A 57,064-nucleotide genomic window follows, 5' to 3' on the forward strand; every position below is an offset into this window, starting at 1 on the left:
CTATGCCGCCGATACCGTGACCGACTATCTGCTGCGAGACCGCGACAATCCGTCGAGCGTATTGTCGTGCATCGAGGCCGCGCGCTCGAACGCGCGGATGGTGCGCACGGCGCTCACGCGCGAGGCGTGGGAGAGCGTGAACGGCGCCTGGCTCGCGCTGCGCCAGGCGCTCGCGCAGCCGGTGCCGGAGAGCGGGCTGCCGGCGGTGCTCGACGGAGTGAAGCGCGAAACCGCGCTGATCCTCGGCAGCTTCTACAGCACGATGCTGCGCAACGAGATCTTCGATTTCGCGCAGATCGGCGCGTTCGTCGAGCGGGCCGACAACACCGCACGGATCCTCGACGTGAAATACCACCTGCTGCTGCCGTCGGTGTCGCAGGTGGGCACGATCCTCGATACCAACCACTGGGAATCGATCCTGCGGTCGGTCGAGGCAAACAACTCGTACCGCTGGGTGTACGGTGTGCAGTACAAGCCGCTGAACATCGCCGACTACCTGGTCCTGAACGGCCGCATGCCGCGCTCGCTGCGCTATTGCTACGGACGCGTCATGTCGAGTCTCAACTTGCTCGTGAAAGAGCATGGCATCGCTCACGCGTGCCACGGCACCGCCGCACAGACGCTCACGATGCTTTCCGACAGTACGATCGAACGAGTCTTCAAGAACGGCCTGCACGAGTTCCTGACCGGATTCATTCGGCGCAACCAGCGACTGGGGCTCGAAATCGCCCAGGCCTACAACTTCGATTGAGCACTGCAATGCATATCGGGATCACCCATACCCTGCGTTATACCGTCGACGAGCCGTTGCAGCTGGCATTGCAGCGCCTTCGACTGCGACCGTCGTCGAATCCCGGTCAGACGGTCGGGCACTGGGAATTGCTTGCAAACGACATGCAGCCGGCATTGTCGTACGTCGACGGATTCGGCAACCATGTCGACCTTGTGTGTCACCCGAACGACCACAAGGAGATCGTCATCGTTTCACGCGGCGAAGTGACGACGCACAGCAAGGATGGTGTGATCGGCACTGCAGACGATCGTACGAATCCGTGGCTGTTCCTGCGCGAGTCGCCTCTCACGCGTCCCGGGGACTCGTTGATGGAGCTTGCCTCCGCTCTGAAGAGCACGCAAAACCGTCTTCTGCAACTACACGAGTTGATGGACATCGTGCACGATCGTCTCGCACCCGGGGCGGAGAATTGCGACGACGCCACCGATGCAGAAGCTGCGTGGATCGGTTCCCACGGGACCTGTCGCGACCATGCTCATGTATTCATCGCCGTGGCCCGTCGGCTCGGCATTCCCGCGCGCTTCACTTCAGGCTATCTGATAGGCGACGACGGAATCCAGGCAATCGATCATGCGTGGGCTGAAGTCTATGTCGACCATCTCGGTTGGATCGGCTTCGATCCGGCGAACAATCTCTGTCCCGACGAACACTACGTGAAACTCGCGACTGGCATCGACGCTTGCGGCGCCGCGCCGGTCACCTGCATCGAGTCGAACTCGGGCGCTGAAACGCTGACCGCGGAGATTGCGGTCACGCTGTCGGCCCGGTGAGTCGATCGACGGAAATTTCAGTACTCGCACCGATGACGCAAACGACCCGCAGCCTGCTATCGGGCTGCGACTTGCCGGATTCGATCGACGCTATCGACTGCTATCGCGCACCCGTGCTCGACAAGGGTCTCGACATTCTCGAACGCCTGGCGTCGGCTACCGGTTGTAACGCGCCTTGCCCCCCAGTGAGCAGGACCAACGCGCTGCTTCGCTATTCAGCGAGTGAGCGACGAAGCAAATGACGTCAGAACAAGAGCCCCAGCATTGCCGCCTTGACCGCGGCCTCGGTCTTGTTGGCCGAATTCAATTTGCGCATCGCATTGACGAGGTGAAATTTCACGGTCCGCTCGTCGACAGACATGATCTTGCCAATCTCGGAGTAGGTTTTCCCCGCGGCGGACCATTGCAACGCCTCGCGCTCGCGTGCCGTCAACTCGACGGCATATTCGGGCGCAAGCTGCGCGAGCAGATGCATGCTCATCGCGCAGTTGGCGGTGTTCGCGAGCCATGACATCTGGTATCCCTTTTCCGCGAGTTCACTCTCCTCGATCGGCTCGCCCGATCGCACCATGGTCACGAGTCCGATCGCCCCAGTGCGGCTGATGGATGGCATGCACCAGCCGTGGCGCAAGCCGAAGTGCTCCGCTTCGTCCCAGAATTCGACGTTTTGTGTCTGGCTGTCGGCGCGCCAGATCAGGGGTGTCAGCTGACTGAGCCCATGCCGGACCGTCGGATCGACGGCAAAATAGTTTTGGCTCACATAGCGCTCGACCCACGTCTCCGGATAGTTGGACTGCAGCATGAACCGCGGATGACTCACCGGCAACGGAACGCGCAGACCGAACGAACAGTACTCGAATCCGAGTGCTCGCACGTCTGCCGTGAACTCCAGAAACACGTCAGCCACGGATTTTGCCTCGGCGTATCCATTCAGATACTTCTCTCTCCAGGCCTGCATATCATTACCTTTTTGGTCAATCTTGTCCCTAAAGGGGCTGTATTTCGTGGTTGGTGCGCTGATCGATTTTTTATAAATTATTCAAGGATCGTCGTCAAGATTTGAGATATCGAGCGGCAAGCATGGTGTCGGGTGCTGAATTGTTATCCGGCGGCGGATTTCGAGGTGGCGTCCGCGCTCGCCATTGATCGATTGAGGTGGGGAATTTGCATGTCGGCATGCGTATTCGTACATCAGCCAGGTTTCGATGCCGAAAATTGCGACGAGTCCGAAAATCCTGGAATTGCACAATGATCGAGCACCGTCAGGCAATCACCGCTCACGGGGCCGTACGTCATCTTGATAATGCGATGGTGTTCTCCGGGTGATTGTGATATTCGTAAAAAACAGGCGCGTGATCTACCGGCTATCACAAATCACAAGCAGGCATGCCACGAGTGTTGGAAGGGTGTGCGCCTAGCCGGTCCCCGCGAATCTTGCCAAACTATGCGGTATCAATTTTAACAGGTGCCACATCGAGAGAACGGACATGCCTAAAAAACTGAACGACGGATACGTACGATTGACTTTGCCCGCGTTCTACGCGCTGCGCTTCCATCAACATATGTGCCAGCAAGCCCTGAACTTGTTGCATGATTTATGGGGCGAGGGCATTAGCGCCGTCAATGCCGGCTACTACGAGCTGGTCTGCACCGAAACGCGGCCGGCCGTGAGCGTCGGCTGCGTATGGCATGTGGCCGTGGGCCAGTCTGAGGTGAAGGTCGGGAAGGACGACGTCAGCAGCAACGTCATGCTTCTCAACATGAACGGTGACGATTACGGCGCGCAATACAGCCAAGAGTTGATCCAGAACTGGCTGTGCTCGGGAACGCGTCAACGCGAACTTGAATCGGCCATCTTCGCCGGTCACTGATTTCGTGTTCAGTGAATATAACTAGATTAAAAAGGCCTACGCGTCGTGACAAATCTTGTGTGCCGCGCCGCCGCCAATTTCCGTTGATCTTCCTGATCGGACTGGCAATGGCGCGATGTCCGCTACGATCATTTATGCCGTGACGCCGTGGCTCGGGATGGTTGCTTCGGGCCGTCGCTGATCAAGCGCGCTCCGAATCGTCCCTCCGTCCGACTCGCGTAGCGATCGCCGGTCGAATTCCAAAAAACCCCGTTTGTCCGTCGCAGTGTCCCGTCGCACTCGGCGCGACGAGTCTCGTCCAGACGCCTGCCCCCCCCTGCCCATTCGGGCAGCTTTTTTGTCTTTTCAATTTCGGGTCCAATCGCGCCTAACAATTCTGAAGATAAGAGAGAGGGCATTCGCGATGCTGACTTTATTGTCGGGAAAAAGCGCTGATTTGAGTCGCGAGACGATGTATCGACTTGCGAAGTTTCGGCATAAGGTCTTCATACAGGAACTCGGCTGGTCGTTGCCTACGGACGATGGCATCGAATTTGACGACTTCGATCACGCGGCCCCCCTTTATGTCGTCGCTTTCGACCGCAGCGGCGAAATCGTCGGTTGCGGCCGGTTGTTGCCGACCGACGAGCCTTATCTGCTGGGTGAGGTTTTTCCGGATTAGATGGGCGGTGCCTCCCTTCCCAGTACGCGCAATGTTTGGGAACTGTCCCGCTTCGCAATGAGCATGCCGAGCGGCGAGCCGTTGACGGCGGAAGAATCGTGGCAAAACACGCGCTCCCTGATGTCCGAAATCGTCCGTGTCGCGCACGCACATGGCGCCGACCGTCTCATCGCATTTTCCGTGCTCGGCAACGAACGGCTTCTGAAGCGCATGGGCGTCAATGTGCATCGCGCTGCGCCGCCGCAAATGATCGAAGGCAAGCCGACCTTGCCGTTCTGGATCGAGATAGATCAACAAACGCGCGCAGCGCTGAACCTCGACGCGTTGGAGTACGACGTGCCGCTCAACATGTCGCGCAGTGCGCATGTGTCGCACGCGTTCTGACGAGCGCAGCGAATTCGCGACGCGCATCGGGAAGGTCCAGGGTCCGCCGCGAGTCGGGCGGCTCCGGCTCTCTCCTGAAGTGGCTCGGCGCAATACAGCATTACTAAAGGTGTGCCTGAAGATGAACGGCTTTAACGATGTGGGTCAGCTGGTCCTGGTCCGTGAGGGGAAGGTGAAATGACGCTTCGAGTGGTGGTAACCGGTATTGGCATTGTGTCCCCGCTGGGTTGCGGTAAGGAATTGGTGTGGCAGCGCCTGATCGGAGGCGGCTCCGGGCTTCGCCGGCTCGGTGACGACATCGTCGGTGAACTGCCCGCCAAGGTCGGCGGGACCGTACAGGGGAAGGCCGACGATCCCGACGGCGGTTTCGATCCGGAACTCTCGGTGCCGAACAAGGAGCTGAGGAAGATGGACCGCTTCATCCAGATGGCGATGGTCGCTGCAGACGAGGCGCTCGCGGAAGCCGGATGGGCTCCGCAAGCCGAGCATCAGCGCGAGCGGACAGCGACGGTCGTAGCGTCGGGCATCGGTGGGTTTCCCGGGCTGGCGGAGGCGGTCAGGATCGGGGAGACGCGTGGCGTGCGGCGGTTGTCGCCGTTCACCATTCCGTTCTTTCTCTCGAATCTGGCGGCCGGCCAGATTTCGATCAAGCATCAGTTCCGTGGGCCCCTCGGCTGTCCGGTGACGGCCTGTGCGGCGAGCGTGCAGGCGATCGGCGATGCGATGCGCATGATCCGGACCGGTGAGGCCGATGTCGTGCTGGCGGGCGGCGCCGAAGCGGCATTCGACAAGGTCAGCCTGGGCGGATTCGCGGCGGCGCGAGCGTTGTCGATCGGCTTCGGCGATCAGCCGATTCGCGCTTCGCGCCCGTTCGACCGCGATCGTGACGGATTTGTCATGGGCGAGGGAGCGGCCATGCTCGTGGTCGAGTCCCTGGACCATGCCCTCGCACGTGGCGCCCGCCCGATCGCGGAAATCATCGGGTACGGAACCACGGCGGACGCCTATCACATGACCGCCGGTCCCGACGACGGATCCGGCGCCATGCGGGCGATGAAGCTGGCCCTGGCGATGGGCGAAATCGCCCCGGAGCAGGTCGACTACGTCAATGCGCATGCGACATCGACGCCGGTCGGCGACGCCGGCGAAATCGAGGCGCTGAAGACTGTCTTCGGCGTGGGCGCCGGCCCGGCGATTTCCTCGACCAAGTCGGCAACCGGGCATCTGCTCGGCGCGGCGGGCGCCATCGAAGCGGCGTTTTCCATTCTCGCGCTCCGGGATGGCGTGTTGCCCGGAACGCTGAATCTCGAGCACCCCGACGAAGCCGCGGCCGGACTTGACCTGATCGGGCCTTCCGCACGGCGCGTTCCCGTCGAGATCGCACTGTCCAACGGGTTCGGGTTTGGCGGCGTCAATGCATCGGTGCTGTTTAAACGCTACCCGCCGGATAGATCAGCAGGGTCGCATTGACTGCACACCAACAGGGTTTGCGCACGCTTCTGATTTCGTAAGTATTACGAATAGTTGGCGTTCGACGCCATGCTATGGCGCCGCCAGCGCCCCATCGGTTCGATGGTGAGTCGCGGGCCGATCCAGCCGTGCGCCAGACGTGCTGTCCGGCCCCTCAGCCTCGCGCACCACGCCTGGATCCGCCGCAGGCGCAAATGTCGGCACGCGCTCGTGCCGATCCGGTTGGCCTTGCGCAACGTCGTTGCCAAGTGGACAGGCTCCCGGCACGCCTGGAGAAGCGTGATGCCGCAGCTTGCATTGCTTTACCCGGAACGACTCAGCGTCGGAGTCTGAGTTTTAACCCGCCTCACACACGAAATTCCGGATACCTCCCATACCAAATCACCCCGGCCGCCGTGCTGGCCGTGGCCGAGCACTCATCTGTTCGCCGTCCTGCTGGAACGGACGCCATTGGGGCAATTGGAGCGACCCTGAAACACCGGGAATATGGCCGGCATGTGTGCAGCGAGTGTGCACACCAGCCGTCTCGCCGTCGCGCTCCGCGACAGCCGATCGGAGGTCGGCATGGCCGCGTCGGCGAGCGAGTGGGACAGGAACTGAAATCAAAAAAGGCCCCGACAATGGCCGTGAAACTTGCCGGGGCTAACGAACCATGCAAATTGCATGGGACGAGGAAGTATCGCGTCCATCGTATAGCCGCCAATGATTGAGCAGCACCACCGAGTTCCGACGAATTCTCATCGGGTTCAGCCAAGATCCTGCTCAAGGAACGCGTATGTCCTCCACCGACAAGCTTAAAAAATGCCAAAGCGTTTTGACCGCTGCCCCGCTCGCCGTTTCGACGTATCAATTCGTGCGCTTGTGTTGCGGTAGGACCCACAGCATCCGACCGACCGCTTCAGCCTGATTCCGCGAGTGGGTCTTTTCATAGATCGCACGCAACTGGCTGCGAACCGTCGCAAGCGACACGCCGGCGCTCGCCGCACATTCGTCGGGTGTCTTGCCGCTGATCAACGCTTCCGCGACCGCGGCTTCGGCGCTCGACAAGCCGAACGATTGCCGAAGCTGTTGTGCGACGACGAGCGCGGCGCCGCTGCGTCGCCTGACCGTGATCAGTATCGTCGCATCGCCGAACGTGGCATGGAGCGCCTGTCCGGACAATGCCGCGATGCCGAGAAAAATCTCGTGCGCCGCGGCCAACGTGCCGGACAGGGCAAGGCTCTCGCTCTTGCGGGTCTTCGCGACGCGCGCCAACGCCGCCTTGAGCGCCTCGTTTTGGGGCGCGCTCGTCGCGCTCAGGTGCCCGTTCTCGAGCTTGAGGCAGGTGGTGGCGCGCAGCATCGACTCGGCCGCCCGGTTGACGAACTGGACGCGCGCGTGCCGGTCCAGCGCAAAGACGGCGAGGCCCAGCTCCTCCATCAGCTCGGCGCCGAGCGTGGCGTCGCGATGCAGCACTCGCGCGTCTTGCCACAGGTTGATCGAGCGCTGCAGATGCCCGGCCATACCGGTCAGGGTCGCGCGTTCTTCTGAAGAATAGGGTGTGCGGCCGTGCGCGCGCAGTAACCCGAGCAGAATGTTGTCGCTGCCGGGGCGCGCGAAGCGAATCCCCATCAGGTAGCGAAATCCCGACGGAATCTGATAGTCCTGGAAGAACTCGCTGCGTTCGACGTCGCGCTCGGTCAGATGATCCTGACAACAAACGAATTCGCCGAGCGGTGCGTTTTCGACGAAGCCGCGGCGCGGATCGAGCGCGCCGTAATACTGATCGTAGAGCGCGATGATCTCGTCGAATTCCGCGCGCGGCGAATAGATCGAGAATTTCGGGGCATTGCGCGCGACGTCCCAACTGAACATGTGAAATACGTCTGCGCCGAGCGATTCGGATACCCGGTGAAAAACTTCCAGAAAACCGTCCGGATGCAGCGCGGCCTCATAGAGGTCCCCGATGAGTTGGTCTCGTTGCATGTGTTCACCCCGTCGCTTCGCGATCTTCGTATTCTGATTTTGTCTGACGATATTGCTTCGAATACCGAATTTTTTTCAGGCTAACACAGGTTATTTGCATTTCATGCCCTGTTATTTCCCGATTTTCATCCACCTGAATGATGATCGAGAAAATCGTCTTTGCGAGAATCCTCGCCATTCAGCGTGCACGCGCAATGTATGTGACACGCATCAACCAGAAGGGGCTCGGGGGAAACGCAATGAAACTCACACCTGTCGTATCCGGTATTGCAGTGCTTGTCCTGTCGGCTTGTGGCGGCGGCAGCGATTCCTCCTCGCCACCCGCACCGCCCGCCGCGCAGACGGTCAGCGGGGTCGCGGCCGCCGGCGCCGCGATGCAGGCCGCCACCGTGAAACTGGTCGATGCGACCGGCAAAGCGGTCGACTGCCCGGCCGATGCGTCGACCGGCGCGTTTCAATGCACGGTGACCGGCCTGACCGCGCCTTTCGCGTTGTCCGCATACGGCAACGTCGCCGACTCGCAGGCCACGCTGATCGCGCTCAGTGCCACGGCCGGCACGCAGACGATCAACATCACGCCGATCACGAACGCGATTGCCGCCACGATCGTCGGCGACAACCCGACCAAGCTGCTGGCCGACACCGGTTTGCTGCAAAGCAAGGTCACGGCCCAGGCCGTCGCCAGCACGGTGCAAGCCTATTCGTCGGCGCTGGCCGACCTGCTGGCCGCCACCGGCAATGCGGGCGTCGACCTGATTTCCGGCCCGTTGACGGCGGGCGCGCCGGGTCTCGACCGGCTGCTCGACCAGATCAAGATCAACGTCCTGCCGGATGGCGGCGTCCAGATCAGCTCGGTGGCGGGCGCGTCCAGCGATACGCCGGTGCAGCTTCAGCTCGCGCCCGGCGTCGCGCCGCAGGCGAGCGACAAGGCCAGCCTGCCGGCCGCCGCGACCATCAATGGCGCGGTGGTGTCGAACCTGCCGAGCGCCAGCGATCTGGCGGCATTGCAGAGCGCGCTCAACCAGTGCTTCGCCGGTTCGACCGGCGCTGCGCGCACGGGCGGCAGCGTATCGGCATGCGGCCGGATCTTCGTCGACGACGTCGCGTCCGGCGCGCTGAATGCAGGCGTGCCTTCCGCGTACCTCAACAACGGGATGTCGGTCGACCAGGAGTTCGGCGCGCCGGCAGGCGGCACGCCGGGCATCGTGGCCGACGATGCGATGAACAACGCGAGCTTCAGCCTGCCGGAAGTCATCCGCGTCGTTGCCAGCGACACGATGTGGGTCAAGCTCGCGTGGACGCGCAGCGACGGGATTCGCGACGGCATGCAGCAGCATGTACAGCTTGCAGTGCGGGCGGGCAGTCTCGCGAACGGCGATACCGGCTGGCGCGTGGTCGGCAATCAGCGCGCGGTGCTGAGCAAGGTCAATGCGAACGCACAGAAGTGGGACTGGCTGAATCCGGCCAATCCGTCGACGGGGACCAACGCGTTCGTCGATTCGCTCAACCTGCAGGTGGGTGCCGTCGACGCGGCCGGCACCGCGGTGGACTTCGCGATCGTCAACGGCCCCGGCTTGCGCAACGGCGTGTTTCTCCAGCCGTCGAGCGGGACCTGCGACACGCTGAACATCCGCGCGCAGATCGCAAGCGGGCAGACGCCGGCGCAACTCGCCGCACTGGCGAAGAACCCGCAGTGCCGCAACAACTTCCGTCTGGCCGGCGTCGCGCAGGATCCGGCCAACCAGGGCCTGTTCACGTGGCCCGGCGACGCGCCGCGCAACAATACCGCATGGGCGAAGCCGCAACTGAGCACCGCGGAGCTGGCCGACATCAAGCCGTTCAGCGCCTATACGATCGACATCTACCAGAACGGCAACACGTCGACGCCGGCCCGGCACTACACGGTCCGGCTGCGTACGCCGTCGCCGTCGCCCGACGCGCTGCGCCAGTACGCGTGGCACGATCTGGCGCAGTCCACGCGCGACAAGCTGACGCCGGGCTCCGCCAGCACGTTCGCGGGCGGCGCGACCTTCCCGCTGGGCTGGACGTCGAAATCGGGTCTGCCGTTCGTCAAACGCGGCAACGTGCAGATTCGCGCAACCGCGGCCGGGCAGCCGGCGGCGACGTTCGTCAACGGTTCGGCATCGGCGTCGCCGGTCCAGCCGGGCGCCTCGGTCACGCTCAACGTGCCGGGCGACCAGGGCGTCGCGTTCCCGTCGGTGGCCGGCTGGACGGGCAGCGCGGACTTCTCGTTCGTGAACTTGAGCTGGTCCGACCCGGTCGACACGCTCTTCACCGAGGCCTTCGAGTACGACCGGTAACAGGCAGCCGGGCGAATGCGTCCGGCGAGCGTCGGCCGGCGGGGCGATGCGTCGTCCCGCCGGCGGGCAACGATCGGCCTGGCCGAGCGCGACGTGTTTTCGTTCGACGGAGAACGCCGCGACCGGATCGTGGGCGGCGTGCTGGCGAGAATCGGTTCGGCGTGCCGCGCGGCGGCGGCGCCGACAACCGACAGGCTGCCGATCGTGTCAAATCGAACCGGACGAGATACTGCGCGACGACGGATGCCGCCGATCATGCGCGCCCGTTACGTTCCTGCACCCGGCGGCACCGGGCCGGCCGGTTTTGCCGCGCTCGCGGCTTCCATCACGCGCAGCACCGGCCGGCCGCCGACATCCTTCAGCGGGAAATACGAGCGATGCGTGCCCGGATCGACAGCGACGACGTGCGCGTTCGGCCCGAGCCGGCCTTCGCCGATCTTGGCAACGCTCCGGCCCCGGACGCTGAACATCGAAACGATGCCGGCTTCACCCGCAACATAGAGCACGTCCGACGCCGAATCGAACGCCAGCACATCCGGGCCGCCGCCGAGGTCGAACGTGCGGACGACGTGCCGTGCGCGCATATCGAAGACGAGGAGCGCGTCGTTGTCCTCGCACGCGATGAAGGCGAGGCCGGCGCGCGGCTCGATCAGCAATCCGTGATTGCCTTTCGCACCCGGCAAGTCGAACCGGTCGACGACACGGTCCGTCGCCGGATCGATTTCGACGAGCTGGCGCCGCGTCTGAACGTTCACGAAGATGTGTCGGGAAACCGGGTCGTACTGCGTGTTGCCGGCTTCGCCGTCGAGCGGGATCGTCGCGACGCGCCGGTTGCTCCGGACATCGATGACCGTCTCCGTTTTTCCGTATTCGTCGGATACGTACAGCTTGTGCAGGTCGGCCGCATAGGCCATGCCGTCGGGATAATGCCCGCCCGGCATGCGCGCGACGATTTTCAGCGTCGCGGCGTCGATCGCGACGATCTCGTCGGAGCCGGTCGCAGACGCGTAGATGCGCGACAGCGCCGGCACGGCAAGCACGCCATGTACCGACGATACGCCTGCGATCCGGGCGGTCACGCGCGATGCATGCGTATCGAAAGCGATCACTTCGCCGTCGCCGAGGTGAGCGATGAAGAGCAGGTTGCGGCTCGGGTCCAGGCTTGCGTAGTCGAGTCGTGTCGCGCGGCCCGGCAACGCGATGTCCGCGACATGCTTCAGCGGCAGGGCGCCGGTCGAGGCGCCTTCGCCCGCGGCGAAGACCCGGTGAATCGGCAGGCCCGACGTGCCGAGCCCGCCTAATAGCGCGACGAGCAGCGGCAGGCCGTAGCGCCAGCGTCCAGGATCCTTCATGATTGCCTCCCGCGACGGCCGCCACCGCATTGGCACGGCGGCGGCATCGCTTTGCATGGTTCCCCCGCTCGTTCGCTGTTCGACCGTGGCCGCGATTACCGTGCCCGGCCGTCGTCCGGTTCGACGTGGCGAAACGCTGCGAGCAGCGAAAGGTCGTACGCGATCTTCAGCGCGCCGCATGCGACCAGCGGCGCACCGAGCCAGCCGAGACCGAACAGGCCGCCGGCCAAGGTCGGCGCGACAGCGGCCGCGAGGCTGCGCGGGACGGATGTAAAACTGGCCGCTGCCGGTCGCTCCGCCGGCGTGACGACCGCCATCACATAGGCGGTTCGGGTCGGGACATCCATTTGCGACAGCGCGCTTCGCATCAGCAACAGTGTCAACGTCAGCGGCAACGACGGCGCGAGCGCGGCGCCGATCAGGCAGACGCTCGACGGAATATGCGTGAACACCATCGTGTTCAGCAGGCCGATCCTGCGCGACAGTGGCGCGGCCGCGAGCTGCGAGCCGGCCGAGAGCAGGCCCGCCCAGAAGAAGAACTGGCCGGCAGCCGCGATCGAGAGCCCGAAGCGCTGCATCAACCACAGCGACAGCAGCGAGTTGACGACGAGACCGCCCGCGAATGCGTCGACGCTGAACAGCATCGCCAGCCGCACGACGATCGGGCGTGACGGGCCGAGCGGGGGCGCTGCCTGCGCAGCGCGAACTGTCTGGCGCGGCAGCCGCCGATACAGCATGCAGACGACGACACCGGTGGCCGCATAGACCAGAAACATGCCGCGCATCGCGCCCAGCGTCGAGATTCCGGTATGTGACGCAACCGCGATCGGCAGGCCTGCCGCGAGGGATCCGACCGCTGCCGATACGGCCCCGACGAGGCTGTAGCGGGCGAACAGCGCCGTGCGAGCGTCGCCGTTGGCGGCTTGCGCCAGGCGCGACTGTTCGAGCGGCAGAAACACGCTGACGTCGCCCGAACTCGGATTGAGCGTGCCGGCGAAGGCGATGACGAACAGCGGCCACCACGTGGAGACGCTCGCGAAACCGATGCCCGTCGCCGCCATCAATGCCGCCGCGAGCGTCAGCATGCGGCGCTGCGTGAAGCGGCTCGCGAGCATGCCGACCGCGATCGTCGCGATGGCGGAACCCGTCAACGTCGTGGTGCCGATCAGGCCGACATCCAGTTGCGACAGCCCGAGCGACAGCAGATACGCGGGCAGCAGCACGGCAATGAATCCATCGCAGAAACCGCGCATGCCGCGGCTGCCGAGGATCAGCCATGCGGCCTTGTCCGCGCCCGCCGGCAGCATCCGGCTGGCGAGCGTCGACGCGCGGCGGCTGCTAGGGACGTGCATCACGCCGGCACCACGCGTAGAGCGCGTCGTACATCACCATGCCGTGCCGCAGTTGCTCGTGATCGTCGGCGAAGTGTCCGGACAGGCCGATCGAGATCGCGTACAGCCCGGCCGATTCCGGCGCGAGATCGAGCCGTCCGGTATCGGCGCCGCGCACGATCGCGGCGAGCTTGAGCAGCGCCGGGGCGTCGAGCCGGTACCGGTCGAGAAACGCATCGAAGCTGCAGCGTTCACCATGGTGGCCAAGCTCGACGCCCGGCACGTCGTAGGGCACCGCGCCCGTTTCGTCCGCCAGTCGCAGGACGTCCGGACCCGGGACGTAGAGAAATTCCGGCGCATCGTCGATGAACCGCGCAATCAGCCACGGACATGCGATGCGGTCGACCTTCGGCCGTTCGCGCGTAATCCATTTCACGGCACGCCTCCTGTACGGCGGACGAACGTCGTCCGATGCGTCACGGCCGCCTCCCGGCAATGCGGCTCAATGATGGAGCAGCGGGTAGGCCACGAGCCCGACGAGCGCGGCAGCCGTGACGACGACCGGCTCCTGCAACTTCTTGAAACGCCACAGCAGCAGCACGGTCGCGATCGCGAGCAGTGCGGTCGGCAGGTCGACGATCGAGCGTTTCGCGATGACGAGGACGGAGCCGGTGATCGCCCCGACGGCTGCGGCGGTGATGCCGTCGACGAACGCCTTGACGCCCGGACGGTGCCCGTACTTCTTCACGTAAGGCGCGGGGATGACCGTGAACAGATAGCAAGGCAGGAACGTGCCGAGTGCGGCGACGAGTGCGCCCGGGAAGCCCGCCACCAGATACCCGATGAAGCCGACCGTGATCACGACCGGGCCGGGCGTGATCATCGCGACCGCCACGGCATCCACGAACTGCTTGTCGTTCAGCCAGTGATGTTCGGTGACGACGCCGCCATAAAGGAACGGCACGATCGCCAGCCCGGAGCCGAACACGAACGCGCCGGCCTTCATGAAGAACGCGCCGATCTGAACGAGCTGCGGCAGGTCGATGCCGCTCAATATGCCGCTGGCTGCCGGCAGGTTGGCGGCGGCAACCGCGTTCAGCCCGCCGCGCTGCAGCCACTTGGGCGGGGCACGCCACAGCCAGCCGACCAGGCCCGCGACCACGAACAGCCACGCGATTTCCGATTCCGTGATGAAGGTCACGGCGGCAAGCGTGACGAAGATCGCCCAGAGCAGCTTGTCGTGGCCGACGGTTTTCGTCGTGAGCTTGTAGGCGCTCATCGCGATGATGCCGACCACCGCGGCGCCGACGCCGTAGAAGACGGCCTGCATCCAGGACAGCCCGCCGAAATGTGAGTACGCGAAGCCGAGCGCAACCACCATCAGGAACGACGGCAGCACGAACGCGAAGCCGACGAGCGTCGCACCGAGCAGGCGGTAGTGCACGAAGCCCAGATAGATCGCGAGCTGGGCCGCCATCGGCCCCGGTGCGAGCTGGGCCAGCGTGAGCCCTTCCTTGTAGTCGGCTTCCGTGATCCAGCCGCGACGCTCGACCAGGTCGCGACGCATGTAGCCTGCGAGCGCGACCGGCCCGCCGAAGCCGAACGTGCCGAGACGCAGCATGTAGGCGACCAGCTGGCCAAGCGAGTAGGTCGGTTCGGTGGTGGCGAGGGAGGTGGTCATGATCTGGCCGCGGTGTGGTTTTTGCCGTTCGACGTGAAGTGTGCGTACAGGGCGTCGAGCACGGCGCCCATCTGCTCGAGCAACCGGTCGTCGTTCTCTGCCTGCTGGCGCGTGCCGGCCATCACGGCCTCGAAGCCGATCGCTTCGGGCGCCGCGGGGCCGCCCACGTCGAGCGCATGCACGATTTCGCCGAGCCGCATCAGCGCGGGGTCGTTGTCGAGCCCGAAACTCGCCAGCAGCACCTCGAACGTCACGCGCTCGCCGACATGCGTAAACGTCGCGCCGTCGAAATCGAAGCCCAGCGCGTCGGCCGGGCAATCCGCCGGCGACGCGAGCCAGACGAAGCGGGCGCGTGCGTCGATGAAGCGGCGGATCAGCCAGGCACTGGCGACGCGATCGACCCACATCCGCTGCCGCGTCGCCCAGGTGCGGCCCTGATATTCGCCGATCGCCAGCGGCCGGATCGCGCGGTCCGCGGCGTGCGGTTCGCCTGGCGACAGCACGGTGTCGACCAGCGCGACGAAATCCTGCAACGCGACTTCGGCGCGGGTGGCCGAGTCGCCCGGGAAATAGTCGATCGCACGGATGGCGTCGAAATCCTTGCGCATGCGGCGCAGCAAGCGCGTCAGTTCCGAGGCCGACTGTCCGGCGAGGGTCTTGCGGGCGTCCGCAAGGGCCTGGATAAAGGCGGCGTCGTCTTCGCCGCGATCGAAGAGCGCGCGGAATTCCCGCTCCTGCGACGCATCGAGACTCGGCGCGCGCAACAGGTGAGCGCTGCCGCCGCTGTCGGCAATCGCGTCCGCGAGTTCGCGCAGCATCCGTTCATGCGCTTCCGACTGGGGCAGCAGGTAGACGCCGTCGCGCAGCACCGCGCAGCCTTTTGCCTTGAGCGCGCGCCAGAACCGCATGCGCGCCGTCGCGTTCTGCGTGGGAAGGGTCAGCACGAGGAGCGACCAGGTCGTGAGTGAATTCATGTAGCAAATGCTACTCATACGTTACGACTTCTACAAGTTAACTTTGGCGGCGGCTTCGGTGACTGGCGGCCGGGCGGCCTGCGAGGCGCGCGTCATTCGTCTGGTTTTTTCCGGCAAATACCCCCTCCCCCTATATGGAAGCGCGATTTGATATATAGTCCCCCCCGGTATATGAAAGGACCACCATGAGCCACACCATCCAGGAAAAGCAGAAGCTGCTGAACCGTGTCCGCCGGATCAAAGGGCAGGTCGAAGCGATCGAACGCGCGCTCGAGGACGAGCGCGGTTGCAACGAAATCCTCCGCCTCATCACGAGCGGTCGCGGCGCAATGAACGGCCTGCTCGCGGTCGTGCTCGAGGATCACATTCGCAGCCATCTGGTCGACGCCGAAGGTCACGACGACGAAGGCAGCGCGACCGAACAGCTGATCGAAGTCGTGCACAGCTACTTCAAGTAACCGGAGGCGGAATGAACAGCTTCAGCAATGACGCCTTCGGCGCAGGGCATGACCACATCTTTCTCGGCGCCGCGCACGAGCAGAACGAACGCCGGACCTGGATGGTCATCGCGCTGTGCGCGGCGATGATGGTGGCGGAGATCGTCGGCGGGTCCCTGTTCGGTTCGCTGGCACTGATCGCGGACGGCCTGCACATGTCGACGCACGCGGGCGCGATGCTGATCGCCGCGCTCGCCTATACATACGCGCGCAAGCATGCGCGCGACCCGCGCTTCGTGTTCGGCACGGGCAAGCTCGGCGATCTCGCGGGTTTCACGAGCGCGATCGTGCTCGCGATGATCGCGCTGCTGATCGGGTACGAGGCGGTCGCACGCCTGCTCGCGCCGGTCCCGATTCATTTCGGCGAGGCGATTCCGATCGCGGTGGCCGGCTTGCTCGTCAACATCGCGAGCGTGTGGCTGCTGAGCGGCGACCATCATGGCCACGGTCATGGTCATCATCACGGTCATCATCACGGGCATGGTCATGACGATCACGACGGTCACGCGCACGACCACGAAGAGGAAGCGCACCAGATCTTCGATCGGCAGGGCGTATTCGTCGTGTCGGTGTTCGAGGAAGGCGTCCCGCCGGTGTTCCGCGTCGCGCCCGCGACGCACGAGACGAAGCTCGTCGATGTGAGCGCGGTGTCGGTGACGACGATCCGCCCGGACGGCAGCCGTCACGTGTTCGCGATGCAAAGTCGCGGCGGCTATCTGGAGTCGACCGAAGCCATTCCCGAACCGCACGAATTCAATGCGATCGTCCGGCTGAACGGCCGCGAGCACGAACTGGCGTTCGAGGAGCACGACCACGGCACGTCCGCGGCGGCGGCGCGCGATCACAACATCCGCTCCGCGTACATCCACGTGATCGCCGACGCGGCCGTCTCCGTCCTGACGATCGTCGGGCTGCTGCTCGCGCGGGCGTTCGGCTGGGTCTGGATGGATCCGCTGGCCGGCATCATCGGCGCGCTGGTGATCGCGAACTGGTCGTACGGCCTGATGCGCGATACGGGCGGGATCCTGCTCGACATGAATTCGGATCGCCGCCTGACGGACAACGTGCGCGGTGCGATCGAAGGCACGGGCGACCGGGTCGGCGACCTGCATGTGTGGCGGCTCGGGCCGGGACACATGAGCGCGGTCGTGTCGGTGGTGACGGACGATCCGAAGCGCGATGCGCGCTTCTATCACGGCGTGCTGCAGCGGTTCAGGAACCTGTCGCACGTGACCGTCGAAGTCGTGCCCGCGACGCGAGGGCGATGAGCATGGCGGTCAAGTCCCCTTGCGTCGACGTGTGTTCGTTCGACGGTCGCACCGGCTATTGCGTGGCATGCCTGCGAACGCGCGACGAAGCGCGCGACTGGAAGAAGATGACGGATCACCGGCGCCATCAGATCGTGAACGACCGCGCGCGGCGGCATGCGAAGCTGACGCGGGCTTGAAGTCGAGGTATGCGCGAAGTCGCGCGTGCGGCTGCAGCAGATTGAACGCGCGGCGGACGGGACGAAGGATCGGGGCGATGCGCGTGCCGACCGCGTCGCTTGCTTCAACCGGCCCCGCCACGCCGGTGCATTCCCGACGAACGCATTTGCCGGACGATGTACGCCGTCCGCGCGCCGTCACGCGGATCAGGACGCTTGTGATCCGGTATTGCCGAGGCGGCGGTCGGTGACGGTCGTCGATCCGCCCGGCACGCCTCGTCGGGACTGCGCCGCTTCTACATCTCGTATCGCAACGTCGCCATGACGCTGCGCGGCGCCCCCGGCATGTTGAGGTTCGGGTTCGAGCCATGGGCCGACACGATGTAGCCCTTGTTGAACAGGTTGTAGAGGTTCAACTGGAGCGACATCGGCCCGTGCGCATACCAGGCCATCATGTCGGCCGTCACGTAACCCGGCAGCGTCACCGTGTTCTGCGGATCGGCCATGCGCGCGCCGACGAGGTTCAGGCCGCCGCCAACGCCGAAGCCGCTGCCGAGATTCTTGGTGAGCCACAGGTTGCCGGAGTGGCGCGGGGTCAGGGTGGCGCGCTTGCCCTGCAACGCGGCCGTCGACTGGGTGACGGTGGCATCGAGGTAGGCATAGCCCGCGAGCACGCGCCAGCCGTGGCCGAGTTCCGCAGCCCCGCTGAGTTCCACGCCGTCGGTCCGCTGCTCGCCGATCGGAATCAGCGCCGTGTTGCTTGCATTGGCGACCTTGATGTTGCTGCGGTCCAGCCGGAACACCGAGATCGTCGTGGTGGCCTTGCCGCCGAGCCAGTCGTACTTCGCGCCGATCTCGGTGTTGGTCGTGGTTTCCGGAGCGAGTTCGGCATTGTTGGCCGCCAGCGAGAACGCTTCGCCGGAAGGCTGGAACGAGCGGCTCCACGACACGTAGTACGACTGCGTTCGGGTGGGCTGCCAGACGAGACCCACGCGCGGGCTCCACGCCGTATCGGTGCGCGACAGGCCCGGCTGCTTCGGACGGCGGTCGAGCGTCTCCTGCTCGAAGCGATCGTAGCGGATGCCGAGCAGCGCCTTCCACTGCTCGTTGAAGCTGATCAGGTCCTGCGTGTAGAACCCGAGGGTCTTGAAGATGCCGAGGTTGTTGGCCGTCGGCGTGGTCGACGTGTGCAGCGGCAGCGTCGGAAGGGCGGGCGCGAACAGGTCGAAATTCATCGGCTTGCCGTTCGCGCCGGTGACGGGCGCCGAGTAGCTGACGAGATCCTTGTTCTGCTGGCCGAATTCCATCCCGTACAGCAATTCGTGCTTCATGCCGAACAGCGTGGCCTTCTGCGTGAGATCGGTCTGGTTGAACCAGCCGTGTTCCTCGCGATAGACGTTGCCGTGATTCAGCGTGAACGTCCGCGCCGCCTCGTTGACGCTGCCGACCAGCGTGTTGTTCCGGTCGAGCGAGTAGTGATAGTAGCGGGTGGCGTTCCGGATCGACCATTGGTCGTTGAACTCGTGCTTGATCGTCGCGGTACTCGAATAGACCCGCGATCGCGTATAGTCCACGTCGCCGGCGTTCGCCGCGCCGTAATACGCGGATGCCGGCACGTCGACCGGTCGTCCGTGATAGGCCGGAATGCCGAAGTCCGTCACGCGACGATCTTCGAGGTAGTCCGCCTGCAGCAGGACGGTCGTCTTCGGCGCGATGCGAAACTCGAACGACGGCGCGACCGCCGTGCGATTCAGGAACTGTTGCGAGCGATAGCTCTTCGCTTCCTCGTGTGCGCCGGTGATCCGGAAGGCGGCCGCGCCGTTCGCGAGGACGCGCCCGACGTCGGCCTCCACCCGGCGATCGGCCCACGAACCGTAGCTGATCCCGAAGTTGGTCACGTCGATCCCGGGTTTTTTCGTCACGCGATTGATCAGTCCACCTGACGATCCGCGGCCGTAAAGAACGGCAGCCGGGCCCTTGACCACTTCCACCCGGTCGACGTTCGAGAGATCCCGGAAATACAGGGCATCGTCGCGAATGCCGTCGACGAACTGGTCGGCAATCGCTGAGAAGCCGCGAATGGTGACCTGGTCGCGCTGACCGTCGCCGGTCGAGAACCCGACGCCCGCGACGTTCTTCAGCACGTCCTGCAGCGAGTTCGCATGCTGGTCGCGCATCACTTCGGCCGTGACCACGTTAACCGTCTGCGGGATATCGCGCAGCGGCGCGTCGATCCTGGTGGCGCTGACCGCGTTCGTCGGGTTGTAGCCTTCGCCCGGATCGCGGAGCGCGCTGGCGTTCACCGATACCGCCGGCAACACGTCGGTGGCCGTGCTGGTCGGTGCACTTGCGTTTTCCTGTGCGAAGGCCGCGCCGACCATGATCGGCTGGCACGCGATGGCGGCCAGAATGGCCCGTCGCGCCGGGTGCAACACGTGTTTCATTTCCCAACCTGCCATGTGTAATGATTCGTAATCTCGAAACGCGACGCATTATCATTTGAAAGGAAGTAAGGGTCAACAAGTGTTGCGCGATAACCGGGATTCTTGTTTTTGTCTGATGTTTGCTGACGCCGAAGGATGCGTTCGTGCCGGATCCGGACGAGCACGGCGTGCGGCCAGGCAATGACGGCGACTGAAGCGCCAGCGGGGCGCGTCGCGCGGGGAGGTTCGTCGGGATTGATCCGGCACGGTCATCGAACCGTTCGGTGTTGCGACTCTGTCGATCCGACTACGAGGTGGTGACCGGCGGGGCGGCGCGCGTGCCGGTCTGGCATGGCGCGCTGTATCCTGAAATCTTCCGGCGGCCGTGGCATCTCGTCACGGTCGGTGTCACGAAGCGGTCGGATACTGCCGGCGTGCGCGGCCTGACGGAACGGGCAGCGGCCGCGCCGTGTGTCGAGGTGGCGGACGGCCGGCAATCGGCACCGTCACGCGAGTCCTGCCGCGCGGTGTGCCGATTACCGGCGCTGACGTGTTCCCGCGCCGCGGCGCGCCTGTCCTGTCGGGACAGGGAACCCCGTGGCAAGTCGCACCGTCCGCAACCTCGATGCAGATCGATCATGAGCGCTCCAACCCCGATTGCCGGCAAGCCTGCGATTCCACGGACCGTGTGGGCCCTGGGCCTCGTGAGCCTCTTCATGGACCTGTCGTCCGAACTGATCCATGCGCTGTTGCCGATCTATCTGGTGTCGACGATGGGCATGAGCGTCGCCGCGCTCGGCGTGCTCGAAGGGGCGGCCGAAGCGACGGCGATGATCGTCAAGGTGTTCTCCGGCGCGATCAGCGACTGGCTCGGGCGCCGCAAGGGGCTGCTGCTGATCGGCTATGGCCTCGCGGCGCTGACCAAGCCGTTGTTTCCGCTGGCGTCCACGCCGGCCGTGGTCGTGACGGCCCGTCTGCTCGACCGCGTCGGCAAGGGAATTCGCGGCGCGCCGCGCGACGCGCTCGTGGCCGACGTCGCACCGCCCGAAATCCGCGGCGCCTGCTTCGGCCTGCGTCAGTCGATGGATACCGTGGGCGCGTTTCTCGGGCCGATGCTCGCGATCGTGCTGATGCTCTGGTTCGAGGACCGCATCCGGACCGTGCTGTGGTTCGCCGTGGTGCCGGCCTTCGTCGCGATCGCATTGATCGTCTTCGGCGTACGGGAGCCCGAGCAGTCGAAACCGGACCGGCGCTTTCGCTCGCCGTTGCGCTGGAACGCGCTGCGCGAGTTTCCCCGCGGCTACTGGTTCGTCGTCGCGGCCGGCGCGACGTTTACGCTCGCGCGCTTCAGCGAGGCATTCCTGGTGCTGCGTGCGCAGCAGACGGGGCTCGATGCGGCATGGATCCCGGGCGTGATGGTCGCGATGAGCGTCGCTTATTCGGCGTCCGCCTGGCCGGTCGGCATCCTGTCGGACCGGCTCGATCGCCGCGTGCTGCTCGCGGCCGGCATGGTGCTGCTGATCGCGGCCGACCTGCTGCTCGGCATCGGCACGTCGACGCTCTCGATGTTCGCCGGCGTGGCCGTGTGGGGGCTGCACATGGGCTTCACGCAGGGCATCCTCGCCGCGATGGTGTCGGAAACCTCGCCGGCCACGCTGCGCGGGACCGCGTTCGGCGTGTTCAACCTGGTGAGCGGCATCTGCATGCTGCTCGCGAGCAGCATCGCCGGCGCGCTGTGGGCGCGTTTCGGCGCGTCGGCCACGTTTCTCGCCGGCGCGGCGCTGGTCGTGGTGCCGCTGTGCCTGTGCCGGTTCATGCCGCGACCCGGCACGTCGCCGGCGTGATGCGTCACGCCGCGGGTTCGCCGACGCCCGCGCAAGGCCGAACTGACGGGCGGGCGCGACGGTGCCCGAAGATCGAAGCCGGGGCGCCGCCCGTCGGCGCACTGGCTACCGGCACCCGGCCCGAAGCCCGAGGCCCGAGGCCTGAAGCCTGAAGCCCGAAGTCCGAAGCCCGAAGCCCGAAGCCCGAAGCCCCAGACCGGCGAAGGCCCACTCCGCCTAGTTCCGCGCGTCGCATTCCGCCCTTAGCTTTCAGATTTGAAAGATTGTCCGGCGTTTGCGATAGAATGCGTCCCCTGTTCGCCGTGGCCATACCCACGGACGGGCTCCGGCATTCGAAAACGGCGCGCACCGCGCTCGCGGAATTCCATCCCCGTTTCAATGCCGGCGATCGACCTGCCGTTGGAAACACCCGTTCTGTAATTTGGATTGCTAATGAAGAAGAAGCACAACATCACCAAGTACATCGTCATCGCGATGGTGCTTGGCATTGCCGTGGGCTACGCCTGTCATAGCGCGTTTCCCGACCCGAAAATGGCCAGGGAAGTCGCCGGCTATGTGTCGCTGCTGTCCGACGTGTTCCTGCGCCTGATCAAGATGATCATCGCGCCGCTGGTGTTCGCGACGCTGACCGTCGGCATCGCGCAGATGGGCGACAGCGGGTCGGTCGGCCGCGTCGGTGTGAAGGCGTTCGGCTGGTTCTTCATCGCGTCGTTCACGTCGTTGCTGCTCGGCCTGATCACCGCGACGATCCTGAAGCCGGGCAGCCACCTGAGCCTGCCGCTGCCGGCCGCCGATGCGGCGCTGAACCTGAAGACGGGCGCATTCACGCTGAAGGATTTCGTCGTCCACCTGGTGCCGAAATCGATCGCCGAGGCGATGGCGAACAACGAGATCCTGCAGATCGTCGTGTTCTCGATCTTCTTCGGCACCGCGCTGTCCGCGCTCGGCGACGCCGGCAAGCGCCTGACCGGCGTGATCGACGATCTCGCGCAGGTCATGCTCAAGGTGACGGGCGCGGTGATGTGGTTCGCGCCGGTCGCGGTGTTCGCGGCGCTGGCGTCGACGATCACGACGGAAGGGCTCGGCATCCTGCTCACGTTCGCGAAGTTCATGGCGAGCTTCTACCTGGCGCTGGCGCTGCTGTGGGGCGTGCTGACGCTCGCTGGCGTGGCGTTTCTCGGCAAGCGCGCGTTCACGCTGATCCGCCTGATCCGCGAGCCGTTCCTGCTGTCGTTCGCGACGGCGAGCTCGGAAGCCGCGTATCCGAAGCTGCTCGACGCGCTCGACCGGTTCGGCGTGAATCGCAGGATCTCGAGCTTCGTGCTGCCGATCGGGTACTCGTTCAACCTCGACGGCTCGATGATGTACTGCACGTTCGCGGTGCTGTTCATCTCGCAGGTGTACGGGATCGACCTGCCGCTCGGCACGCAGATCACGATGCTGTTGATGCTGATGGTGACGTCGAAGGGGATGGCGGGCGTGCCGCGCGCATCGCTGGTCGTGATCGCGGCGACGCTCGGCCAGTTCCATCTGCCGGAAGCCGGACTGCTGCTGATCATGGGCGTCGACATGTTCCTCGACATGGGGCGCTCGGCCACCAACGCGGTCGGCAACTCGATCGCGGCTGCGGTGGTCGCGAAGTGGGAAGGCCAGCTCGGCGATTCGCGCGACGACACGGATCCGGACGGCGGCGGCGAGATCAGGCAGGCGGAAGTGCGGGAGACGGCAACGTCCGCGTGATTTCCCCGTTTCAAATGAAATGATCTGCACCGGCCTGGATTCGACCTGGATACAGGCCGGTGCAATACCTGCCGGCAATACCCGCCGGTAGTTGTTCCTCTACCTGCCTCCGGCGATTTTCCCGATTCGCCGAAAAACCTCCCCATTCCCGATCCGCCGCATTCGAACCCGCGGTGATATTCCCGTCGGCGAACGCCGGATTTCCTCGATATCAAGGTACGCGCGTAAGTGGTCATTCACTCTCGCGCAATCGCGCGCGCCGTCTACGCCATCGGTCCGCAATTTTTTTCGATTTATATAACGCTATTCTCGCTGCAGCCGATTATCAAATGCGCGCGCGATGTAATACCGACTGCACCGGATGATTTAGGCGGCAGTATTTACGCACTGCCGATTCCACCATTCAGGAGAGCATCAGCCATGGTCGCCGGAAAACCGATTCAGGCCGTGCTGCTCGCCGCCGCGATCGCCACGATTGCGCCGGCCGGATACGCGGCCAACACCACCGACTGGCTGGCGAACACCTACGGCACGCTCGCCGCGCACGTCGGCAACGTCGCGCGTTCGATGTGGGTCGCGCCCGAAGGCGTGATCTACACCGCGTCGATGTGGGACGAGGACGAGGGCGGCGTCGCGATCTACCAGAACGGCAAGAGCGCCGGCTCGATCGGCACGCATTCCGAATTCCAGGGCAGCGCGATCACGGGCAACGCGACGTCGCTGTTCGTCGCGCTGCAGCCCGGCAACGGATACGGCAGCGGCGCGGTCGGGCGCTACAACCGCGCGACGCGGTTCCGCGACAAGCTGATTCAGGTCACGGCGGCGACCGACCAGCCGCGCATCGACGTCGTCACCGGGCTCGCCACGGCCGGCTCGCTGCTCTATGCGAGCGACTTCTACGGCAATCGCGTGCGGGTGTTCACGACCGACGGCGTGTGGCAGCGCGACATCGGCGTATCGGCGCCCGGCGCGCTCGCCGTCGACGGTGCGGGCAACGTCTGGGTCGCGCAGAAGAGCGCGGGCGCAGTCGTCGAATTCAGCCCGGCCGGTGCGCTGCTGAACACGATCCGGCTGGCCGCCGGGTCGCAGCCGTCGGCGCTCTATTTCGATGCGGCGGCGGGGCAGCTGATGGTCGGCGACGAAGGCCCCGACATGAACATCAAGCGCTATACCGTCGCGGGCCGGCCCGCGCTGGCCGGCACGTTCGGCGTGCGCGGCGGTTATCTCGACACGACGACGGGCACCAAGGGGCAAGTCGGCGCGCAGCGCTTCACCCGCGTGGCCGGCATCGGCAAGGACACGGCCGGCAACCTGTATGTACTCAACAACCCGTGGGGCGGCAGCTGGGATCTCGGCCGCAACGGCGCGACCGACATTCACGCGTACGGCAGCACCGGCAGCCTGCGGTGGACGCTGCAGTCGCTCAATTTCGAAGGCATCGCCGCGCCGGACCCGGTCACCGAAGGCGCGCTGTTCTACAGCGGCACGCACGTCTACAGCGGCACCGCGGGCGGCACCTTCGTCGCGAACACCGTCGATCCGTTCACGTATCCGTCGGACCCGCGCATCAATATGGGCGACACGCAGCGCGACGAGCACTTCGGGCTGCTGACGTCGGTCGGCGCGAACCGGATCCTCGTCGCGGCGGGGCAGAATCCGCCGGTCTACTATTTCTTCCACTTCAACGCGGCCAACGGCTACGTCGCGATTCCGGACGGATCGATCCCCGGGCCCGCGTTCAACACGACCCGGCGCGTGTCGGCCGGCTTCAGCCTCGACAGCAACGGCGGCGTATGGGCCGGCCTCGACAAGACCGGCGCCATTTATCACTATCCGCTGACCGGTTTCGATGCGAGCGGCAAGCCGTCGTGGGGGCCGGGCGTGCCGACGCCGGTGCCGGCCAGCATCCAGCCGCTCACGCGCATCGTCTATCTCGCCGACAGCGACACGATGGTGCTCGCGCAGGGCGTCGTCGGCAGTACCGACTGGACGTCGATCGGCACGCGCATCGAGGTGTATCACGGCTGGCGCGCGGGCAACACGACGAAGCCGAACCCGGTGATCACGCTGCCGCATAGCGGCGCGAAGTCGATCGATGCGGCCGGCAACCACCTGTTCGTCGGCTACTGGTTCAGCAGCAGCGGGCCGCTGTGGCCGAACATCGACGCATTCAATCTCGACACCGGCAATCTCGACACGACGCTCGTCAACGCGAGCCCGGCGACCGTGGATACCAGCAGCGCGATCGATGCGATGTACAGCGTGCGTGCATACCGTCGCGCGAACGGCGAGTACGTGGTGACGAAGAACAACGTGAAAGGGAACAGCATCACCGTTTACCGGTGGACGCCTTGACGGCGAGGCCGCACGGCCACGATGACACCGCGATGGCTGTCATCGAAATGCCTTCGCTGTAACGATGTGTAAGAAGCCGGCCCGCAACGGAGCCGGTCATCCGCTTGACATTGGGCGGCGATGTAATGCCGGCACGTCGGCGATCGTCGACGCAATGCACTCGATCGACTGGCAAAGGCCCTCGCCACCGCGCGACACGGGCAGACAACGCCAGGATCATGCCGGACACGTCAGACGGTAATCGCCCCATCAGTACAGAGGATTCCTATGAAAAATAGCCAGGTCAAGCGCGCGCTCCGACTCGGAGCCGTCATGTCGGCCGTGTTGCTTGCGTCGCACGCGCATGCGGACGGTTTCGACGCCGCCGATGCCGCCCGCGTGCCGAGCGGTCAGTTCGTCACGCCGCTCGCCGTGCGCGGCGCAGTCCAGCAATTCCTGAATCCCGGACTGCCGGCCTATCCGCATTTCGTCGCGGGAGAAGCCGTGCGCTCGCAACTGAGCCCGGACGGCAAGACGCTGGCGATCATCACCGCCGGCCAGAACTCGCTGTACAAGCCGGACGGTTCGGTCGACACCGCGGCCTCGACGCAATTCATCTTCCTGTACGACGTCGCGGGCGCGAACAAGACGCGCCCGGTGCTCAGGCAGGTGCTTCAGCAGACCAACGCGTTCGTCGGCCTGGCGTTTTCGCATGACGGGAGCACGCTCTATGCGACCGGCGGCAGCGACGATGCGGTCTACGTCTACGCGCAGCATGGCGGCGCGTGGGCGCTGTCGACGACGATCGCGCTCGGCCACGCCGGCAAGGGCGTCGGCATTCGCGTGCAGCCGAACGCGGCCGGGCTCGCGCTGTCGGCCGACGGCAGGACGCTCGTCGTCGCGAACAACTACAACGACTCGATCAGCGTGATCGATACCGCGACCCGCATCGTGCGCTACGAGCACGACCTGCGGCCGTTCTTCTCCGGCAACGAAGGCCGCAGCGGCGACGCCGGCGGCACGTTCCCGTTCGCGGTCGCGATGAAGGGCAACGGTATCGCGTACGTGTCGTCGGATCGCGATCGCGAGATCGTCGCGATCGACGTGTCGTCGCCGTCCCGCGGCCGCCTGCTCAAGCGCATCAAGCTGGACGGCAATGCGCTCGGCATGACGCTCGACGCGTCGCAATCGAGGCTGTTCGTCGCGCAGGACAACGCCGACCAGGTCGCGGTGATCGACACGAACACCAACGCGGTCGTGACGCGGATCGACGCGCGCGCGCCGGCCGGCGTGCTGGCGCACGGCCAGGCGCACACGGGCGCGGCGACGTACGCGGTCACGCTGTCGCGCGATGGCCGCACGCTGTATGCGACCAATGCCGGCGCGAACGAAATCGCCGTGATCCCGCTCGTCGGGGAGCGCGCGTATCGCGTCACCGGCCTGATTCCGACCGCGTTCGAGCCGCACGACGTGACGTTCAGCGCCGACGGCACGTGGATGTACGTGGTGAACGGCAAGAGCACCACCGGCCCGAACCCGGACCACCTGTTCGGCGCGACGCCGGCGCAGGCCGCCGCGTCGCGCGCGTCGAACGAATACCAGTTCCAGCTCGAGCGCGCGTCGCTCGTGAGCGCGCCGGTACCGGCGGCCCACGAGCTGCCGACGCTGACGCAGCAGGCCGCGCGCAACAACTTCTATCGCCCGGAAGACAACGACAGGGACAACGAAGTGATGGGCTTCCTGCGCCGTCACATCAAGCACGTGATCTACGTCGTGAAGGAGAACCGCACGTTCGACCAGGTGCTCGGCGACATCGGCAACGGCGCCAACGGCGATCCGAAGCTCGCCCAGTTCGGCCGGAACATCACGCCGAACTTCCATCGCCTGGCGAGCCAGTTCGTGACGCTCGACAACTTCATGAACCCGGGCGACGGCAGCATGGACGGCTGGTCGTGGGCGCTGCAGGGGCGCGTCACCAACACCGAGACGATCACCCAGCAGATCAACTACGCGGCGGTCAATCGCGGCCTGTCGTACGAGAGCGAAGGCACGAACCGCAACGTGCCGGTGAACTGGGAGACGGTGCAGCAGCGCGATGCGGCGGCCGGCCCGGCCGGCACCACGAACTACAGCAACGCGGCCGCCGCCCTGCCGGGCGGCGCGGCGAACCTGCTGCCCGGCACCGGCAACCATGCGTCGTCCGACGCGCCGTTCGGCCGCCAGCGCGGCTACATCTTCGACGCGGTGCTGTCCGGCGGCGGCACGGTCCGTAACTACGGTTTCCTCGTGAACAACGTCGGCAGCATCGGCACGGCCGCGAACCCGATCGTCGATCCGCACGCGGCCGGCGTCGTCCAGGCCGCGGCGCTCGACCCGCGGCTCGCGTCGATGACGGACGTGTATTTCCGCGGTTTCGACCAGAATTATCCGGACCAGTGGCGCCTCGACGAGTGGAAACGCGAGTTCGACCAGTACGTCGCGGGCGGCAACCTGCCGACGCTGTCGCTGGTGCGCCTGTCGCACGATCACATGGGGGCGTTCGGCACGGCGCTCGCCGGCGTGAACACGCCGGAGACGCAGCAGGCGGACAACGACCTGGCGGTCGGCCGGCTGGTCGAAGCCGTCGCGAAGAGCCCGTATGCGAACGACACGCTGATCGTCGTGACCGAGGACGACGTGCAGGACGGCCCCGACCACGTGGATTCGCATCGCGGGCCCGCGTACATCGTCGGGCCGTACGTGAAGCAGGGCGCGGTGATCCGGACGCGCTACAGCCAGGTCAATGCGCTGCGCACCATCGAGGACGTGCTCGGCACGCAGCACATGAACCTGAATACCGCGTACCAGCGGCCGATGACCGACGTGTTCGACGTGCACGGCCCGGCGTCGTGGACCTACACGGCCGTCGCGTCGACGGCGCTGAAGGGCACCGGGCTGCGCCTGGCCGAAGGGGCGGGCGAGAACCTGCTGCACTACGCGGCCGGGCCGGACGTCACGCCGAAGCATGACGCGGCGTACTGGGCGAAGGTGACGGCGAAGTTCGATTTCGACGATGCCGACGAGGTGCCGGCGGATCAGTTCAACCGCGTGTTGTGGAAGGGCATGATGGGATCGCAGCCGTATCCGAAGCTCAGGGGCGTGACGCAGAAGGTCGCGAGCCGCGACGACGACTGATCGTCCGGCTGGACGGTCTGCAAGCGGGCCTCCCGGCGGGAGGGCCCGTGTTTTTTTGCGAGGTGTGCGGCGGGGGGCTGCGTCGGCGGCATTCGGTGCGCCACGTGTGCGGCCGGCCGGGCCGCACGGCGTCATGCGTGCCATATCAGGTTCGCGCTGCTGTCCGTTTCGGAAAGGAGCCGGAACCCGAGCCGTTCGTAGAGGCGCCGCGCCGGGTTGCCGTGCAGCACGCTGAGCGATACGGGCACGGGCTCGAGCGCGGCTTCGCTCAGCAGTTCGCGCAGCGCGGCTTCGCCGATGCCTCGGCCTTGTCGCGACGGGAGGATCTGGATCTGGTGGACGTGCCATTCGCCGGCGGCGCGCGTCACCTTCAGCAAGCCGATCGAGTCGGCATCGGCATCCGAGCCTTCGCAGACGATCATCGCATCGTCGAAATTCGCCACGATGCGCTGGTGGTGCGCTGCGTCGTCGGTGGGTGCGCCGACGCGTTGCAGATGCTCGGTCATCGTGAGCCGGCGCAGCCTCAGCAGGAACGGCAGGTCGGCGGCAGACGCCGGGCGCAGGCGGATCGCAGGGGGCATGGTCGGAGCGCGTTCGAGAGCGGGTTCGATGGCATGCAGCGCATGATTCACGAGCGCGGCATGCCGGTCAAAGGCCGGGCAACTGGATTTGCCGCACGGCCGGACGATGCTCGAGGACGTTCGTGACCTCGTATTCGGTCTTGGCTCCGTCGGCGGTCTGCCACTGCTGTACGCGCACGCTGCAGACGAGTACGTCGCCCTTGCTGAAGCTGATCCGGTTGTTGTCCACGCGCTTCAGGAAATTCGCATCGGTGATCGCGGCGTGGATCGTGGCGGCACCGTCGTAGAGACGCCATTTGTTGTCGTCCTTGAACGCGAGCGACACGATCGAAAACGCCATCTTGCGATGCTCGTCGAGGATCGGTACGTTGGCTTGCTCGGGTACGCGGAACCAGTCGACCTCGTCCCGGGTGACTGTCTCGAACACGTCCGTGTCGGTGCCGGCCGAGAAAATCGTCACGCCGTCGCGCGAAAGCGGCATGAGCGCACGGGTGGTCGCCTCCCGGACACTCACGTCCCGCAGCAGGGTGAGGACGGACAGTTCGATCTCGAGCGTTTCGCCATCGACGTGCAGCACGGCGGTGCGTTCGTTCATCCGAACGCGCTGGATCGGGCGGCCGCGTAACCACTTGAGTACCGCGAACAGGCCCTTTCCGACTTTCGGGCCGGCAATGCCGAGCGCGGTCAGAATCGTGACGGCATTGGCGAGTGCCGCGCCTTCGCTACCGCTCAGCATGTCGCGCATTCTGCCGAGGAGCGAGGTCGCGAGCGTGAAGTCGATGCCGAAGCTGCCGGTCTTGAAGCTGCCCCGGACGTTCACCTGTGGCCGAACCTGGTCTCCGCAGAGCGCCTTGGCCGAGGCCTCGAGCAAGTCGCCGACGGCGAGAAGGGCGGGGGCGAGTTCCCGCACGTCCATTTCGGACGATTCGAGTGCCGGCCCGTCATAGGTAATGCGAAAGTGGCTCATGTCGCCAAGTGTACCGGCCGCGGCGAAGCCGGCCGTGTTTCCGTTGCGGTTGATCATGCCGGATGGGTTGACTCGAAAGGCCATCGACGCGCGAAGCGCAATGCTTTCGTATACCTTTCGAATCATCCTGCGGTCAACCGGATACGTACGATTCCGGCCGTCCGGCCGATGCGTCAAGCCCGCTCACGCGATCCGGTACACACGCATCGCGTTGTCATGCCAGATCGCGCGGCGCGCCGCATCGTCGAGGTCCGCCATCGCGCGGGCGAACGTGCGCAGCAGCGCCGGATACGACACCCGCAACCCCGCCACCGGAAAATTGCTCGCGAACAGGCAGCGCTGCCACCCGAATATCGCGATCGTGTCGCGGATGATCCGCGCGTTGTCCGCGTCGTTCCACACCGCATCGCGCAAGCCGAGTTCGGAGATCTTGACGGTCACGCGCGGCGAGGCGGCGAGCGCTTCCATGCCGCTGCGCCAGCGCGCGAGCCCCGCGTCCGAACGGTCCCACGGCAGCCCGGCATGTTCGAGCACGACGTCGACGCCGGGCGCATCGGCCAGCAGCGCGACCGCGTCGCCGAGATGCCAGAACGGCACGCGCAGGTCCCAGCTCAGGCCATGCGCAGCCAGGCGTTCCAGCGCGGCCGGCCAGCGCGGGTCGCGCAGCGTGCCGGGCCCGTCGACGGCCGCGTCCGGCGACGCAGCGGTGCGCGGCTTGAACCGCACGCCGCGCACGCGTGGCCATACGGCCTGTTCGGCGAGCCGCTCGTGCGCGTCGTCGGCCAGCAGGTCGACCCACGCGACGACGGCCGACGGCAGCCCGTGCGCGGCCGCGACCTCGTGCAGCCAGCGTGTCTCCGCGAGCGCCTCGTCGCGCGCCCGTTCGGCCTCGACGTGCACGCTCGCGACGAGCGGCGCGCGTTGCGCGGCGTGCCGGTAGTCGTCCACGCCGAAATCGCGGCACAGCGCCGCGTAGTCGCCGAACATGAAGTGCGCCGGATCGTACCGGTCCTGCAGCCACGGGTAGTGCGCGCCCGCGCCGAGCTGCCAAAGGTGGTGATGCGCGTCGACGAGCGCCGCCGGCATCGCGTCGGGCGGCGGTGCGTCGTCGCGCCGCTCAGCGCGTGCCGGCGAGCACATACGACGCATCCGGTTCGCGCAGCGTCGGCAATGCACCGACGAACCGCCACGCATCGAGATCGAGCTCGCGTACGTAGTCGTCCTGGAACGACACGTACGCGACGCGCCGCGACGGATGGAACGACAGCGCGGTCGGGTTCGCGGGCAGCGCGACGCGTTCGATTTCCTCCAGCTGCCGCGCATCGAACACCGAGATCGACCGCTCGCCGGAATTGGTCAGCAGCAGCAGGTCGCGGCCGTCCGGCGCGGTGGTGCGGTAGATGCGGTTGGGATCGCTGCGGGTCTTCACGCGGCGGCCGCAGGTCATCGTGTCGGTGTCGATCTCGACGAGCGTGTCGTCGCCGCGATTCGCGACGAACAGCGTGCGCTCGTCGCTCGACAGCGCATTGCCTTCGGGACGCGGGCCGGGCATCACCGCACGCGGCGCGACGGTCGCGTCGCGCGGATGGAATTGCGTGACCGTGTTCGACAGCAGGTGCACGCCGTAGGCGCGGCTCGCATCGCGCGTGAGCGTCACGAGGTGCGTCTTCACGCCGCCGGACGGCACGGCCATGTTCGGCACGGCCTGCCGGGTCGGCGCGTCGAACACGAGCAGCATGTCGTGCGCCTCGCTCATCGCGTACAGCCGGCCGTCGCGATCGGCCGCCATCCCGTGCGGCCGGTAGTACGGCCACAGGTCGAGCATGCGCGTGTGCGTGCGCTCGACGAGGTCGATCTCGGCGATCCGGTGATCGCCTTCATGGCCGCGCGACCACGCGGTCTCGATCCCGAAGATGCCGACGTACGCGAAGCGGTCGTTCACGTCGACGGTGAACTCGTGCGGGAAGTTCGGCAGCACGATGTGCTTGAGCGCGGCTTTCGTTTCGAGGTCGTAGAAGCTGAAGGTGTGGGCGCATTTCTGCACCAGCAACAGGATGTCGTTCATGGTGTGTCTCCGTTGATTCGTTCGCGCGTGCGCGCGTCGGTGTCGGTGCGTGTCCGGTCAGTCTTCGCAGCGCCTGGGCAGCGTCAGCGCGAGCAGGCCGGCCACCGCGAGCGTGACGGCGAGGCTGTACACGCCGGCAGCCGCGCTCACGTGCTGGGTCAGCACGCCGACCGCATACGGTCCGCAGAAGCCGCCGAGGTTGCCGAGCGCGTTGATCAGGCCGCGCGCGCTGCCGGCCGTCTCGACGCTGCACAGCTTCGGCGGAATCGCCCAGAACACGCCGGCCGCCGCCTGCAGGAAGAAGCCGCAGCCGATCAGGAACGCGAACGACACGATCATCGACGCATGCGTGAGCACCGACAGCGCGAGGCACGCGGCAAAGCCGACGAGCGGCAGCAGCACGAACAGGCGGCGCTTGCCGGTCCGGTCCGACAAATACGACGTGGCGAACATCCCGATCACCATCGCGACATACGGCAGCATCGCGAGCAGGCCGACCTTGCCCATCCCGCCGTGCGTGAGGTTTTTCAGCAGCGTCGGCAACCACATCGTATAGCCGTAGATGCCGACCTGATAGCAGAAGTTGATCGCGATCAGCAGCCAGATCGTCGGGTTGCGCAGTATCGCGCCGAACGACGCGGCGGCCGGCGTGCCGGCGGCCTGCTTGCGCGCCTGTTCGTCGCGCAGCGCGTCGAGGATGTACGCCTTCTCGCGCGGCGACACCCAGCGCGCGGTTTCCGGGCTGTCGTCGGCGAACATCAGCCACGCGAACAGGCACAGCAGCGACAGCGCGCCGGCGCTGTAGAACAGGTGACGCCAGTCGTAAGCAGCGAGGATGAAGCCGGACAGCGGCGCGGTGATCATGCCGGCGAGCGGCACGAACATGATGACCATCGCGTTCGCGCGGCCGCGTTCGCGGTCGGGAAACCAGTGGCTGACCATCGTCAGCACGACCGGCAGCATCCCGCCTTCCGCCACGCCGAGCAGGAAGCGCAGCGCCAAAAGTTGCCACGTATGGGTGACGAGCCCGGTCAGCACCGACAGCACGGCCCAGCTCACGAGCGACCACGCGATGAACTTCTTGCCGCTGCCGAGCGCCGCGCGCCGGCCGCCCGGAATCTGCAGGAACAGGTAGCCGAAGAAGAAGATGCCGCCGGCGAGGCCGGCCATCGTCGCGTTCATGCCGAGTTCGGCGTTCATCCCGCCCGGCATCGCGAACGCGATGTTCACGCGGTCCATGTACGAAACGATGCAGGCGAGCAGCAGCGGCGGAATCACGCGCAGCCAGCGGCGGCGCGGAATGGCATCGCCGGCTTCATAGGCCGGGGTGGCGGGGTTCAGCAGAGTCATGGTGTCTCCGATCCATGTGATGAGCGGCGGCGGCCTTCTGTCGGGCCGCCGTCACGCCGATGCGCAACGCAACGCGCGTTGCGGGTACGAAACGATGGCTAGCGCCCCCAGCGCAGCACGAGCGGATCGAGCCGCCGTGCCGCGTCGAGCAGGCCAGCACGCACCTGCGGATGCAGTTCGGGCCAGGGCGCGCGCGGCCGGTCGCACGCGATCACGCCGCCTTCCTTCAGCAGCGCCTTCGCGGTCAGGAAGCCCGACTGGCGGTTCTCGTAGTTGATCAGCGGCAGCCAGCGCGCGTATTGCTCGCACGCTTCGTCGCGGTGTCCGGCGAAATACGCGTCGGTGATGCGGCGGATGCCGTCCGGATAACCGCCGCCCGTCATCGCGCCGGTCGCACCGGCATCGAGGTCGGCGAGCAGCGTGATGCCTTCCTCGCCGTCCCACGGCCCTTCGATCGCGTCGCCGCCGAGCGCGATCAGCTCGCGCAGCTTCGACGCGGCGCCGGGCGTCTCGATCTTGAAGTACGACACGGCGTCGATCTCGCGCGCGAGCGTCGCGAGCAGCGACGCCGGCAGCGCGACGCCGCTCGCGGGCGCGTCCTGGATCATCAGCGGAATGTCGAGGCCGTCGGCGACTTCGCGGAAGAACGCGCGGATCGAGGCGTCGGGCACGCGGAACGTCGCGCCGTGGTACGGCGGCATCACCATCACCATCGCGGCACCGAGTGCCTGTGCGCGGCGGTTGCGTTCCGCGCAGATCCGCGCGCTGAAGTGCGACGTCGTGACGATCACCGGCACGCGGCCGGCGACGTGCTCGAGCGTCGTGCGCGTGATGAGGTCGCGTTCGTCGTCGCCGAGCGCGAACTGCTCCGAGTAGTTCGCGTGAATGCAGATGCCTTGCGAGCCGGCATCGATCATGAAGTCGAGGCAGCGGCGCTGGCCGTCGAGGTCGAGCGCGCCGTGCGCGTCGAAGATCGTCGGCGCAACCGGAAAGACGCCCTGGTAGCGTGCGTTCATGGGCGCCCTCACTCGACGATGTCGAACTGGTCGAGGAACTCGGTCTTCAGCGTGAGACCGAGGCCCGGGACGTCGTCGCGCAGCTGCAGGAAGCCGTTCTCGGCCACCGGCTCGCCGTCGAAGATGTAATAGAACAGCTCGTTGCCGACTTCCACGTCGAACATCGGGAAGTACTCGCTCATCGGCGATGCGAGCGTGCTCATCGTCAGGTGATAGTTGTGCATCTGGCCCGCATGCGGAATCACCGGCACGCTGTACGCCTCGCACAGCGCGTTGATCTTGTGCGCCATCGTGATCCCGCCGACGCGGTTCGTGTCGTACTGCACGACCGACACGGCCTTGCGGTCGAGCAGCTGCTTGAAGCCGTACAGCGAGAACTCGTGCTCGCCGCCCGAGATCGGAATGCTCGTCAGCCGGTTCAGCTCCGCGTAGCCGTCGATGTCATCGGCGATCACCGGTTCCTCGAGCCAGCGCGGCTGGTACTTCTCGAGCTTCGGCAGGATGCGCTTCGCATACTCGAGGTTCCAGCCCATGTAGCACTCGAGCATCAGGTCGTTGTCGTAGCCGATCACCTCGCGGATCGCCGCTACCGACTTCAGGTTCTCCACCACGCCCTGCTGGCCGTGCGCGGGCCCGTAGCCGAAGCGCATCTTGAACGCGCGGAAGCCTTCCTTCAGGTATTGCTGCGCTTCCTCCTGCATCGCCTTCAGGTCGGTGCGGTAGAGCTTCGAGTAGTAGCAGGGGATCTTCTCCTTGGTGCGGCCGCCGAGCAGCTTGAACACCGGCTTGCCGACGCTCTTGCCGAGGATGTCCCAGATCGCGATGTCGACCGCCGAGATCGCCGCCATGCCGATGCCCTTGCGGCCCCATGCGTGGGTCGCGCGGTACATCCGCTGGTTCAGGTACTCGTAGTCCCACGGGTCCTGGCCGATCACGAGCGGCGCGAGGTACTGGTCGATGATCGCCTTCGCGACGTGCGGCGCGAGCGCGACGTTGCCGAGGCCGACGATGCCGTCGTCGGTCTCGACTTCGACGACCGTCCACGCATGGAAGCGGAACGTGCTCATGGTTTCCTGCGGCGCGTACAGCAGGTCCATCGCGTTCGAGCAGAAGTTGCCCTGCGGCGGGACGGTCTTGCCTTTCCACTGGAATACGCGGGCGCGCACGGAGCGGATCTTCATGTTGGTGTCTCCTGGAATCGATGTTGTCGTGTGTGTGTCGTGTGTGCCGGGCGCGCGAGCGTCACGCCGAAACGGTGGGGGTGCGGCGCGCGGCGCCCATGCGGCAGGCGATCTGCAGCGCCTGCCAGGTCGCGCCGACGTCGGCCGTGCCGCGGCCCGCGATGTCGTACGCGGTGCCGTGCGCGGGCGTCGTGATCGGCACGGGCAGCCCGCCCTGCACGGTCACGCCGCGCGAGAAGCCGAGCAGCTTGATCGCGATCTGCCCCTGGTCGTGGTACATCGTGACGATCGCCTGGTAGTCGCCGGCCTGCGCCTTCAGGAAGATCGTGTCGGCAGGGAACGGGCCGTGGAACGGCGCGTCGGTCGGCCAGTCGCGCGACTGCAGCTTGCGCACGGCCGGCTCGATGATGTCGACTTCCTCGCGGCCGCAGCTGCCGCCGTCGCCGCCGTGCGGGTTGAACGCGGCGATCGCGACCTTCGGCGCCGCGACGCCGTTCGCGAGCAGCGACCGGTAGATCAGTTCGGATGCCTGTTCGATTCGCGCGACGCTCAGCTGGGCCGCCGCATCCTTCAGCGGAATATGCGACGAGATGCGCGCGGTCCACAGCTCGCCGAGCGTGTTGAATTCGCAGAAGTAGCCGGTCACGCCGAGCGCGGCGGCGAAGTGGTGCAGTTCGTCGTCGTGCCGGAGCCCGCCGAGCTTCATCGCGTACTTGTTCAGCGGCGCGAAGCAGATCGCGTCGATGTCGCCGGCGAGCGCGGCGTCGAGGCACCGGTCGAGCACGGTCAGCGTCGAGCGGCCGCCGGCCGCGCCGGGCTGGCCGACGGTGACCTGCGCGCGATCGATCGTGTCGAGCGCGACGAACGCGGCGCGCGCGGTGGACGGCCGGCCGCGCACGGCGGCGAGCGACGCGACGGGTTCGACGTCGACCGTCACGCCGGCGACGCGCTGGCCGGCTTCCCACAGCCAGCGGTCGCCGATCAGCACGAGGTTCGCGCGGGACGTCGCGTCGGGCCGCGCGAGCAGTTTCGCGATCAGTTCGGCGCCGATGCCGGCGGGGTCGCCGAGGGTCAGCGCGACGACGGGCAGTGAAGCGGCGGGCAATGCAGCGGCGGGCACGGCGGCGGCGGTCGTCATGCGGCGTCTCCGTGGCGGGCGGCGGGCGGTTGCATGTTCATGCGGTGTCTCCGGTGGCGGCGTGTGGCCGTTGGTGTATGGGGTTCATGCTAGGTAGACGGAATGAGTCGGTAAATTGAAAACTCTTGATGAATCGATAACCTGGAGTAATCGAAATGGGCTCGATCGATCGACGAGACTCGACTCCCCAATTACTGAACCGGCTGCGGATGCGGCAGATCGCGCTGCTGCTCGCGGTGGATGAATGCTCGACGCTGCGCGCGGCCGCCGGGCAGCTCGGCCTCACGCAGCCGGCCGCGACGAAGATGCTGGCCGAACTGGAAAGCGCGCTCGGCCAGCGCCTCTTCGATCGTGTCGGGCGCGGGCTCGTGCTGAACCCGGCCGGCGAGCGCGTGCTCGGCTATTTCCGCGGGATTCGCGGCAGCATGGAGGCGCTCAATCGCGAGCTCGGCGAGCTGCAGCTCGGCAGCGCGGGGCGGCTCGCGATCGGCAGCATCATGGCGGCGTCGCCGGGGCGGCTCACCGAGGCGCTGGTGCAGCTGAAGGCGCGCTATCCGCTGCTGGCGATCGACATCGCGGTCGATACCAGCGACCGGCTGATGCCGCAGTTGCGCGAAGGCGTGCTCGAGGTGGTGATCGGCCGCAACGTCGGCACCGATTGCGACTTCCGCGTGGTGGACGACGAGGCGCTCGCGATCATCGCGGGCCGCGACCATCCGCTCGCGGGCGCGGGGCCGGTCGAATTCGACGCGCTGCTCGACTACACGTGGATCCTGCAGCCGGCCGGCAGCCCGGCGCGCGAGGTGGTCGAACGCGAGTTCCGCGCGCGTCACCAGCCGATGCCGCGCGGGCTCGTCGAAACGGGGTCGATCCTGACGACGATGAACCTCGTCGACCGTTCGCGGATGCTCGGCGTGATTCCGTTGACCGTCGCGCAGCGCAACGCGGAGCACGGGCTGGTTGCGATCCTCGATTACGAACTCGACCAGAAGCTGCCGTCGTATGGCAGCCTCGTGCGGCGTGATCGGCCGCTGAGCATTCCGGCGCAGCAGTTTCTGGCGCTGTTCCATCGGGAAGGCGGCCAGGGCGCGGGCGATTGATGGAAGGCGGGGCGGCTACGTTGCGGCGTCACGCACCGGCGAGCTTCGCTCGCGGTGCGTGATGACGGCGATCAGGGCAGGTCGGGACAATCCACGCCGAGCCGGACCAAGCCAGATACCGCGCGGCGAACCGCCGCCACCCCGCTTCAGCGTGCCGACGGCGCGGCCGGCGCTTCGGCGAGCGACGGCGTCGATGCCGACAACGCGCGATCCGGCCGGATCCGCAGCGCGGCGACGATGCCGATCAGCAACATCGCGACCGACCCGACGAACGGCACCGTCCAGCTTCCGGTGTGGTCGACGAGATAGCCGAACAGGATCGGCGACAGGATCCCCGCGATCGCGGAACCCGCATTCATCATCCCGCTCGCGATGCCCGCGTGCGTCGGCGCGATGTCGCTCGGCACGGCCCAGATCGGCCCGATCGTCAGTTCGAGGCACAGGAACGACCCGGACAGGCATAGCGCGATGCCGGCCGTCGAATGCACGAACGCGAGCGGCAGCATGCAGGCGAGCGCGCCGGTGAAGCTCGCGACGATCACGCTCTGGCGCGACAGCGCGAGGTTGCCGGTCTTGCGGTAGATGCGGTCGCACAGCCAGCCGCCGAGCGTGTCGCCGACGACGCCCGCGAAGAACACGCCGGACGCGAACAGCGCGGTGGACTTCAGGTCGAGGCCCTTGCCGTTCAGGAAGAACGTCGGCAGCCACGTGAAGAACAGCCAGGCGGTCCAGCCGTAGCAGAAGTACACGAAGATCGTCGGCGCCATCCGGCGGAACAGCGGGCCCCACGGCGTCGGACCCGGCGCCGGTGCCGGCCGGGCGGCGATGGTGGCGGCGGCGGTGGCGCGTGCGCGGTGCGCGTCGTGGTCGCCGCCGTCGCCGACCGGATACTCGCGAAAGCCGACGATCCACCACACGAGCCACACCAGCGTCACCGCGCCGATCACGAAGAACGCCGCGCGCCACGACAGCCACGTCATCAGCGCGGCGACGATCGGCGGCGTGACCGCGTTGCCGAGCCGCGAGAACGAATGCGTGAAGCCCTGCACGACGCCGCGCCGTTCGCGCGTGAACCAGTGCGTGATCGCGCGGGCCTGCGCGGGCAGCGTCGCGCCTTCGCCGATCCCGAGCAGCAGGCGCGCGGCGAACAGCAGCGCGAGGCTGTGCACGAGCCCGGTCATGAAGGTCGACGCGACCCAGATCAGCCCGCAGCCGATCAGCGTGATGCGGGCGCCGAAGCGGTCGGCGATCCAGCCGCCGAAGATCTGGCAGATCGCGTACGAATACGCGAACGCGGAGAACGCGATGCCGAGTTCGGTGTTCGACAGCCCGAGTTCGGCCTTGATCGCGCCGGCCGCGGTCGCGAGGTTCACGCGGTCGACGTAGAGGATGAACGAAAGCGCGCACAGCAGCCACAGCGTATGGCGTCGTTGACGGTGATCGGTCGGCATGTGTCTCACTCCATTCTCGTGCGCGTCGTTGCAATGACGCCGCGTTCACTGGCCGGGCCAGCATCGCGCGCCGGAGGAGGCATCGTCTACTGAATCTTTTCGATCAATTGATAACCTGCGGTGTTCGGTTTCGCCGCGTGCGGGTGCCGGCTCGGGCGCCGTGCGGGTTTTCCACGAACGGTTGCGGCACGATGCGCGATGGCCGCGCACGGACACGACGCACGGCATGGGTCGAACGTGTTTCGACGCCGGTGCCGTCATGATGCAGTGACGCCGCGCAATCGCACAGTCGGGAATGGACGGACATGGAACAACGACTTTCACGCCACCGGGACAACCGCTTCTGGCAACTCCAGCCGGTGAAATGGTGGATCCAGGGGCACGGCCGCGACGGCTATTCGTTCCGGCTGCTGCTGATGCCGCTGCTTGCCGCGTTCGTGCTCGAGTTCGTGTGCGTGATGCTCGACGCGCCGTTCAGCGCGCTCATCGTGATTGGTGTGATGACGCTGTTCCTCGGAATCGCCGGGTATTACGGCGCGAAGCGCGAATGGCTGGTTCCGTCCGCGCCGGCGCGCGCGCTCGTGAAGGCGCGTACCAAGCAGGCGGCCCAGCGATCTATCGGCTCGCCATTGCCGGCTTGGCGTTCATCGCGGGTGTTTGTAAAGAAGCCACGGCGCGCGGACCGAACGACGCGTGCCTGTTGAACCGGCACGCGTCGTCACACTCAGATGTGGCCCAGCAGCACGAGTATCACGACGACGACGACGATCAGCCCGAGAGAGCCCGATGGCCAGTAGCCCCAGCTTCGGCTGTGCGGCCACGCTGGAAATGCCCCGATCAGCAGCAGAATCAGAACGATGATAAGGATTGTACCGAGCATCGCACCCCTCCTGAATTTGTTCGACATGACGGTGCCTGCTTGCGCAATTCCCGTGCCGCGGTCAGGGCCATCGGCGCAAGCCGGCGAAAGCGCACTGTTTGGATACCGGGAATTCATGGGGTGAATAGCGTCCGATTCAGAAAATAAATTTCAAAAATGCGGACCCGGTCGCTATGCTGATCCTTCGGTTTCATTCAGGCGGAACAGGCAATGGCTGAACTCTTTCTGGTACGGCACGGGCAGGCGTCGTTCGGCACGGACGACTACGACCGGCTGTCCGCCGCGGGCGAGCAGCAGGGCGTCTGGCTCGGCGAATACTTCGCGCGGCAGGGCCTGACGTTCGATCGCGTGATCTGCGGCACGATGAACCGGCATGCGCAGACGGTCGCCGCGATCCTGCGCGGAATGGGCCGCGACGGCGTGGCGGTCGACCGCCATCCCGGCCTGAACGAATACGACTTCCACGGGCTGTTCGCGGCGGCGGCGAACGACTATCCGGAGATCGCGCGGCTCGCAGCCGGCTCGATGAAGGAGCACTTTCGCGCGCTGCGGCAGGTGCTGCACCTGTGGGCCGACGACAGGCTCGGCGACACCGCCCCCGAAACCTGGGCGCAGTTCCAGCAGCGCGTCGCCGACGCGCGCGCTGCGATCCGCGGCGGCGGCAGCCAGCGCGTGCTCGCGGTGAGCTCCGGCGGCCCGATCGCGGTGACCGTGCAGCAGGTGCTCGCCGCACCGCCGTCGAGCGCGATCGCGCTGAACCTGCAGATCCGCAACAGCAGTCTTTCGCAGTTTTTCTTCAACGCCGAAGCGTTCCACCTTGCGTCGTTCAACGGCATCCCGCATCTCGAGGATCCCGAACGGCACACGTGGCGCACCTACGGCTGACCCCACGAACGATCGCGACGATGACGAATCCTTCCCAGCCCCTCGACGTAGCCCGCCTCACGCGCTATCTGGAAGCGCACGTGCCGGGTTTCGAAGGCCCGCTCGACATGGAGAAGTTTGCCGGCGGCCAGTCGAACCCGACCTTCCTGCTGCACGCGAAGAGCGGCCGCTACGTGCTGCGCCGCCAGCCGCCCGGCGAGCTGCTGAAATCCGCGCATGCGGTCGACCGCGAATTCCGCGTGCTGAGTGCGCTGTCGGGCACCGCGGTGCCGGTCGCGCATCCGTATCACCTCTGCGAAGACCGCGACGTGATCGGCAGCCTGTTCTACGTGATGAGCTTCGAGGACGGCCGGATCTTCTGGGATCCGGCGCTGCCGGAGCTGCCGAAGGCCGAGCGCGCGACCTGCTACGACGCGCTGCTGCGCACGATGGCCGCGCTGCACGACGTGGACGTCGACGCGGTGGGCCTTGCCGACTACGGCCGCCCCGGCAACTACTTCGAGCGCCAGATCGGCGTCTGGACGAAGCAGTATCGCGCGGCGGAAACCGAGCGCCTCGACGCGATGGAGACGCTGATCGACTGGCTGCCGAAGGCGTGCCCGGCGGACACCGGCCGGCCCGCGCTGGTGCACGGCGATTTCCGGATCGACAACCTGATGTTCGCGCGCGACGGCTATCGCGTGCAGGCCGTGCTCGACTGGGAACTGTCGACGCTCGGCAACCCGCTCGCCGATCTCGCGTATTTCTGCATGTGCCTGCGGCTGCCGTCGGGCGGCCAGGTGCGCGGGCTCGCGGGCCAGGATCGTGCGGAACTCGGCATTCCTGACGAAGCGGCGATCGTCGCGCGCTATTGCGAGCTGCGCGGCATCGAGCCGATCCGCGACTGGCATTTCTATCTCGCGTTCAGTTTCTTCCGGCTCGCGGCGATCGCGCAGGGCGTGAAGGCGCGCGCGCTGCAGGGCAACGCGTCGAGCGAGCAGGCGCTGCGCGTCGGCGCGATGGCCGGCCGGCTGGCCGAGATGGCCGTCGACGTGATCGGCGCGCCGCGCTGACCGCGACGGAAGCGCCGCGCGGCGGCACGACAACACATCAATGGAGGAGCACAGCAACATGGCAACGAATCTGTTCGACCTGACGGGCAAGATCGCGCTGGTGACGGGCGCGAGCCGCGGCATCGGCGAGGAAATCGCGAAGCTGCTCGCGCAGCAGGGCGCGCACGTGATCGTGTCGAGCCGCAAGCTCGACGACTGCCAGGCGGTGGCGGACGAAATCGTCGCGGCGGGCGGCCGCGCCGAAGCGCTGGCGTGCCACGTCGGGCGGCTGGAGGACATCGCCGCGACGTTCGAGACGATCCGCGGCAAGCATGGTCGGCTCGACATCCTCGTGAACAACGCGGCTGCGAATCCGTATTTCGGGCACATCCTCGACACCGATCTCGCCGCGTACGAAAAGACCGTCGACGTGAACATCCGCGGCTACTTCTTCATGTCGGTCGAGGCCGGCAAGCTGATGAAGGCGCAGGGCGGCGGCGCGATCGTCAACACCGCGTCGGTGAATGCGCTGCAGCCGGGCGACCGGCAAGGCATCTACTCGATCACGAAGGCTGCGGTCGTCAACATGACGAAGGCATTCGCGAAGGAGTGCGGGCCGTTCGGCATCCGCGTGAACGCGCTGCTGCCGGGCCTCACCAAGACGAAGTTCGCGGGCGCGCTGTTCGCCGACAAGGACATCTACGAAACCTGGATGACGAAGATCCCGCTGCGCCGCCACGCGGAGCCGCGCGAGATGGCCGGCACCGTGCTGTATCTCGTGTCGGATGCGGCGAGCTACACGAACGGCGAATGCATCGTCGTCGACGGCGGCCTGACGATCTGAGCGCGCGATGAAAATCGACAGCTATGCCGGGCAGGCCGTGATGATCACCGGCGCCGCGAGCGGCTTCGGTGCGCTGCTCGCGAGCGAGCTGGCCGCGATGGGCGCGCGGCTCGCGCTCGGCGACCTGAACGAAGCGGCGCTCGAACGCGTGGCCGCGGGGCTGCGCGCAGCCGGCGCCGACGTGATCGCGCAGCGCTGCGACGTGCGCGTCGAAGCCGACGTCGCGTTGCTGGTCCAGGCGGCGGTCGCGGGCTTCGAACGGCTCGACGTCGGCATCAACAATGCCGGCATCGCCCCGCCGATGAAGGCGCTGATCGATACCGACGAAGCCGATCTCGACCTGAGCTTCGCGGTGAACGCGAAGGGCGTGTTCTTCGCGATGAAGCACCAGATTCGCCAGATGCTCGCGCAACGCGAAGGCGTGATCCTGAACGTCGCGTCGATGGCGGGGCTCGGCGGCGCGCCGAAGCTGGCCGCCTATGCGGCGTCGAAACACGCGGTGGTCGGGCTCACCAAGACGGCCGCGCTTGAATACGCGCGCCACGGCATTCGCGTGAACGCGGTGTGCCCGTTCTACAGCGCGACGCCGATGGTCACCGACAGCGACCTCGGCGCGCGCCAGGACTTTCTCGCGCAGGGCTCGCCGATGAAGCGGCTCGGCCGCCCCGAGGAAATCGTCGCGACGATGCTCACGCTGTGCGCGAAGGAAAACACCTATCTGACCGGGCAGGCCGTCGCCGTCGACGGCGGTGTCTCGGCCTTCTGAACCGAACGAACGGAAACCGGAATCTCGAGGAGTCGATCATGGACTTTGGCTACACCCCGAAAGTGGAAGAATTGCGCGAACGCGTGCGCGCGTTCATGGACGCGCACATCGTGCCGCGCATTCGTCAGTGGAACGAAGAAGTGCATGCGGGGCAGTATCCCGTGTCGTTCATGGAGGCGCTGAAGGAGCGCGCGAAGGCCGAAGGCCTGTGGAACCTGTTCCTGCCGCACCTGAAGGCCGACGAGCCGGGCACGGCCCTGACGAACCTCGAATACGCGCCGCTCGCCGAGATCATGGGGCGCGTGAGCTGGGCGTCGGAGGTGTTCAACTGCAACGCGCCGGACACCGGCAACATGGAATTGCTGCACATGTTCGCGTCGCCCGAGCAGCGCGAACAGTGGCTGCTGCCGCTCTTGCGCGGCGAGATCCGTTCGGCGTTCGCGATGACGGAGCCCGACGTCGCATCGTCGGACGCGACCAACATCACGACACGCATCGAGCGCGTGGGCGACGAGTACGTGATCAACGGCCGCAAGTGGTTCATCACGAACGCCGCGCACCCGAACTGCAAGATCTTCATCGTGATGGGCAAGACCGATCCCGAAGCGGAGTCGCACCAGCAGCAGAGCATGATCCTCGTGCCGCGCGACACGCCGGGCGTGACGATCGTGCGCAACATCACGGTGGTCAATCACTACGCGCCCGAAGGGCACTGCGAGATCACGTTCGACGACGTGCGCGTGCCGGCGCGCAACCTGCTCGGCGAGGAAGGCAGCGGCTTTGCGCTCGCGCAGGCGCGCCTCGGGCCGGGCCGCATCCACCACTGCATGCGTTCGATCGGCGCGGCCGAGCTCGCGCTGGAACTGATGATCGACCGCGCGCAGTCGCGCGAGGCGTTCGGCAAGCCGCTGAACCGGCACGGCACGATCGGCGAATGGATCGCGCGTTCGCGCATCGAGATCGACCAGGCGCGCCTCCTGGTGCTGAAGGCCGCGTGGATGATCGACAAGGTCGGCGCGAAGGCGGCGCGCAAGGAAATCTCGATGATCAAGGCGCTCGTGCCGACCGTGTACACGAACGTGTGCGACCGCGCGATGCAGGTGTTCGGCGCGGCGGGCCTGAGCCCCGACACGCCGCTCGCCGACCTGTGGACCTGGGGCCGCGCGCTGCGCTTCGCCGACGGTCCGGACGAGGTGCACCTGCAGGCGATCGCGCGCATGGAGATCAAGGACGCCGTGCGCGGCTCGACCGAACCGTACCTGACGCGGCCGCCGCGCGGCTGAGCGGCGCACCGCGCGAGCCAGCGACGTGGGCGAACGGGAGACGCACGCCGTATTAAGATGCCGGCAAGGAGATCCGGCGATGCGCCTTTCGAAGATTGATCTGAACCTGTTCGTCGTATTCGAGGCGATCTACAACAAGCGCAACCTGACGCGCGCGGCCGAGGTGCTGAACCTCACGCAGCCGGCCGTCAGCAACGCGCTGGCGCGGCTGCGCAAGACGCTGAACGATCCGCTGTTCGTCAGCACGCCGGCCGGGATGATGCCGACGCCGCTGGCCGAGAACATCGTCGGCCGCGTGCGCGAGGCGCTGCAGCTGCTCGATTCGAGCGCGCACGAAGGCGACGTGTTCGACCCCGCTTCGTCCGAGCGCGTGTTCCGGTTGAGCATGAGCGACCTGACCGAAGCGCTGCTGCTGCCGGCCCTCGGCGAACTGCTGCAGACGCATGCGCCCGGCATGCACGTGCGCAGCTACACGATGGACCGCCGCGAAGTGGCGACCGCGCTCGCGAACGGTTCGGTCGACATCGCGATCGACGCGCCGCTGATCGGCGACCCGCACCTGCACCAGGCGCTGCTCGTGCGCGACCGCTACGCGTGCATGATCCGCGACGACCACCCGTTCAAGGGCGACACGCTGACCCTGGACGACTACCTGTCGATGGGGCACATCCACGTGTCGAGCCGCCGCAAGGGCAGCGGGCACGTCGATGCCGAACTGACGCGGCTCGGGCTGCGCCGCAACATCCAGATGCGCGTGCAGCACTACATGGTCGCGCCGCTGATCGCGATGCGCGGCGACCTCGCGCTGACGGCGCCGCTGAGGCTGCTGCAGCGCTATCCGGCGCGGATTCTCGAATTGCCGTTCGAGATGCCGGGGCTCGAATATTTCTGCTACTGGCATCGCAGCGCCGATCAGGATCAGGGCAGCCAGTGGCTGCGCGAGCAGCTGATGACGCTGATGGGCGGGATCGGCGAGTCGCCGTGATGTGACGACGCGTGCGCGCCGCGCGTCGGCCCGCGCCGGCTTCGTTCAATACGAATCGTCGTCGAAGCGCGACGATACCGGCCGGCGTTTCATGTCTTTCAACCAGTCCCTGACGTAGTCCGGATCCTCGAACTCGCGCAGCGCGACGCTCAGGTCCTGGTTGCCGCGCTGCATGCCGGCGATGTCGCGCGCGAGCATGCGGATCACGGTATCGGGCGCGATCTTGACGGACGACGCGATGCCGTAAGTACGCCGGAAATCGTTCTCGACGTGCCGGATCTCCTGATCGAGCTCGCGCAGCTGTTCCTCCAGGATGCCGTTGTAGCGCGTGAGCCGTGCTTCGCTCAGGCCGTCGATCGCGCGTCGGTCGATCTGTTCGATCTCCAGCTGCAGTTCCAGCAGTTGCAGCAGATTGCCTTTCGCATACGCGTGGTTGACCCGCTGCATCAGCACGGTCTTGCGCTGCTGTTCCTGCGGATCGGTTTCGCGATCGGGATGCAGCGCGCTGGCCAGCTTGCGAAAGATCTCTCGGATCGACTTGCTCGATTCGGCCTGCTCGGCCTCGCGCTTCGCCTGCTCGGCCGACTGCTTCGGCGCTTTCTTGCGCTTCGCGCGCTGGGCCTCGCGGGCCGCGTGAGCGGCCATGTCTCGCTCGAACTGGGCGTCGAGTTCGGCCTGCATCCGCGCGGCGAGTTCGTCGGGTGACAGCGTGTCGAGATCGTCGGCCGGCTCCGTGGCGGGCATCGGCTGCGGCTCCCGCTTCATCGGCTCGGGATCGGCCACGGCGCTGGCGGCGTCGTCGGATGCGCGATGGCGGTTGTAAATGATCTTCAGCGCCGCGTCGTCGCTGACGTTCAGCAAGTCGCGCGCCATGTCGGCGATCAGGTCGGACAGCATGCGCTGCTCGGCCTTGCTCAGGCCCTTCTGCAGGAACGCGTCGTCGAGCAGATGGATCAGCCTGATCCGCAGCGCGGTCGCTTCCTGTTCGAGCGGCAGCAGCCCGTCGACGAATTTCTTCTGGAAGGCCGGCGTGACGGCTTCCCATGCGCCCAGACGCTCGCGCCGCTTTTCGATGTGCTTGACGAGCGTATTGAAGGTTTGCTGGGCTTTGGACAGGCTGGCTGTCTCGTGACCGGGCGCGATGGCGACCGCGGCACCGCGACGTGCGGTCATGATGAAGGTCCTCCGGCCGCGGCGGGAGGCGCGGCAGGCCGGTATTTTAGCCGGCATCGCCGGGGCCGGTGGCGAGACGGTCGGCTCGGGCAGCCGTGCTCGCCGCGCATCGCGCTCAGAACAATTGCCCCTGCCCGGAAATCACGCGCTCGAAATCGTCGCGCAGGAACGGCAGGATCGCATCGGCGACCGGCTGCAGCTGGCGGCTCACGTAGAACGCGTAGTCGATCGGCGAGCGCATCGTTTCGAGCGGTTCGGGGCCGGCCGTCGTCATCACGTAGCTGATCCAGCCGCCGCGCTGATACTGCAGCGGCCTGCCGCGCGCCTGGTTGAATTCGTCGGCGATCCGCGCGGCGCGCACGTGCGGCGGCACGTTGCGCTGATATTCGCTCAACGGCCGGCGCACGCGCTTGCGATAGATCAGTTGCGCGTCGTATTCGCCGGCGAGCGTGCGCCGCACGTAGTCGCGAATGAAATCCTGGTACGGCTCGCGCTTGAACACCCGCCGGTAGAGTTCGCGCTGGAATGCCTGCGCGAGCGGCGTCCAGTCGGTGCGTACCGTTTCGAGCCCCTTGAACACGAGGTCCTCGCCGCCGTCCGCCGCGCGCGCGAGGCCCGCATAGCGCTTCTTGCTGCCTTCTTCCGCGCCGCGCACGGTCGGCATCAGGAAGCGCCGGTAATGCCGCTCGTACTGCAGTTCGAGCGCGCTTTCGAGCCCGAAGCGATCGCGCAGGTGCGCCTGCCACCAGCGGTTCACGTGCTCGACGAGCGCGCGGCCCTTCGCGCCGGCCGCGTCGTCGTCGTGCTCGCGTCCGAGCCACACGAAGGTCGAATCGGTATCGCCGTAGATGACTTCGTAACCCTGCGCCTCGATCAGCTCGCGCGTGCGGTGCATGATCTCGTGGCCGCGCATCGTGATCGACGACGCGAGGCGCGGATCGAAGAACCGGCAGCCCGTCGAGCCGAGCACGCCGTAGAACGAATTCATGATGATCTTCAGCGCCTGCGACAACGGCGCGTTGCGCTGGCGTTTCGCTTCGTCGCGGCCTTCCGACACGCGCCGCACGATGTCGGGCAGGCAATGCGCGGTGCGCGAGAAGCGCGCGCCGAGAAAGCCGGGCACCGACGTGTCGTCGCCCGGATGCGCGAGCCCTTCGATCAGACCGGCCGGATCGATCAGGAACGTGCGGATGATCGACGGATAAAGGCTCTTGTAGTCGAACACGAGCACCGAGTCGTACAGGCCGGGTCGCGAATCCATCACGAAGCCACCGGGGCTGTTCTGGCCGGTCACGTCGCCGAGGTTCGGCGCGACGTAGCCGAGCCGGTGCATGCGCGGCAGGTACAGGTGCGTGAACGCGGCGACCGAGCCGCCGGTGCGATCGGCCGCGAGGCCCGTGACGGTCGCGCGTTCGAGCGCGAAGGACAGCAGGTCGGCCTTGTCGAAGATGCGCGTGACGAGTTCGCAGTCCTTCAGGTTGTAGTGCGCGAGCGCGGGCTTGTCGTGGTCGAAGCGGCGCTGGATCTCGTCCATCCGCTGATACGGATTGTCGATCGACTTGCCTTCGCCGAGCAGCGACTGCGATACGTATTCGAGGCTGAACGACGGGAACGTCCACGTCGCCGATTTCAGCATGTCGATGCCGTCGAGGATCAGGCGGCCGGCCGCGCCCGCGAAGAAATGGTCGGGCTGCTGCCCGTGCGCGCGCCACTCGAGCACGCTGCCGCCGCGCCCGAGCTTCAGCGGCACGCCGTATTGCTCCGCGTGCGCATGCAGGATGCGCAGGTCGAACTGCACGAGGTTCCAGCCGATCACCGCATCGGGATCGTGTTCGTCGAACCAGTCGTTGAGCCGCGCGAGCATGTCGGGCCGGCTGTCGCAGTAGTCGAGCTTGAAGTCCGCGGCGCGCGCGTCGCCGTTCGGCGGGCCGAGCATGTAGACCTGCCGCTGCCCGCAGCCTTCGAGCGCGATCGAATACAGCTCGCCGTGGACGCTCGTCTCGATGTCGAGCGATACGCAGCGCAGCGCGGGACGATAGCCGGTCGCGGGCTTCAGTTCGCCGTCGGTCAGCGTGCCGTCGCGGCCGGCCGTGCCGCGAAACTGCACGGGCGCCGTGATGAAGCGCTCCATCGTATAGCGGTCGGGCGGCTGCACGTCGGCTTCGTAGACGTCGACGCCGGCCGCGGCGAGGCGTTTCTGGAGTCCGGACAAATGGCGGTAGCGGCGGCAGTAGAGGCCGGCCACGGCGCGCTGGTGGAAGTCGCGCAGCGCGAGCGGGCGCAGTTCGGCATCGCGCTCGCCGGCCAGCGTGCGTTCGGCGAGCGCCCGCTGCTCGGCCGGCACGAACGCGACGGCTTCCTGCGGGCGCAGCCGCACGCGGCGCGGACCGTGTTCGGTTGCCAGCCAGAACTCGATCTCGATGCCGGACGCGGTGTCCCGCCAGTGGCGGGTGAGGATGAAACCCTGCTCGAACGCAGTCAAAACACTTGCTCGTCGTGGATGCCCAGGCGGCGGATTTTAGCGCTTCTCGCGCGGTTCCCGCCGAAGCGGCGCCACTGGCATCGGGTGGCAGGACGCGGCGCCGGATCCGCCACATGGTGCGCGTTGCATCGACCGCGTGAAGCAATCGGCGTCGCGCGCAGGCCGGATGACGTTCGGGCGGCACGCATTCGTCTGTCGAGTGCGCGAGCGCGTCGGCCGGCAGCTGCGGCAGCGTTGCCGCAGCGCAGGCCCTAGGCCGGCATCGGCGCGAATTCCCGTTTCAGGTCTTCCGGTCGCTGCGGTCGCTGGTACAGATAGCCCTGCGCATACTGAATCCCGACCGCATGCAGCGCGCGATGCTGCTCTTCCGTCTCCACGCCCTCGGCAATGATCTTCAGGCCGTAGTGGTGCGCGACGGCGGCGATCCCTTCGATCAGTTTCGCGTTGCCCGTCGTCAGCCGGGAGATGAACTGTCGATCGATCTTCACGTAGTCGAACGGAAAGCGCGACAGCATGTCGAGGTTGCTGTGGTGCGTGCCGAAGTCGTCGATCGCGAACTTCGCGCCTTTCGCGCGCAGCGTGGCGAACATCTCGGTGGTGCGCGGATTCTTCTCGAGCAGGATGCGCTCGGTGACTTCGAGCACCAGCGTGCAGCCCGGCGGAAGCCGGCGGATCGCGTCTTCGACGACGGACACGAAGCGCGCGCGTTCGAGATCCTTCGGCGCGACGTTGATCGCGACATGCAGCGGCATCGACGGCGCGAGCGCGGACAGTTCCGAGATGGCCGTGCGCAGCACGAATTCGGTCACCTTCGGCAGGATCGTGCTCGATTCCACCTGCGGGACGAACACCGCCGGACTGATGGGCCCCCATTTCGGATGCTGCCAGCGCAGCAGCGCCTCGACGCCGACGGTCCTGCGCGTTTCGACATCGACGATAGTCTGATAGACGACATGAAACTCGTTGCGCTTCAGCGCATTGCGGACAGCCTTCAGCAACAGCCGGCGCGGCGCCATCGCGAGCAGGTACGCGGCCGCGACGAGGCCGTTGACCAGCAGCGCGATCGTCACGCAGATCAGTCCGTAGCGCCGCTGCACCTGCGAAACGTAGGGTTCCGACGAGGTGACGGAGACCGTGAACGGCCAGGCGCTCGACGCGATCGTGCTGCCGGTGGGCGGCGCCGCGCCGAACGGCGGCACGAACGCGCCATGCTGATCGATGCTTCCGGCGCCTTCGATCGACAGCGTGGCCGTTTCCGCCCCGAAGCGGGTGCCGTGCGCGAGCATGTCCGCCAGATAGTCGCCTTCGACCACATAGAGGACGCCGGATTCGGGCGCGGTCGCGCGAAACGCCGCCAGCACCGGAACGCGATGCTGAAACGGCGTTTGCCGAAGCAGCGTGATGGCCGTCATCCCAGGCTCGGGCGAGTGAATGTATGCGGCGAGCGGGACGTCGATCGCGCCCAGTGCCGACGAGCATGTGACGCGACCGTCGTTCGCCAGCCCGACGGCCCGAAGATAGCGCAGGTGAGTGCCTACTTCGGCGAGCGTCCTGAAGATCGTCATGCAGGGTCGCCCGACCAGCGCGTCCAGCTCGGCCGGGTGACGCGAGCGAATTCCGTCGAGAATGCGGTCGACCGATATCACGATGTCGTTCGCGACGACGCGTTCGTGCTGCGCGATCGCGTCGCGCGCCAGGCGCCCGGCAACGACGAGCGCGACCACGAACACGAGGATGCAGACGATCAGGGCAAACGGGAAAACGACGTGCGGCCACGCGCCGCTGCGCTGGAATGCGGGCTTCGGGGGCAGTGCGGGCGCGGCAGGTCCTCGGGTCGTACTTGTTGTTGTACGCATGAGAATGCAGATCGAACCGGTCGATGGTTAGACGCGATGCGTTCGCCGTGCCCGGCCGGGGCACCGCGGCTCGCGCCGATATCGGGACGCAAAGCGATTCTACGCTCGCGAAACGCACGAAGCGGCATCGCGGCGGGGCGCTGGATTCGAGGCGCTTCTCCGCAACATACCCCGACCACGCATGTATATCGGTATCGCACACGAAAAAAAACCGGCCGCATCGGTGAGCGGCCGGGACAGAAGACACCTTCTCTTGGCACGAGGATGGTGCGCGGCAAGTATAAGGCGTGCAGCCCTCGATTACGAAATATTGATATTCAAAAATCGCGTAATTTCTCAATTGATGCTTGCGGGGGAATATTTGCATCGCGCGTCATCTCCGGCGATCCAGGCATCGGCGCGCCTTGAACGAGGTCCAGCCCGCGTGCTGCGGGCTGTTCCAGCGCGTGCATCGGCGACAGCAGCGCTTCAGAAATCGTCGCGCATCTTGTGGAGCAGGTCGCGGGGAGATTGATGCGTGTCCACGGCGGTGAGGACGTCGGTCAGGAACCACGGCAGGTTCAGTTGCGTGTCGGAGTCGCCGACGCACACGCGAATCGGCGGCGCTTTTGATGCGGCGCGGGAGCCGGGCGCCGTGCCGGCGGACGTGGAGGACGGTACGCAGTTTTTCGCTTGCTGCGGGACCGGCGACGCGGCGCTGCCGGCGAGTGCCGGCAAGCTGGCGGCGGCGAGCAGGATCAGGAGGGCGAACGGGGTGGCGCGTTTCATGTGAATCTCCGGCGATGCACGTTCGACACCGTCGGCGAATCCTAGTTCGGCGTCGTCGGGGGGGATTGGCTTTCAGCGTTCCGGCCCCGTGCGCGACGACATGTGCATGCCGAAGCGACCGCGCGGCTGCCGCGCCGGTTCGAGCTCGCCCGCACCGGATCGATCGTTCAAACGTCAAGAATCGTTTGGATCTCCGGCAGACGCTTGCGGTGCGGAATGCGCTCCTTTATCGTGCCGCCACGACGGCGCCGATACAGGGCGTCGAGCCAGTTCGCAAAGGAGCATTCGTCATTACCGCATTCAATCGTCGCACGCATGTTCGTGCCTTTCTCGTCGCATCGGTCGCGTATCTCAACCTGGCTCATCCCGCGTCGGCGGCCTACACGGAATCGTGGATGAGCGATCACGACGTCAACGCGTACGCGCAGCAGGTCAAGCATCCGCCCGTGGCGGCGAGCAGCGCGGCGGCCGTGAAGCCGGGGCGGCAAACCGTTCGTTCGCAGTCGAAGGCGCCGGTCGCGGCGCATGCCGGCGCGAAACCTGCACTGAACGCACACGCGGCCCCTGCGAAGACCGGCAAGGTTCAACATGCGGCCGGCGCCGAGCCGAAGGCGCATGTCGCCGCGAAGCCGAAGGCCGCGCCGGCACACATGAGCACAGCCGCCCGGCATTGACGCAGCGCGCACACCGGCGTGCGTCGTTCATCGATGCACGCGGCGATAACCGTAGCATTCGACGATCGGGGAGAACTTCATGTCGCTGATGGATCGCCTGTTGTCACGCGGTGTGCAGACTCCCGCGTCGAGAAGGCGCGTGATCGTGCGGGTCTGGCTCGACGAGCAGGGGCGCGTCCGCGATCTCAAGGTCAGGCGCAGCTGCGGCGACGCCGCGCTCGACACGAAAGCGCTGCACGCGATCGCCGTGATGCGCTTCCCCGGCGGTCACCTCGGCTCCGGCGGGAAATCGGCCAAGCGCTGGCACGATCTCGATTACCCGGTGGACTGACGGCGCGTCACGGACACCCGTAACGGCGCTTCAATTCCGCGTACCGCGTAGTCGTAGAAGTGACTGCCCGCGGCGATCTTCGCGCCGTCGCACGCCGCCTGGAATTCCATCTCGCGCTCGTTGTACAAGCATCATCTTCACGATGAGCCGCGAGCCATTGCGATACACGTCCCATCGCAGTTTCGCGGCCATCGCCGACATCCGGTCGCCGGGCAGGATCGGTCGAGCCTGGAAGTGTTGCGGGCCGCCTTGACGGCGGAATGTCGGAATTCGGTCGGGCAATCGTCGGCATCGCGCCGGATCGCGACCGGCCGGCGCGAGCCGGCCCGTATGCGGCGCTCGGCTCAGTGCACGCCTGCCGATGCGATCGAGCGCATCGTGTCGGTGATGCGCACGCAACGCGACAGGCCGAACGTCTCGGCTTCGCGGCGTTCCGGTTCGCTGCTCGCGACGGCCACCGCGCGCTCGGGCGGCACGCCCAGCGCTTGCAGCGCGACGTCGAACGGATGCTGATTTGCTATGGAGTCCTGCTGATTGGCGTCGGTCACGACGACCGAGAAGCGGTCGAGGTTCGCGCGGCCGAACTGGCCTTCGAACATGTCGCTGAGGCGGGCGGCCGGCAGCGTCGTGACGAGACCGAGTCGATATCCTTGCTCCGACGCGCTGTCGAGCCACTGGATGATCGCATCGCGCTGGTTGCGCGATTCGTGCGAATCCGGTGTCGCTTCGATCTGCGCGAATGCGGCGTCGAGACGGGTGACGATGGCTTCGATGACCACGGTGATTCCTCTCCTGAGACGTGACGGTCCGTTCGCGGACGGGAATGCCCGACACCTTAGCGTCGATCCGGAAATTGCAACCAATTAATATTTATAGCCGACTCATAGGGTTTGACTGATGAATCGGGCGGCGAGCCAGTACCGGCGCGGGATGCACGCGATCCATACGTTCGGGACGAATGGCATCGTATCGATGGCGTTCGACGTGACGCACCCGACGCATGCGCGATATGAATGCACCGGATGTGTGCACATGAAAAAACGGCGTATCGGGCGAGGTGCGCCCGATACGCCGTCTTGCGATGCCGCGTGGCCGTCGACGCTCAGTGCAGCTTGATCGACGGCTGGTTGCGGCTTTGCAGCCAGTGGCTCAGCGACTGGAACAGCGCGCGCTTCAGTCCGTACACGCTGAACAGGTGCTTGCGGTACAGGAACTTGTACAGCCCGATCGCGGCGAGCCCGTCGACGATCAGCGAGCGCGAACGCACGCCGAGGTCGGCCTGATAGACGGCACCGGCCTGGCCGAGCGACACGACGGTGCCCGCGTCGCGGAACGTGAAGCCCGCCACCGGCTTGCCGGCGAGGCGCCGCGCGAGCGCTTCGCCCAGGTACACGGCCTGCTGGTGCGCGACCTGCGCGCGCGGCGGCAGGAAGCCGCCCGCGTCGGCCGACGGGCACGCGGCGCAGTCGCCGAACGCGTACACGTGCGGATCGTCGGGCGTCTGCAGCGTCTCGGTCACGATCACCTGGTTCGACCGGTTGAGCGCGATGTCGCCGAGTTCCCGCAGCATCGCGGGGCCCGCGACGCCGGCCGCCCAGATCGTGATGTCGCTCGCGAGCCGCTCGCCGGCCGCGGTCGTGACCGCGTCCGCGCCGACCTCCGCGACGCGCGTGTCCGTCAGCACGTCGACATTCAGCGTGCGCAGTTGCGCGTGCATCTTGGCCGACAGCCTTGCGTCGAGCGCAGGCAGGATGCGCGGGCCGCCTTCGATCAGCCGGATGTGCAAGTCGCGTGCGGACACCAGCGCCTTGAAGCGATACGTCGTCAGCTGCTGGATCGCATGGCGCAGCGCGGCGGCCAGTTCGACGCCCGTCGCGCCCGCGCCGATCACGTTGATGCAGATCGGCGCGGCGCGGCGCGCCGGCTGCTGCTCGGCCAGGTGGTTCGCCTTCGTGCACGCGGCGAGGAACTTGCGGCGGAAGTCCTCGGCCTGGTCGAGGTTTTCGAGCGGCAACGCGTGGCGCGCGGCGCCCGGCACGTTGAAGAAATTCGTCACGCTGCCGACGGCCAGCACCAGATCGTCGTAGCCGAGCTCGCGCTGCGGCAGGATCTCCGTGCCGTCCGCGTCCTGCACCGCGGCGATCGTCGCCGTGCGTGCCGCGCGGTCGACCCGCTGCAGCGCGCCCTGCACGAAGCGGAAGCCGTGGCGCTTCGCCTGCGCCGCGTATTCGATCGTGTGCGAGGCCGGATCGCGATGGCCGGACGCGGCTTCGTGCAGCAGCGGCTTCCAGAAGTGCGTCGGATAGCGGTCGACGAGCACGACGTCGGCTTGCCCGCGGCGGCCGACCGTGTCGCCGAGGCGCGTGGCGAGCTGCAGGCCGCCGGCGCCGCCGCCGACGATCACGATGCGCGGCACGCGCGGTGCGCGATCCGTTGCAAGGGTAGGCGTGATGGTGTCCATGTTGTGGCTCCCGCTGATGACGATTCGGATGACATTGCTCAAGAACCGACGATATAGTTTTGAACCTACGCGAACAATTTAATGTTTATAAGCGACTCATATGTATTCACTTATAGGAAAGACCGCGACGTTCCGGCAGCTGAAGGCGCTGGACATGATTGCGCGGCTCGGCAGCGTGTCGCGCGCGGCCGAGGAGCTGAACCTGACGCAGCCGGCCGTGTCGCTGCAGGTGCGCCTGCTCGAGGAGGCGGTGGGCGCCGCGCTGCTGCAGCGGGTGGGGCGCGGCGTGCAGCTGACCGCCGCCGGTGAAATCGTGTCGCGCTATGCGCGCGAGATCCTGCATCTGTGGAGCGAGGCCGGCGACGAAGTGGCCGCGCTGACGGGCGATCTCGGCGGCACGCTGCGGATCGGCGCGATCACGACGGCCGAGTACCTGATCCCGCCGCTGCTGGTGAAATTCACCGCGACGCGTCCGCACGTGAAGACCTATTTCAAGGTCGGCAATCGCGACGACATCATCCGCATGCTCGCGACGCATGAAATCGATCTCGCGGTGATGGGCAGCGCGCCGAAGGAGCTGCGCACGCACGCGGTCGAGTTCGCGAAGCATCCGATGGTGTTCGTCGCGGCGCCCGGCCATCCGCTGATGCAGCGCAAGCGCGTCGCGCTGAAGGATCTCGAATCCGCGCACCTGCTCGTGCGCGAACGCGGCGCGGGCACGCGTTCCACGGTCGAGAGCCTTTTCAAGACGGCCGGCTACCGCTTCCACGTGGGCTCCGAGCTGT

49 protein-coding genes and 4 pseudogenes (1 of these 53 cut by a window edge) are annotated in these 57,064 nt (G+C 66.4%); 27 read left to right on the forward strand and 26 right to left on the reverse strand.

Annotated features, from left to right (window positions below; all coding sequences use genetic code 11):
- The 3 genes and pseudogenes from U4012_RS02795 to U4012_RS02805 form a co-directional block, all read left to right on the forward strand.
- Positions 1-751 (forward strand): alpha-E domain-containing protein (locus tag U4012_RS02795; protein ID WP_321796018.1); only part of this gene is annotated, 751 nt, incomplete at its 5' end.
- A gap of 8 nt (positions 752-759) precedes the next feature.
- Complete coding sequence (locus tag U4012_RS02800) at positions 760-1,563, forward strand: transglutaminase family protein (protein ID WP_321796020.1); 804 nt, start codon at positions 760-762, stop codon at positions 1,561-1,563.
- A 32-nt stretch (positions 1,564-1,595) separates the two neighbouring features.
- Positions 1,596-1,715, forward strand: a pseudogene (locus U4012_RS02805) (IclR family transcriptional regulator); the annotation flags it as partial.
- Between the two features lie 92 nt (positions 1,716-1,807).
- On the opposite strand, the gene U4012_RS02810 reads toward U4012_RS02805, so the two are convergent.
- Entirely contained in the window at positions 1,808-2,470 is a 663-nt protein-coding gene (locus tag U4012_RS02810) for a LuxR family transcriptional regulator (RefSeq protein WP_321796022.1), read from the reverse strand.
- Between the two features lie 580 nt (positions 2,471-3,050).
- On the opposite strand from U4012_RS02810, the gene U4012_RS02815 reads away from it, so the two are divergent.
- From U4012_RS02815 to U4012_RS02835, 5 genes and pseudogenes are all read left to right on the forward strand, one after another.
- Positions 3,051-3,434, forward strand: a complete 384-nt coding sequence (locus tag U4012_RS02815; protein WP_124668486.1) for a DUF4902 domain-containing protein — start codon at positions 3,051-3,053, stop codon at positions 3,432-3,434.
- A 403-nt stretch (positions 3,435-3,837) separates the two neighbouring features.
- Positions 3,838-4,095, forward strand: coding sequence for an acyl-homoserine-lactone synthase (locus U4012_RS02820; RefSeq protein ID WP_321796026.1), 258 nt, complete (start codon positions 3,838-3,840; stop codon positions 4,093-4,095).
- A 57-nt stretch (positions 4,096-4,152) separates the two neighbouring features.
- On the forward strand, positions 4,153-4,479 hold the full coding sequence (locus U4012_RS02825; protein ID WP_321796028.1) for a hypothetical protein: 327 nt from the start codon (positions 4,153-4,155) through the stop codon (positions 4,477-4,479).
- 177 nt (positions 4,480-4,656) lie between these two features.
- Positions 4,657-5,949, forward strand: a complete 1,293-nt coding sequence (gene fabF, locus U4012_RS02830; RefSeq protein ID WP_321796030.1) for a beta-ketoacyl-ACP synthase II — start codon at positions 4,657-4,659, stop codon at positions 5,947-5,949.
- Positions 5,950-6,153: 204 nt separating this feature from the next.
- Positions 6,154-6,282, forward strand: a pseudogene (locus U4012_RS02835) (IS256 family transposase); the annotation flags it as partial.
- A 513-nt stretch (positions 6,283-6,795) separates the two neighbouring features.
- Here U4012_RS02835 and U4012_RS02840 read toward each other — a convergent pair.
- A complete protein-coding gene (locus U4012_RS02840) occupies positions 6,796-7,914 on the reverse strand; it encodes a helix-turn-helix transcriptional regulator (RefSeq protein ID WP_321796032.1) in 1,119 nt (372 codons plus the stop codon).
- A 239-nt stretch (positions 7,915-8,153) separates the two neighbouring features.
- On the opposite strand from U4012_RS02840, the gene U4012_RS02845 reads away from it, so the two are divergent.
- Complete coding sequence (locus tag U4012_RS02845) at positions 8,154-10,235, forward strand: hypothetical protein (RefSeq protein WP_321796034.1); 2,082 nt, start codon at positions 8,154-8,156, stop codon at positions 10,233-10,235.
- 266 nt (positions 10,236-10,501) lie between these two features.
- Here the strand turns inward: U4012_RS02845 and U4012_RS02850 are convergent, their stop codons facing one another.
- The 5 genes from U4012_RS02850 to U4012_RS02870 all read right to left on the reverse strand — a co-directional run bounded on the left by U4012_RS02850 (position 10,502) and on the right by U4012_RS02870 (position 15,573).
- On the reverse strand, positions 10,502-11,587 hold the full coding sequence (locus U4012_RS02850; protein WP_321796036.1) for a YncE family protein: 1,086 nt from the start codon (positions 11,585-11,587) through the stop codon (positions 10,502-10,504).
- Between the two features lie 95 nt (positions 11,588-11,682).
- Positions 11,683-12,939 (reverse strand): MFS transporter, encoded by a 1,257-nt coding sequence (locus tag U4012_RS02855; protein ID WP_321796038.1) that lies wholly within the window; start codon positions 12,937-12,939, stop codon positions 11,683-11,685.
- Positions 12,926-13,354, reverse strand: coding sequence for a chromate resistance protein ChrB domain-containing protein (locus U4012_RS02860; RefSeq protein WP_044847518.1), 429 nt, complete (start codon positions 13,352-13,354; stop codon positions 12,926-12,928). Before U4012_RS02860 ends, U4012_RS02855 begins: the two co-directional genes overlap by 14 nt.
- A gap of 66 nt (positions 13,355-13,420) precedes the next feature.
- Entirely contained in the window at positions 13,421-14,599 is a 1,179-nt protein-coding gene (locus U4012_RS02865) for a chromate transporter (RefSeq protein ID WP_321796042.1), read from the reverse strand.
- On the reverse strand, positions 14,596-15,573 hold the full coding sequence (locus U4012_RS02870) for a chromate resistance protein ChrB domain-containing protein (protein WP_321796044.1): 978 nt from the start codon (positions 15,571-15,573) through the stop codon (positions 14,596-14,598). The genes U4012_RS02865 and U4012_RS02870 overlap by 4 nt, the downstream gene beginning before the upstream one ends.
- A 185-nt stretch (positions 15,574-15,758) precedes the next feature.
- Between U4012_RS02870 and U4012_RS02875 the strand changes: the two genes are divergently transcribed.
- From U4012_RS02875 to U4012_RS02885, 3 genes are read left to right on the forward strand one after another with little or no spacing between them, the layout of a single operon-like run.
- Positions 15,759-16,031 carry a metal/formaldehyde-sensitive transcriptional repressor gene (locus tag U4012_RS02875; RefSeq protein WP_044847515.1) on the forward strand — a complete coding sequence of 91 codons (273 nt, stop codon included), beginning with the start codon at positions 15,759-15,761 and terminating at the stop codon, positions 16,029-16,031.
- A gap of 11 nt (positions 16,032-16,042) precedes the next feature.
- Positions 16,043-17,338 (forward strand): CDF family Co(II)/Ni(II) efflux transporter DmeF, encoded by a 1,296-nt coding sequence (gene dmeF / locus U4012_RS02880; protein WP_321796048.1) that lies wholly within the window; start codon positions 16,043-16,045, stop codon positions 17,336-17,338.
- A gap of 2 nt (positions 17,339-17,340) precedes the next feature.
- Positions 17,341-17,517, forward strand: coding sequence for a DUF1289 domain-containing protein (locus U4012_RS02885; RefSeq protein ID WP_185500436.1), 177 nt, complete (start codon positions 17,341-17,343; stop codon positions 17,515-17,517).
- A gap of 275 nt (positions 17,518-17,792) precedes the next feature.
- Here U4012_RS02885 and U4012_RS02890 read toward each other — a convergent pair whose 3' ends face one another.
- Positions 17,793-19,940, reverse strand: coding sequence for a TonB-dependent siderophore receptor (locus U4012_RS02890; protein ID WP_321796051.1), 2,148 nt, complete (start codon positions 19,938-19,940; stop codon positions 17,793-17,795).
- A gap of 617 nt (positions 19,941-20,557) precedes the next feature.
- Here U4012_RS02890 and U4012_RS02895 point away from each other — a divergent pair.
- The 4 genes from U4012_RS02895 to U4012_RS02910 all read left to right on the forward strand — a co-directional run bounded on the left by U4012_RS02895 (position 20,558) and on the right by U4012_RS02910 (position 29,011).
- Entirely contained in the window at positions 20,558-21,763 is a 1,206-nt protein-coding gene (locus tag U4012_RS02895) for an MFS transporter (RefSeq protein WP_044847510.1), read from the forward strand.
- A 432-nt stretch (positions 21,764-22,195) separates the two neighbouring features.
- Positions 22,196-23,503 (forward strand): dicarboxylate/amino acid:cation symporter, encoded by a 1,308-nt coding sequence (locus tag U4012_RS02900; protein WP_124487130.1) that lies wholly within the window; start codon positions 22,196-22,198, stop codon positions 23,501-23,503.
- 420 nt (positions 23,504-23,923) lie between these two features.
- Complete coding sequence (locus U4012_RS02905) at positions 23,924-25,858, forward strand: SMP-30/gluconolactonase/LRE family protein (RefSeq protein ID WP_321796056.1); 1,935 nt, start codon at positions 23,924-23,926, stop codon at positions 25,856-25,858.
- A 267-nt stretch (positions 25,859-26,125) separates the two neighbouring features.
- Positions 26,126-29,011 (forward strand): beta-propeller fold lactonase family protein, encoded by a 2,886-nt coding sequence (locus tag U4012_RS02910; protein WP_415750352.1) that lies wholly within the window; start codon positions 26,126-26,128, stop codon positions 29,009-29,011.
- Between the two features lie 131 nt (positions 29,012-29,142).
- Here the strand turns inward: U4012_RS02910 and U4012_RS02915 are convergent, their stop codons facing one another.
- From U4012_RS02915 to U4012_RS02950, 8 genes are all read right to left on the reverse strand, one after another.
- Positions 29,143-29,592, reverse strand: coding sequence for a GNAT family N-acetyltransferase (locus tag U4012_RS02915; RefSeq protein WP_321796060.1), 450 nt, complete (start codon positions 29,590-29,592; stop codon positions 29,143-29,145).
- Positions 29,593-29,659: 67 nt separating this feature from the next.
- A complete protein-coding gene (locus U4012_RS02920; protein ID WP_321796062.1) occupies positions 29,660-30,616 on the reverse strand; it encodes a hypothetical protein in 957 nt (318 codons plus the stop codon).
- 126 nt (positions 30,617-30,742) lie between these two features.
- Positions 30,743-31,699 carry an amidohydrolase family protein gene (locus U4012_RS02925; protein ID WP_321796064.1) on the reverse strand — a complete coding sequence of 319 codons (957 nt, stop codon included), beginning with the start codon at positions 31,697-31,699 and terminating at the stop codon, positions 30,743-30,745.
- Positions 31,677-32,624, reverse strand: a complete 948-nt coding sequence (locus U4012_RS02930; RefSeq protein WP_044847506.1) for a YncE family protein — start codon at positions 32,622-32,624, stop codon at positions 31,677-31,679. The genes U4012_RS02925 and U4012_RS02930 overlap by 23 nt, the downstream gene beginning before the upstream one ends.
- A 57-nt stretch (positions 32,625-32,681) precedes the next feature.
- Positions 32,682-33,974 (reverse strand): MFS transporter, encoded by a 1,293-nt coding sequence (locus U4012_RS02935; RefSeq protein WP_044847505.1) that lies wholly within the window; start codon positions 33,972-33,974, stop codon positions 32,682-32,684.
- A 98-nt stretch (positions 33,975-34,072) separates the two neighbouring features.
- Positions 34,073-34,990 carry a dihydrodipicolinate synthase family protein gene (locus U4012_RS02940; RefSeq protein ID WP_321796068.1) on the reverse strand — a complete coding sequence of 306 codons (918 nt, stop codon included), beginning with the start codon at positions 34,988-34,990 and terminating at the stop codon, positions 34,073-34,075.
- 8 nt (positions 34,991-34,998) lie between these two features.
- The gene (locus U4012_RS02945) at positions 34,999-36,171 is read right to left on the reverse strand and encodes an L-rhamnonate dehydratase (RefSeq protein WP_124487123.1); all 1,173 of its coding nucleotides are present in this window, start codon (positions 36,169-36,171) and stop codon (positions 34,999-35,001) included.
- Between the two features lie 61 nt (positions 36,172-36,232).
- Positions 36,233-37,309, reverse strand: a complete 1,077-nt coding sequence (locus U4012_RS02950) for a 4-hydroxythreonine-4-phosphate dehydrogenase PdxA (RefSeq protein ID WP_321796071.1) — start codon at positions 37,307-37,309, stop codon at positions 36,233-36,235.
- Positions 37,310-37,464: 155 nt separating this feature from the next.
- Here U4012_RS02950 and U4012_RS02955 point away from each other — a divergent pair, with 155 nt between their 5' ends.
- Positions 37,465-38,409, forward strand: coding sequence for a LysR family transcriptional regulator (locus tag U4012_RS02955; RefSeq protein WP_321796073.1), 945 nt, complete (start codon positions 37,465-37,467; stop codon positions 38,407-38,409).
- Between the two features lie 146 nt (positions 38,410-38,555).
- On the opposite strand, the gene U4012_RS02960 is transcribed toward U4012_RS02955, so the two are convergent.
- Entirely contained in the window at positions 38,556-39,860 is a 1,305-nt protein-coding gene (locus U4012_RS02960) for an MFS transporter (protein ID WP_321796075.1), read from the reverse strand.
- Between the two features lie 305 nt (positions 39,861-40,165).
- Here U4012_RS02960 and U4012_RS02965 point away from each other — a divergent pair.
- Positions 40,166-40,474: pseudogene (locus U4012_RS02965) on the forward strand (hypothetical protein); the annotation flags it as partial.
- A gap of 110 nt (positions 40,475-40,584) precedes the next feature.
- On the opposite strand, the gene U4012_RS02970 reads toward U4012_RS02965, so the two are convergent.
- The gene (locus U4012_RS02970; protein ID WP_124520972.1) at positions 40,585-40,740 is read right to left on the reverse strand and encodes a DUF3309 family protein; all 156 of its coding nucleotides are present in this window, start codon (positions 40,738-40,740) and stop codon (positions 40,585-40,587) included.
- Between the two features lie 210 nt (positions 40,741-40,950).
- Between U4012_RS02970 and U4012_RS02975 the strand changes: the two genes are divergently transcribed.
- The 6 genes from U4012_RS02975 to U4012_RS03000 all read left to right on the forward strand — a co-directional run bounded on the left by U4012_RS02975 (position 40,951) and on the right by U4012_RS03000 (position 46,534).
- Positions 40,951-41,625, forward strand: a complete 675-nt coding sequence (locus tag U4012_RS02975) for a histidine phosphatase family protein (RefSeq protein ID WP_321796077.1) — start codon at positions 40,951-40,953, stop codon at positions 41,623-41,625.
- A gap of 20 nt (positions 41,626-41,645) precedes the next feature.
- Positions 41,646-42,677 (forward strand): phosphotransferase, encoded by a 1,032-nt coding sequence (locus U4012_RS02980; RefSeq protein ID WP_321796079.1) that lies wholly within the window; start codon positions 41,646-41,648, stop codon positions 42,675-42,677.
- 58 nt (positions 42,678-42,735) lie between these two features.
- Positions 42,736-43,500, forward strand: a complete 765-nt coding sequence (locus tag U4012_RS02985) for an SDR family oxidoreductase (RefSeq protein ID WP_044848813.1) — start codon at positions 42,736-42,738, stop codon at positions 43,498-43,500.
- A 7-nt stretch (positions 43,501-43,507) separates the two neighbouring features.
- A complete protein-coding gene (locus U4012_RS02990) occupies positions 43,508-44,266 on the forward strand; it encodes an SDR family NAD(P)-dependent oxidoreductase (RefSeq protein ID WP_044848814.1) in 759 nt (252 codons plus the stop codon).
- 38 nt (positions 44,267-44,304) lie between these two features.
- Positions 44,305-45,549: an acyl-CoA dehydrogenase family protein gene (locus U4012_RS02995; RefSeq protein ID WP_321796084.1), complete on the forward strand. Its 1,245-nt coding sequence runs from the start codon at positions 44,305-44,307 to the stop codon at positions 45,547-45,549.
- Between the two features lie 79 nt (positions 45,550-45,628).
- Positions 45,629-46,534 (forward strand): LysR family transcriptional regulator, encoded by a 906-nt coding sequence (locus U4012_RS03000; protein WP_044848816.1) that lies wholly within the window; start codon positions 45,629-45,631, stop codon positions 46,532-46,534.
- A gap of 45 nt (positions 46,535-46,579) precedes the next feature.
- Here the strand turns inward: U4012_RS03000 and U4012_RS03005 are convergent, their stop codons facing one another.
- The 5 genes from U4012_RS03005 to U4012_RS03025 all read right to left on the reverse strand — a co-directional run bounded on the left by U4012_RS03005 (position 46,580) and on the right by U4012_RS03025 (position 53,178).
- Positions 46,580-47,707 carry a molecular chaperone DnaJ gene (locus U4012_RS03005; RefSeq protein WP_321796087.1) on the reverse strand — a complete coding sequence of 376 codons (1,128 nt, stop codon included), beginning with the start codon at positions 47,705-47,707 and terminating at the stop codon, positions 46,580-46,582.
- Positions 47,708-47,822: 115 nt separating this feature from the next.
- Positions 47,823-50,189 carry a DNA polymerase II gene (locus tag U4012_RS03010; RefSeq protein ID WP_321796089.1) on the reverse strand — a complete coding sequence of 789 codons (2,367 nt, stop codon included), beginning with the start codon at positions 50,187-50,189 and terminating at the stop codon, positions 47,823-47,825.
- Positions 50,190-50,440: 251 nt separating this feature from the next.
- Positions 50,441-52,045 (reverse strand): EAL domain-containing protein, encoded by a 1,605-nt coding sequence (locus U4012_RS03015; protein WP_321796091.1) that lies wholly within the window; start codon positions 52,043-52,045, stop codon positions 50,441-50,443.
- Between the two features lie 468 nt (positions 52,046-52,513).
- Positions 52,514-52,813 carry a hypothetical protein gene (locus U4012_RS03020; RefSeq protein WP_321796093.1) on the reverse strand — a complete coding sequence of 100 codons (300 nt, stop codon included), beginning with the start codon at positions 52,811-52,813 and terminating at the stop codon, positions 52,514-52,516.
- 167 nt (positions 52,814-52,980) lie between these two features.
- Positions 52,981-53,178, reverse strand: coding sequence for a hypothetical protein (locus U4012_RS03025; protein ID WP_135800955.1), 198 nt, complete (start codon positions 53,176-53,178; stop codon positions 52,981-52,983).
- Positions 53,179-53,208: 30 nt separating this feature from the next.
- Here U4012_RS03025 and U4012_RS03030 point away from each other — a divergent pair, with 30 nt between their 5' ends.
- Complete coding sequence (locus tag U4012_RS03030) at positions 53,209-53,487, forward strand: transcriptional regulator (protein ID WP_321796096.1); 279 nt, start codon at positions 53,209-53,211, stop codon at positions 53,485-53,487.
- Between the two features lie 79 nt (positions 53,488-53,566).
- Positions 53,567-53,818, forward strand: coding sequence for an energy transducer TonB (locus U4012_RS03035; protein ID WP_321796098.1), 252 nt, complete (start codon positions 53,567-53,569; stop codon positions 53,816-53,818).
- Here U4012_RS03035 and U4012_RS03040 read toward each other — a convergent pair.
- From U4012_RS03040 to U4012_RS03050, 3 genes and pseudogenes are all read right to left on the reverse strand, one after another.
- Positions 53,803-54,013 (reverse strand): annotated as a pseudogene (locus tag U4012_RS03040) (hypothetical protein); the annotation flags it as partial. The gene U4012_RS03035 and the pseudogene U4012_RS03040 overlap by 16 nt on opposite strands.
- A gap of 149 nt (positions 54,014-54,162) precedes the next feature.
- The gene (locus U4012_RS03045) at positions 54,163-54,597 is read right to left on the reverse strand and encodes a phosphatase (RefSeq protein WP_257774346.1); all 435 of its coding nucleotides are present in this window, start codon (positions 54,595-54,597) and stop codon (positions 54,163-54,165) included.
- A gap of 323 nt (positions 54,598-54,920) precedes the next feature.
- Positions 54,921-56,279, reverse strand: coding sequence for an NAD(P)/FAD-dependent oxidoreductase (locus U4012_RS03050; protein WP_321796101.1), 1,359 nt, complete (start codon positions 56,277-56,279; stop codon positions 54,921-54,923).
- 100 nt (positions 56,280-56,379) lie between these two features.
- Between U4012_RS03050 and U4012_RS03055 the strand changes: the two genes are divergently transcribed.
- Positions 56,380-57,064, forward strand: partial view of a LysR family transcriptional regulator gene (locus U4012_RS03055; protein WP_124487108.1) — the 5' portion only. It continues 269 nt past the right edge of the window; 685 of the gene's 954 nt are visible here — the first part of the coding sequence; its start codon is at positions 56,380-56,382; its stop codon lies beyond the right edge, outside the window.

Origin of the sequence: Burkholderia sp. BCC1988 (assembly GCF_905339895.1) — a bacterium.
Taxonomy (GTDB): domain Bacteria; phylum Pseudomonadota; class Gammaproteobacteria; order Burkholderiales; family Burkholderiaceae; genus Burkholderia.

Bases quoted from the DNA above. Each gene is read 5' to 3' on its own strand.
- U4012_RS03020 (WP_321796093.1), bottom strand. From the start codon at position 52,813: ATGAAACGCGCCACCCCGTTCGCCCTCCTGATCCTGCTCGCCGCCGCC.
- U4012_RS02970 (WP_124520972.1), bottom strand. From the start codon at position 40,740: ATGCTCGGTACAATCCTTATCATCGTTCTGATTCTGCTGCTGATCGGG.
- U4012_RS02820 (WP_321796026.1), top strand. From the start codon at position 3,838: ATGCTGACTTTATTGTCGGGAAAAAGCGCTGATTTGAGTCGCGAGACG.
- U4012_RS03005 (WP_321796087.1), bottom strand. From the start codon at position 47,707: ATGACCGCACGTCGCGGTGCCGCGGTCGCCATCGCGCCCGGTCACGAG.
- U4012_RS02855 (WP_321796038.1), bottom strand. From the start codon at position 12,939: ATGCACGTCCCTAGCAGCCGCCGCGCGTCGACGCTCGCCAGCCGGATG.
- U4012_RS02875 (WP_044847515.1), top strand. From the start codon at position 15,759: ATGAGCCACACCATCCAGGAAAAGCAGAAGCTGCTGAACCGTGTCCGC.
- U4012_RS02930 (WP_044847506.1), bottom strand. From the start codon at position 32,624: ATGAACGACATCCTGTTGCTGGTGCAGAAATGCGCCCACACCTTCAGC.
- U4012_RS02950 (WP_321796071.1), bottom strand. From the start codon at position 37,309: ATGACGACCGCCGCCGCCGTGCCCGCCGCTGCATTGCCCGCCGCTTCA.
- U4012_RS02935 (WP_044847505.1), bottom strand. From the start codon at position 33,974: ATGACTCTGCTGAACCCCGCCACCCCGGCCTATGAAGCCGGCGATGCC.
- U4012_RS02925 (WP_321796064.1), bottom strand. From the start codon at position 31,699: ATGTGCTCGCCGGCACGCGCTGAGCGGCGCGACGACGCACCGCCGCCC.
- U4012_RS02825 (WP_321796028.1), top strand. From the start codon at position 4,153: ATGAGCATGCCGAGCGGCGAGCCGTTGACGGCGGAAGAATCGTGGCAA.
- U4012_RS02920 (WP_321796062.1), bottom strand. From the start codon at position 30,616: ATGATCAACCGCAACGGAAACACGGCCGGCTTCGCCGCGGCCGGTACA.
- U4012_RS02800 (WP_321796020.1), top strand. From the start codon at position 760: ATGCATATCGGGATCACCCATACCCTGCGTTATACCGTCGACGAGCCG.
- U4012_RS02895 (WP_044847510.1), top strand. From the start codon at position 20,558: ATGAGCGCTCCAACCCCGATTGCCGGCAAGCCTGCGATTCCACGGACC.
- U4012_RS03035 (WP_321796098.1), top strand. From the start codon at position 53,567: ATGTCGCTGATGGATCGCCTGTTGTCACGCGGTGTGCAGACTCCCGCG.
- U4012_RS02840 (WP_321796032.1), bottom strand. From the start codon at position 7,914: ATGCAACGAGACCAACTCATCGGGGACCTCTATGAGGCCGCGCTGCAT.
- U4012_RS02850 (WP_321796036.1), bottom strand. From the start codon at position 11,587: ATGAAGGATCCTGGACGCTGGCGCTACGGCCTGCCGCTGCTCGTCGCG.
- U4012_RS02815 (WP_124668486.1), top strand. From the start codon at position 3,051: ATGCCTAAAAAACTGAACGACGGATACGTACGATTGACTTTGCCCGCG.
- U4012_RS03015 (WP_321796091.1), bottom strand. From the start codon at position 52,045: ATGCGTACAACAACAAGTACGACCCGAGGACCTGCCGCGCCCGCACTG.
- U4012_RS02910 (WP_415750352.1), top strand. From the start codon at position 26,126: ATGAAAAATAGCCAGGTCAAGCGCGCGCTCCGACTCGGAGCCGTCATG.
- U4012_RS02900 (WP_124487130.1), top strand. From the start codon at position 22,196: ATGAAGAAGAAGCACAACATCACCAAGTACATCGTCATCGCGATGGTG.
- U4012_RS02980 (WP_321796079.1), top strand. From the start codon at position 41,646: ATGACGAATCCTTCCCAGCCCCTCGACGTAGCCCGCCTCACGCGCTAT.
- dmeF (WP_321796048.1), top strand. From the start codon at position 16,043: ATGAACAGCTTCAGCAATGACGCCTTCGGCGCAGGGCATGACCACATC.
- U4012_RS02915 (WP_321796060.1), bottom strand. From the start codon at position 29,592: ATGCCCCCTGCGATCCGCCTGCGCCCGGCGTCTGCCGCCGACCTGCCG.
- U4012_RS02960 (WP_321796075.1), bottom strand. From the start codon at position 39,860: ATGCCGACCGATCACCGTCAACGACGCCATACGCTGTGGCTGCTGTGC.
- U4012_RS02865 (WP_321796042.1), bottom strand. From the start codon at position 14,599: ATGACCACCTCCCTCGCCACCACCGAACCGACCTACTCGCTTGGCCAG.
- U4012_RS02990 (WP_044848814.1), top strand. From the start codon at position 43,508: ATGAAAATCGACAGCTATGCCGGGCAGGCCGTGATGATCACCGGCGCC.
- U4012_RS02890 (WP_321796051.1), bottom strand. From the start codon at position 19,940: ATGAAACACGTGTTGCACCCGGCGCGACGGGCCATTCTGGCCGCCATC.
- U4012_RS02945 (WP_124487123.1), bottom strand. From the start codon at position 36,171: ATGAAGATCCGCTCCGTGCGCGCCCGCGTATTCCAGTGGAAAGGCAAG.
- U4012_RS02905 (WP_321796056.1), top strand. From the start codon at position 23,924: ATGGTCGCCGGAAAACCGATTCAGGCCGTGCTGCTCGCCGCCGCGATC.
- U4012_RS02985 (WP_044848813.1), top strand. From the start codon at position 42,736: ATGGCAACGAATCTGTTCGACCTGACGGGCAAGATCGCGCTGGTGACG.
- U4012_RS03050 (WP_321796101.1), bottom strand. From the start codon at position 56,279: ATGGACACCATCACGCCTACCCTTGCAACGGATCGCGCACCGCGCGTG.
- U4012_RS03030 (WP_321796096.1), top strand. From the start codon at position 53,209: ATGAGCGATCACGACGTCAACGCGTACGCGCAGCAGGTCAAGCATCCG.
- fabF (WP_321796030.1), top strand. From the start codon at position 4,657: ATGACGCTTCGAGTGGTGGTAACCGGTATTGGCATTGTGTCCCCGCTG.
- U4012_RS02845 (WP_321796034.1), top strand. From the start codon at position 8,154: ATGAAACTCACACCTGTCGTATCCGGTATTGCAGTGCTTGTCCTGTCG.
- U4012_RS02955 (WP_321796073.1), top strand. From the start codon at position 37,465: ATGGGCTCGATCGATCGACGAGACTCGACTCCCCAATTACTGAACCGG.
- U4012_RS02975 (WP_321796077.1), top strand. From the start codon at position 40,951: ATGGCTGAACTCTTTCTGGTACGGCACGGGCAGGCGTCGTTCGGCACG.
- U4012_RS02940 (WP_321796068.1), bottom strand. From the start codon at position 34,990: ATGAACGCACGCTACCAGGGCGTCTTTCCGGTTGCGCCGACGATCTTC.
- U4012_RS02870 (WP_321796044.1), bottom strand. From the start codon at position 15,573: ATGAATTCACTCACGACCTGGTCGCTCCTCGTGCTGACCCTTCCCACG.
- U4012_RS03000 (WP_044848816.1), top strand. From the start codon at position 45,629: ATGCGCCTTTCGAAGATTGATCTGAACCTGTTCGTCGTATTCGAGGCG.
- U4012_RS02885 (WP_185500436.1), top strand. From the start codon at position 17,341: ATGGCGGTCAAGTCCCCTTGCGTCGACGTGTGTTCGTTCGACGGTCGC.
- U4012_RS02995 (WP_321796084.1), top strand. From the start codon at position 44,305: ATGGACTTTGGCTACACCCCGAAAGTGGAAGAATTGCGCGAACGCGTG.
- U4012_RS03025 (WP_135800955.1), bottom strand. From the start codon at position 53,178: ATGAGCCAGGTTGAGATACGCGACCGATGCGACGAGAAAGGCACGAAC.